Source organism: Agromyces sp. NPDC056965, from assembly GCF_042673425.1.
In the GTDB taxonomy this organism is placed as follows: Bacteria; Actinomycetota; Actinomycetes; order Actinomycetales; family Microbacteriaceae; genus Agromyces.
In genome coordinates, this window is record NZ_JBHURI010000008.1 from 1 (window position 1) to 57,671 (window position 57,671).

The following is a 57,671-nucleotide window of genomic DNA, read 5'->3' on the forward strand; positions in this document are numbered from 1 at the left end:
TTGTCGGGGTGGTGTTTTTTTTTTAAACTCCCCCGCCCCCCGCCCCCGCACCCCTGGTGGGGGCGGGGGGGGGGGGCCGCGCCGCCGCCCGCCCGCTGCCGAGTCGCTCAGGTGACCTGGAAGGTCGCGCTGGTGGCGAGCAGGGTGAGCCCGTCGTCGGCGAAGAAGCGGAAGTTGTACGCCCCTCGCGTCGAGGGCGCGGTGAACGTGATCGTCGCGGAGGTGCGACCGGTGGCGGGCGGGTTGTCCTGGCCGTTCAGGTACTTCTCGTCGTAGCCGCCTGCGCTGTCGGGGTCGCTCGCGCGGTAGAGGCCCACCCAGTCGCGCCGGCCGCCGGGTCCGCCCGCCACGTTCGCGCGGATCGTGCCGCCTCGGGCCACCGAGCTCCGGTCCGCCGCGATGGTGGCACCGGCCGGCGGCGTCGGTGTCGGGGTGGGGGTCGGCGTCGGTCCGCCGGAACCGAGCGGCTCCTCCATGGTGACGCAGTGCGCGCCGCCGCCGCCCTCGCCCATGAGGACGTCGAGGTTCAGCTGGACGCACGGGCGACCGAATGCCGCGGAGAGCGCGTCCCTGGCCGCGGTGTCCGTGGTGGGATCGCCGAACTGGGCGGTGATGACCGACCCCGAGGTCACGATGCAGTTCAGGTAACCGTCGAAGAACGTCGACTGTGCGGAGGCCGGGATGCGCGGGAGCGACGCCGGCCCGTAGATCGTGGTGACCTCCAGCCGCCGGCCCTTGGCATCCGTGGCGGACGCGAGCAGGTTGCGCGTCGCGATCGCCGATTGCGACCAGATGCTCGACGGGCGCGCCGGATTGCTCAGCTGGACCATCACGCGGCCCGGGCTCGTGTAGAGGACCGTCGCATCGATGTGGTCGTCGGTGATGTCCTGCCCCGAGATGCCCTGGCACCAGATCATCTTGGAGGCACCGTACATCCGGAGGAGCTCGGCCTCGATCTGGGCTGCCGACTTGCCGGGGTTGCGAGCCGAGTCGACCCACGAGCTGCGGTTGGCGATGAGCGTGCCGTCGCCGTCGGAGATGACGCCACCGCCCTCGCCGACGACGCTCGCCGCGGTGAACGCGACGCCGTTCTGGGCGGCCATCCGCTGCGCGACCAACGCGTCCTTGGCATGGGTCTGCTCGTTGCCCCAGCCGTTGAAGTTGAGGCCGATCGCGTCGATGCCGCCCGCCCCGTCGGTGCGGAACACCGCACCGGAGTCGCGCATCCAGCAGTCGTTCACCGGGATGGAGCTGATCACGGTGACGTTGGCGCCGACCCGGCTGCGCGCCGTGGCGGCGGCGCTCGTTCCGTCGGCGCACATGATGACGGGCGTCGTCTTGACGATCTCGTTGGCGATCTTCGCGATATCTCCCTGGATGCCCGAGAGCAGGCTGCCCCAGATCGACGTGCTCGACGGCCACGCCATCCAGATCCGCTTGAGGGGGCCGCCTTCGCCGGGCACGACGAATGCGCCGGCGGCCTGTGCGGCATCGAGCGTCGTCATGGCCATCGCGCTCGGGGCGGCCACCACCAGGCCGGCGGCCGCCACCCCGGCGAGGGTGAGGAACTGCCTCCGTGGATAGCCTTCGATCGTGTTGTTGCGGTCGCTGCTTCGGTGCTCACTCACTCGCGGTTCCTTCCCTCGTCCACGGAATGTGGAGGTCGACCCCTGTATCCGGACAACTCTTTGGATGTCATCCAAATTTGTGAGCCCTAGTTTTCCCCGAGGCATCCTCGATGTCAAGGGCGTGAGTGAACTGGGGCGCGCGAGTCTTCGGGGTGCGTGTCGCGATGCGGCGACTTCATCTAAACTGTGGAATTAGTGCGCCGTGTTCAGCGCGGATCACGTTCGATGACGACGAGAGGCCCTTCCCGAGATGATGCAGCTCACTCACCATGCCGATGTCACGGTCGTCGGAGGGGGGCCCGCGGGGGTCGCTGCGGCGGTCAGTGCTGCGCGCAATGGCGCCAGGGTGGCACTCGTCAACAACCGGCCCGTGCTCGGCGGCAACTCGAGCAGCGAGATCCGAGTATGGGTCGTGGGGGCGACGGCGCACGGTGCTCAGAAGTTCGCACGCGAGACCGGCATCATGGGCGAGCTGTTCCTCGAGAACCAGTGGCGCAACCCCGAAGGCAATCCGATCCTCTGGGATCACGTGCTGCTCGATCTCGTTCACGCCGAACCGAACATCGCGCTCTTCCTCAACTCCGAGGTCCGCGACGTCGACGCCGATGGCGACGAATCAGATCGGGTGATCCGCGCCGTGACGGGGTGGCAGTCGGGCTCGGAGAAGCTGATCCGCTTCGAGTCATCCGTGTTCATCGATTGCACCGGCGATGGCCTCGTCGGCTTCCTGGCCGGCGCTCGCTTCTCGAGCGGTCGCGAAGACCGGAGCATGCATGGCGAACCGTGGGCGCCCGAAGTCGCCGACGACGACATGCTCGGTAGCACCATCCTCTTCTACACGAAGGACGCGGGGGAACCCGTGCGGTTCGTGCCGCCGGGCATCACGAAGGACGTCGCAGCAGCAGGCATCACGCTGCGGCGGCGCATCGACCCCGCCATGAACGGCTGCGACTACTGGTGGATCGAATGGGGCGGCGAGCTCGACGCCGTCGACGACAACGAGCGCATCCGCGACGAGTTGTGGGGCATCGCGTTCGGCATCTGGGATCACATCAAGAACTCCGGCGAGTTCGACGCCGACACGTTGACGCTCGAGTGGGTCGGCACGATCCCGGGCAAGCGCGAATACCGCCGGTTCATCGGCGACCATGTACTCACGCAGCAGGACATCATCGGACAGACCCGCTTCCCCGACGCGATCGGGTTCGGCGGCTGGTCGATCGACCTCCACCCTCCTGGCGGCATCTACGCCGATGACAGCCCGTCGAGGCATCTCCACGGCCCAGGTCTCTACGACATCCCGTTCCGCTCGCTGTATTCGGCGAATGTGCGGAACATGCTCATGGCCGGGCGTGACATCTCGGCGAGTCATGTTGCTTTCGGGAGCACTCGGGTGATGGCGACCTGTGCCGTCACCGGTGAAGCGGCCGGGGCGGGCGCAGCGCTCTCGGCGCACCTCGGAATCACGCCGCGCGCGCTCGCGAGCGACCACCTCGAGCTGCTGCGATCGACGCTCCTGCGGCAGGACGCATCGGTGCTCGGCGTCCCATGGAGCGACGCGAGCGACCTCGCCCTCCAGGCGTCGGCGACAGCGTCGACAACCCTCGAGCGGCTTTCGGCCGACGGCGCGGGCGAAATCGAGCTCCTTTCGCTCAGCGAAGTCGACTTCGGCCTCGTGCTTCCGGTCGACCCGCGACTCGACGTCGTTCGACTCGGCGTCGACGCCGCGCGCGCGACGACGGCGACGGTCGAGCTCTGGAGCACCGGCAACGGCTTGAACCACATTCCGGTGCAGTTGCTCGCATCGCGATCGGTATCGGTTCCGGCGGCGGGTCGAACCAGGCTCGAAGCATGGTTCGATTTCGTGCCGGAGGCACCATGCGATGTCGTCGTCGTGGTGCGCCGCAACCCGGACCTCGCGGTCGCCGTCGCGCCGGAGCGTCCGCCGTACGGAGTGCTCTCGTTGCTCAGCCGGACACCGAGCCTCGACCTCGGGGAGCCGCAGAGCAACGCCTGGTCGGCTGCAGAGCTGCGTCGGCAGACGCCCGCGTTCAGCGTCGAGCCGACGACCACCGCATACCTCGCGGAACGTGTCGTCGGAGGGCTCGCCAGGCCGTTCGGCGGCCCGAACCTCTGGGCATCGGAGCCGATCACCGACGGCCGCGAAGAGTTCGTCGAACTGCGCTGGATGGAGCGCCAGGCGATCGGCTGCATCGAACTGCTCTTCAACGACGACGTCGATGAAGACCTCGTGAATCTGCACCACCACCGCACCCCGTTCGTCGTCATGCCCGAGCTCGTGCGCGACTACCGCGTCGACATCGAGACCGACGACGGCGGGTGGGCGCCGCTCGTCACGGTCGCGGGCAACCGGGTGCGTCGGCGCGTGCACGAGCTCGAAGCGCCGGTGGAGAGCGCTGCGCTGCGCGTGGTCGTCGAGGCGACGAACGGTGACGAGCGCGCGATGATCGTCGCCGTGCGCGTCTTCGGCGATGTCGCACGGGCAGCCGGCGACGAGTGAGCTGAGCGGCGTCAGCGAACGACGCCGCTCCGGAGCGCGCCGGTGATGAGCTCCGGCGCGGTCACCGCGAAGTAATGACCGGCACCCGGAACCTCGTGCAGGCTCGCGTTCGGAAGGTGCAGCGCCGCCCACCGGGCGACGCCGATGGGCACATTGCCGTCTGCGGTGCCGTGCACGAGCGTCACCTGGTGAGGGATCGACCCGAGCCCCTCCGGAAGCGGCCGGTGGTAGCGTCCGAGATCATCGATCCCAGCACGGGCACCCTGCCGCATCCCCTCGTCGGAATCCGGTGCCATGAGCTGCTTCGTCTCTGGCCGAGCCATCACCGCTCGGTCGGCCTCGGGCCACGCTGAGAGATTCACTTCGCGGGTGTTCGCGAACGGGCCGCGTCCCTCCAGCATGGCCGTCGCGAGCGCCGGCTGCCATCGGCTCAGTCCGTAGAGCACGCTGACGATCGGGATGCGACCGGCCAACGCCGATCGAGGAGCACCGGGGATCATGCCGCACGCGAGCACCAGCCGAGAGATCCGTTCTGGCGCGACGGATGCGAGCGCGAGCGCATACCCGGCACCGCCCGAGAATCCGAGGAGGGCGACCCGGGAGAGGCCGAGTGAGTCGAGCAGTTCGAGCGCGTCGTGATCCCATGTATGGAAACCGCTCGCCGTCGTCGGTGAGGTGCCTCCGAAGCCCGGTCGGTCGGGTGCGACGATGCGGATGCCGGCAGCCGATGCTGCCTCCTGCAGCGGGAGCAGCTGGTAGCGCGAGCCGGGCGACCCGTGCGCGGCGAGCACCGGGGCGCCGTCGGGGTGCCCGATCTCGCACCATGCGATGGTTCGACCACTGGTCGTCGTGAGGGTGATGGTCTCCGGTATGCGCGCGATCATGCTGCGGCCGTGTGGTCGAGGCCGGCGATGAGCAGCGCCAAGCCCACGTCGAAACGCCGCTCGTAGTCGTGGTGCTCGGCGAACACCGAGGCGTCGCGACGCGTCTGAGGGATGTCGAGCAGTTCCGATTCGCCGCGCCCCAGCCTGATCGCCACGTGCCCCGTCACGAAGTCGTGCACGGCGGCGTAGCCGTACGCGGCGTGCTCGGGTGAGAGCCCCGCTCCTTCAAGCGCTTCGACCACGCGATGCGCGACGTCGTCGGCGCCGGGGGCGTCGAGTGAGGCCTGACGGTGGGCCTCGAGCACGAGCGGATGCCGCAGCAGCAGATCGCGCAATCCGTACGCGAAGGTTCGAACGATGCCGTGCCAGTCCGTCGGCCACTCGAGCTCGGCGACCGCGTCCTCCACGAGGGCGGCGATGAGCGCATGGCGCAGTGCGTCGATGCCGCCGCTGGCACGGTGCACGGCCATCGCCGAGACGTCGAGACGCGCACCGAGCGCCCGGAACGTGACGGCGTCGAGCCCGCTGTCGTCGGCGAGTTCGGCGGCGACGACGAGCAGCCGATCGAGATCGACCGTCGGCCTTCGGCCGGCTCTTGCGCCGCCCGGGGCGTGCTGTATCATTCCTCGACAATAACGTTACGCGTAACGAATCTCAATGGCGGAACGGCGTCTCGCGTGCAACGAGAAGGAGAACGACATGGCGGTCCTGACTTCGGCCACGCCGTCGAGCACTCGTGCGCGGCGCACCGTCGCCGTCACGGGGCTCGCGCTCGTCGTGCTCGCCGGCGCGGCACTCGAGAGCTTCCTGTTGCCCGCGCTGCCGCACATCCAGCGGGAGTTCGGGGTGGACGCCGCGATCGGCGCCCTCGCGCAGGTCGCGCCGACCATCACAACCGTCATCGTCACCCCGCTCGCGGGACGCTTCGCCGATGTCTACGGGGCCAAGCGCACGCTCGCCGCGTTGCTCATGATGATCGTGTCCGGCGGCCTCGTCAGCGCCTTCGCCCCGATCTTCCCCATGCTCGTGCTCGGGCAGGTGCTCCAGGGGTTCGCCCTCGGCGTGCTCCCGGTGGCATTCGTGGTCATTCGCGGGCTGTTCTCCGCAGACGCCATCAAGACTGCGAGCGGCGGCCTCGTCGCGCTCACCGTCGGCGGGGCGGGCCTCGGGGTGCTCATCGCCGGCCCCCTCATCGAGGGCAGCTCCCGTGCCGTGCTCTTCGGCGTGCCGACGGCGCTCGTCGTGGTCGGCGGAACCCTCTTCTTCGCCTCGCGCGTGCGACTCGGCGTTCGGGAGCACGACCGACCGACGCGCATCGATTGGGGAGGGGCATCCGTGCTGTCGCTTGCGCTCGTGGCGACCGTCGCGTGGCTGGCCAGCACCTCGTCGGCCGGATGGTTCGCACCCGTCTCGGGCGGTCTGCTCGCCATCGTCGTGGCGCTCGCGACGGCGTGGATGCTGATCGAGCGACGGGTGGACCAGCCCATGATCGACGCGTCGACGCTCACGTCGCGCGCCGTCGGCGGGGCTGTGGCCGTCGGGGTGTGCATCGGCGGGGCGTACGCGTCGATCGTCTACCTCGTTCCTCAGCAGATCGCGCAGCCCGCCGACGCGTCCGGTCTCGGCGCCACGGCCACCCAGACCGGGTACTTCCTCACCGCGGCGTTCGCCGCCGGGTTCATCGCCTCCCCGCTCGCCGGCCAGGTCGCACGACGTCTCGGCGCACGCGCGGTCGGTGCCGGAGCGATGCTCGCGCTCGCGGCGGGTGCGTTCGTCGCCACGCTCTCGAGCGACGCGACCACGATCGTGATCGCCCTCATCCTGGCCGGGGTCGGTGCGGGGTCGGCCTCGACCGTGGTCTTCTCCTCGGCATCGACTGAAGCCGTCGAACACGAAGTGGGAGTCGCCACCGCACTCGTGACGATCGCCCGCGCCATCGGCGGTGCGTTGGCGACGCAGGTCATGGCGTCGATCATCGCGGCGAGTGCCGCATCCGGCGACGGGGTGCCGGAACTCGAGGCGTTCCGCCTCGGCTTCCTCGTGGCGTTGGGTCTGGCTCTCGTCGGGGCGGCACTGGCGCTCCTTCTGCCGAGAGACGGGCACCGTGCGGGCCTGACGGCGCGCTCGTGATGCGCGCGATCGGCTTCACCCCACCTTCGACGCGGGTGCCCCCTGCGTCAGTTCGAGAGCAGCAGTGTCGACGGCCGCGGCGAGAACTTGTTGTCGAGCACCAGGCAGGCGGCACCGATCGCGGCGACATCGCCGCCGAGGGCGGTGCCGACGATGCGGATCTCATGGAGCTGCCGCGCGATCGACTCCTTCGAGACGATCGGCTGGATGATCGGCAGGAACCGCTCAGCCACCCGCTCCCACATCGCGCCGCCGAGCACGACGGTGTCGACGTCGAGCATGTTGGTCACGCTCAAGATAGCCGACGCCGTGTAGCGACCGGCCTGATCGAGGAGCGCCGCCGCGCGGTCGTCGCCGCCGTCTGCGAGTGCACAGAGTTCGGCGAAGGCGAGATCGACCGATGCGGGGCTCGCGAGGTCGAAGCCGCCGCCCGCGAGCAGGCCGGCGTCGAGCGCTCCGGCCACGAGGCGTTCGGGCGAGCCGACTTCCCAGAAAGCCCTGAAATCACCGACGAAGCGGTCGCCGAACTCCTCGGACGAGACCGGGAGCAGTCCGATGTCGCCCGCATTGCTCGAGATGCCGCGTACCACGACGTCGTCGATCACGAAGCCGGCTCCGACGCCCGTGCCCATGTAGACGACGACGAAGTTGCTCGAACGGGCGACGCCGCCCACCCATTGCTCCGCCACCGCCCCGGCGATGACGTCCTTATCGAGCAGGACCGGCAGACCGGTCGCCGCGCGAAGATGGTCGCGCAACGGCACACGATGCCAGCCGGGCAGGTGCGGCGGGTCGAGCACGAGACCCCGCACCACGTCGACCGGGCCGGGGGAGGCGATGCCCACGCCGAGGATGCGGTCGCGGTCGATCGGTGCGTTCGAGAGCAGGGCGTCGATGTGCTCGCTCACGAGCGCGAGCACCGAGTCGGGGTCGCGAACGGCGGGAGTCGGATGACTCGCGTCGACGACCACCCGACCGGTGAAGTCGAGCAGCACGTAGGTGATCACCGCGGGGTCGAGGTGCACGCCGATGGCGTACGAGCCGCTCGGGTTCAGCTCGAGCATCGTGCGCGGCTTGCCGAAGCCCGAGCTCTGCTTGCCGGTCTCGACCACGAGACCTTGGTCGAGCAGTCGTCGGCAGATGTTCGAGACGGTCTGCGCGGAGAGACCGGTCTCGGCGGTCAACTCGACACGGCTGCGGCCCGACTCCGAACGCCGGATCGAATTGAGCACGACGGCTTCGTTGAAGTCGGCGACGCGCGGCAGGTTGGTGCCGCGGCTCGGCCCATTCCGATCGGGTGAACCGGGACTGTCCACTCCTGCTCCTTGACTGCGATCGATGCCGTGCGGGTCGAGACTCGACCGGCACCGGCGGCGGTGTGTTCTCACGGTACACGGCGTGCGCCGGGGGTGAGGTCGCAGACTGGCGGCCCCACCCCTGGCGCATGACGCTCAGGCTGCTGGTGCGACCAGCTGCGCAGACCGGAACAGCGACGGGTTCTTCGGGGCGGCGCCGATGCCACCGCCCCACTCCAGATAGCCGTCGCGAGCGTCGAGCCCGGTGCTCGCGTCGGCGTCGTTCACGAGGAACGACAGGCCGAACACCGAGGTGGGCGGCGTCTCGTAGCCGAGCGACGACCACGGAACGGTGATGCGATAGCTGGTCGTGCCTGCGGCGTCGTCGCGCACGATGTCGGCGACCGCGCCGGGTGTCACTCCGGCCGGCTGTCCTGGCGGAGCTGCGTGTGTGAAGACGATCGGCCCACTCGATGACAGCGCCGCGGAGACCTCGGTGCGGACGGCTCCCGCAACGCTCGGGAAATCCGAGTACAGCGAGAACTGGATGGAGTCGGCCTGCCAGGCCAGACCTTCCGCTCGATCGGCGGAGTGCTGTTCATCCGTCACGACTGCTGTCGCTACGAACGCGTCGGCGGTGTGGGCGAACTTCACCGTACCGCCGAGATCGGCGGGTTCGGTGCGGGTCCCACCTCGGAGGCTCACCCATCGACCGGTGGCGTCGAGCGAGATCGGGTCGAAGGTGCTCTCGCCGTCGGGCTCGATCGGAGACCAGCTCAGGTTGCCCGAGTTCGTTGCACGACGATCGCCTGAGAACGCTGCGGTCGAATAGGTGGCGTTCGCATACGGCGTGACACCGTCGACGGCGACTCGCGTGATCTCGGTGCCCGACGGCGCCACTGTCAGCGGACCCGGGATCGACCCGGACTTCGAGCCGGCACGCCACGACAGCGTGTCGACAGTCAGCTCAGTTGCGTCGTCATTGTTGGTAACGGCGATGTCGAACGCGTACGAGTACCCGGCCTCATCGGACACCACGGCCGGCCGCCCGGTGACGACCATCGGCGTCACCACGTTGCTGCTCGTGCGAAGGCGTGCGTACACACCGTGCTTGTCGGCAATCGTCGCCGTCAGCTCACGCACCGCGATCTTCGTCGCCGGCGGCACCTCGACCTCGGCCGATGAGGTGTTCTTCGACCCGACGAGCTCGGCGGTGGCACCCGACACGGTCACGGTGTGACGTTGCGAGCCGCGACCGGCGGTCACCATGACCGGCAGGTCGGCGCCCGTCACAGACTGCGCCGACGTCGAGACGCCGAATGGCGACTCCACGACGGTGATCGAATCCGGCGCGCCCTCGAGGTAGACCGGGCTGCCGTCGAGGTCGACGAAGACCTCGCCTTCCCGCGGGGTGAGCGTGGTCGCTGCCCCGAACTCGTCGCTCAGCGAGAGTGGCGCATCGGTGGCGATACGCACCGTCGCAACATCCGTCGACCACATCGCGCGGATCGTCGAATCGGTGCCGACGAGCGGGTACGAGTACACCGACTCGGTACCGAGATCCTCGCGCTCTCCCTGCTCACGGCCGGTCGCCGCGCGGATGAGCACGGCGGTTGCGACCGCGGACGGCTTCGGCGCGATTCCCGTGATGCCCGCACCAGGTCGGCGGAACTGGCCGAAGTTGTGCTCGCGGTTCGTGCGATCGGTGCCGTCGTCGAGGGCGTCGTAGATGAAGAGTTTGTCGGCCCCTGCGTCGCGGGCGAGCAACTGCGCGCGAACGATGCGATCGGCTTGCTGCGTCTCCGTGATGCCCGACGGGTACGTGGCCGCACCGTTCTCGGTCACCCAGATCGGGATGTCGCGCTCGCCCTGGTTCGCCTCGATGAGGGAGACGAGTTGCGGGAACGCACCGGTGAGGTCGGTGTTCTCCGGCTGCACGGCCGGGTCTCCATAGCCGTAGAAGTTCGTGCTGTAGGTGTCGATCAGGTCGAGACCGCCCTGCGCGATGAAGTCCTGCGCCCAGGGGAGTGAGGTGCCGGCCGTGGTCGGTCCGATCACATTGGTGTCGGGGTTGGCCCCGTCGACCGCCGGCCAGAGCTGCTCGAGGATGTCGATGTAGCATGCCGCGGTGATGCCGCACGCACCGTCGTTGAAGCCGGTGCTGTTGTACTCGTTCTGCACGCCGAAGTTCGGCGTGACGTCATCGAAGTACAGCGATGCCTCCTTGGCGAAGTTCGCGAACGCCGCGATGCCCTCGGGGCTCGACGGCGTCTTGCCGCCATCGTAGAGGGCATTACGGTAGCCCCAGTTGCCCATCGAGGTGATGCCACGTTCGGCGGCGCTCCGAGCGCCCCGGTCGAACGGCGACGATGCGAAGTCGAAGACCCCGGGCACCTTCTCGACCCCCGACCAGCTGACGTCGGACCGGGTGTTGCCCCAGCCGACGAGTGCCATGGCGTCGAGCAGTGCTTCTTCGGTGTCGACCGGTTGCCACCCGTAGTGCATGCCGACTGCGAAGAAGGAGTCGGGGTCGAGCGCCCCTTCAGGGGTCGGGGTGACGATGCCGAAGTTCGTCGTTCGGGTGACGGGCGCGCCCGAGTCCGCTGTGGCCGTGAGGCTGTAATAGCCCGGCGGCAGCTCGGAGATCGGCAGTTCCGCTGCGTCATCCGTGACATCGAGGCTGCCGCTGTCGATTGCGGCGCCGCTCGCATCGCCGATCGTGTAGTCGACGCTGTCGGCGGCGGAGGCGAACGTGATGGCTCCTTCCCCCTCCTCGAACAACAGCGAGGGCGAGGTGATGCTCAGTACCGGCGCATCCGTGAACGACACCTCGACTCTGCCGAAGCACACCGGGGGGATGCTCGCGGCGTTGGCCTTGACGTTCACGCGGAAGTCCGCACCGTTCGAGCGATTCTGGAAGCGGATGTCGGCGAGCTCGAGTTGCGTGGTGACCCAGGTGTTGCTGCCGGCGAGGGCGACGTTCGACGAGGCCGTCCACGGCGAGTTCTTTCCGTCGTACTGGATCTCGAGGTTCGTCTGACCGGCGTCGAAGTAGCTCAGGGTGACGAGCGCGCGCGTCGCGCCGGCGGGCTTCACCGCGTCGTCGACGTCGACGTAGAGGTAGTTGTTGTAGGGATCACCTGACATGGTCCAGCACGAGGTTCCCAGCTGTTCGCTCACCGCGTGCGCCGGGTCCTTGTCCTTGTCGCCCGGCCAGGCCCTGACGATGCCGTCGTAGCTCGGCTGGGCGCCGAGCACCGCCGACGCGTCGGGCGATCCGGCCGCGAGTGCGGGGGAGGGGATCGCCGTGATCCCGCCCGCCATCACGAGCGTGGCGATCGCCCCGCCCCAGGCCCGCCGCCGCAGCGGCGGACGTTGTCTCGTGCTCTGCATGCGCATCTCCTTCGATCGCCGCGCCCGAACCGTTCAGGGCGCGTTGCCCATTCGATCGAATCGGCGCACCGTGCCGGGCATCGGTGAACGGCAGCTGGAGTGGTGGGTCTAATTCCATCGAATTGATTTAAAGTAGTGCCCATCCAACCCAAAGATCAAGGGCCGGTCCGTGCGCATCACCGACGAGCGCAATGGGTGATCACGGAATTCATGAGACTCCGACGACCGGTCCCTCGACGAAGACCGGCGAGCTCGTGAGCGGCAGCAGTACTCGACCGCCGGTCGGAGGGAGCGTCTCGGCTCGGCCGAGCACGTCGGTCACGGTGATCGGCCCGGTCGCGGCGATGGTCGCCGTGCCCGCGGCGCTCGCCCACAGGATGCGCATCGTCGCAGCACCCGTGCCGAACACCGCCGAGCGCACCGGCAGGGCGACGGGGTCGCCGCCTGCGTACGACAAGCCACCGATCTTTCGTGCCAGCACGGCTTGCGCCACGATGGCGGGCTTGGGGGCGTGGGCGATGACCGTGGTCATCGTCTCAGGGGTGCTCGCAAGCGGCTGGCGGAGCAGCCCGAAGTTGTGCTCGGTGCTGGTCGGCACCCGCCCGTCGTTGACGAGGTCGTACCAGTAGATGCGCTCGACGCCGTTCGCCAGGGCCACCGCGTAGAGCCGCACGAGGTTGTCGGCCTGCTGCAGCTCGGTAGTGCCGCCGCCGTCCTGCGTCGGCCAGCCCATCTCCGAGAGGTAGATCGGCACGTCGCTGCCGGCGTTGGCCGCTTGCAGCCTGGTGCGCAGGCCGGCGAGGGCGTCGCCGCTACCGCCGAGCCACTCCGGGCCGCCCGGGTAGTGGTACGGGTGCACGCTGTAGGCGTCGAGGTGATCCAGGCCGCCGCGATCGATCAGGTCGGGGGCGAAGCATTTCGTGCCGTCGGGCCTGATGCAGTTGCCGATGCCGATGGTCGCGGGCCCGACGACCGTCGTGCTCGGCCGAACCGCCTTCACCGCCGGCGCGACCCCCTCGAGCACGTCGAGGTAGCATGCCGCGGTGCGACCGCAGGCGCTCGTGTTGAACGTACCGCCGTTGTACTCGTTCAGCACCTCGAGCACATCGAGGTCGTAGTGATCGACGAGCGCCGCGGCGAACGCGCCGAAGGCGGCGATGCCCGTCGGGCTGCTCGGCGTGCGACCGCTGTCGTAGTGCGAATTTGCGCCGTTGGCGATGACCATCGGGGTGATTCCGCGGGCCCGGGCGCCGTCGATGATGGCGGTGAGCCCGGCGGGATACGTGTACGTGCCGGGGGACGTCTCGAAGTTGCTCCAGAACGCGTCCTCACGGATGTGGGAGATGCCGACCTTGACGGCCTCGTCGAGCACACCGACGCCCCAGCCCGGCCGGTTCAGGTGCGTGGCGGCGCCGAAGGGCGAACTCTCGTCGATCAGACTCGTCGGCACCGGTTCGATGACCGCGAAGGACACAGTCAGATCGGTCGCGTTCGGGGCGGCACCCGCATGCAGCGACAGCGTGTAGTAGCCGGGTGAGAGGGCAGAGATGTCGACGGTGGATGCTCCCGCCGACATCCAGCGCACTCCGCTGCCGACGGCGGCGCCGGCTATGTCGGCGATCTTCCAGCTGACCGATGCCGCGGTCGACCCGATCGCGATCGACCCCGGGCCGCGGTGGAAGATCAGGCTCGGCGAGGAGATCGTCAACGTGAACGTCGGGGCGGCTGTGGCTGGACTGGTTCCGCCAGCGGTGAGCATCGTCACCAGGGCGATGAGCGCGGCGACTCGGGCGAGCCGCGCGCGGATGGTCGCGTTCATGAAAGACCTCCGGACGTCGTTGTCGAAGCACGAGGATGCAGGTGGCCGGCCGCGTCGACCGGCCACCTGTTCGCGGTTCAGCGCGTGAGCCGAACCTGCTGGTACTGGGCGAGCTTCCAGTTGTTCACGCCGTTGCCCCACTGCTGCCAGCCGAGAAGGCCGAGCGAGCGGTAGTTGTCGCGGTCGACTTGGTCGCGCTTGTTGATCGCGACGGTCAATGAGAACTCCGGCTCCTCTGGTGACAGCGGCTGGATCTGCTCCCAGGGGATGGCGATCAGGTAGGTGGTGGTCTTCGCGTCCTCGTCGCGGACGACTTCCACCTCTGCGTCGGCCATCATGTCGACGTTGTACTGCCGCGGCAGGGATTCGACGTAGACGCCGTTGCCCTCGAGCGACTGGCCGGCGTAGAGCATGTACCAGTCGGCGCCCCAGCTGCCGAGTCCGCCGCCGGGCCGACCGGGCTGCAGGCCGATCGCGATGCTGTCGCCCGCGGGCAGCCACTCCGCCCGTTTGGCCGGCTGGTACTGCTCTTCGTGAACGACGGCGGAGACGTACAGGTGGCGCTTGTCCCAAGTGGTCCAGACATCGCCGTCGGCGGTCGCGGCATCGATCTTCTGGAAGTTCCCCACCGCGGCGAGGTCGATCGCGGGCACGTCGTCGAGTCCGCTCAGCTGGCCGTGCTTCAGCTTCGGGGTCGCCCGCGACACCGGCGCGAACGCGAACGCGTCGGTGTCGGTGATCGTGCGATCGCCGCCGACGGCGGCAGTGACGGCGGCATCGCGGATCAGGTACGGCTGCTGGCCGGTCAGCGGAACCTCGACGACTCGCGTCTCACCAGGAGCGAGCAGCGGCTGCGCGCCCAGGGTCCCGGTTGCATCGCCGTACGTCCATTCGATCCCGTCGACGGACGCGGGTGCGGCGTTCGAGTGGTTGCTGAGCGTCAGCGCCAACTTCGTGTCGAAGCCCCCGGCGATCGTCGGGGCGACATCGATCGTGACCGTCTCGGGCACGACCTCGGTGGTCGCGGTGGCGAGGCCGGCCGCGTGCCCGTCGAACGTCGCGGTGGCCCGCACAGTGCGGGTACCGCCGACGGTGCCGGCCGGAATCGAGACGACCGTTTCCGACGGGCGCCCGTTCGCGGCGGTCACCTCGATGGTGCGGCCTTCGATCTCGACCGCCGCGTCGCGCTGGCGGCCAGACGGATCGAACCGCACGGTGACCGCGACATCCTCACCGGCGACGGTCGTCTCCGGTGCCGTGATCGTGATCGCCGCTCCGGCCTTGATCGTGTCGACATCGGCGCGCAGGAACACCGGTTCATCGGTGAGGGTCAGGTGCAGGCGGCCTCCGATCGGTTCCAGTACGGTCTCGGCGCCCATCAGGTCGACGGCGGTGATCGGCTCCTCGGCCTTGATCGTCACGGGCTTCGGCGTTCGGTCGGCACTCCACAGCGCGGTGATGGCGCCGTCGGTACCGGCGAAGCGGTATCCCCGCGCGGCCGGATCCTTGCTCTTCACCGTGCCGACGTAGTCGGCACCGGTCAGCTCTCGTGAGGTGGTGGCGTAGGCGACGTACGACGGCTTCGGGTTGATCGAGGTCGCGTCGGCGCTGGTTCGGCGGAGCATCCCGAAGTTCTGCTCCGAGTGGTCGGCCTGGGTGCCATCGTTGATCAGGTCGTACCAGAAGTACTTGGCGATGCCAGCCGCCTTCGCCTCGAGAAGCGACCTCGAGAGCGACTGCGCCTGTGTCTGCTCGTTCACGGCGATCGCCGAGGCCGTACCGACGGCCCAGCCCTGTTCCGTGATCCAGATCGGCTTGGATTCGCCGTGGTTGTACTTCTTGATCAATTCCTGCAGGCCGGCCACGTCGAGTGCCAGTCCATCGGGGGTGCCGGGTGCACGGTAGGGGTGGATCGAGATGACGTCGAGGTGCTCCAGGCCGCCGAGGGCGAAGAACTCCTCGTACCAGTCCAGCGGCACCTTGAACGATGAAGCCCCGACCACTGTGACGTCGGGTGCGACTGCCTTGACCTTGTCATAGGTCGCGGCCAGCATCGCCGCGTAGCACTTGGCCGACTGGGAGCAGACGCCTTTGCTGAAGCCGCCGTAGTACTCGTTCCAGACCTCGACGGCCCCGATGGTATCGCGGAAGTGCTCGGCGACGGCGGCACTGTAGTTGCCGTACGCCTCGTACGCCTCCTCGGTGCTCGGGGTGCCGCCGTACAGGGGATGCCCGTACCCGAGGATGTAGAGCCCGCGCTGACCCTGTGCGGCGAGCTGTTCGGCGATCTGCTCGCTGCCGGGGGAGAAGGTGTAGGTTCCCTTGGTCGCCTCGACGCTGTTCCAGTAGACGGTGTCGATGCGGACGTTGCCGGCGCCGGCACGGGACGCGGCCTCGGTCGCGTCGCTCCAGTCGAAGCTCTCACCGGCCTTGATCGTGTGCGCGTTGATGCCGAACATCGACTCCGCCTGGGCGGTCGGGTCGGCGGGCGGCTTCATGATCGCGAACCCGGCAGTGCGGGTGAGTTCATCACCGGTCGGTCCCTGGCCGGTCGCCGCGATCGTGTAATAGCCGTCGGGCAACGGCTCGGTGCCGATCGTGCCCTGCCGGCTCGCCGGATCGACAGAGGCAGTGCCGGTTCGCACGACCGCGCCGTCGTAGTCGCGGATGCTCCAGGCGATCTCGTCGCTGCGAGCGCTGAGCACGCCGAAGCTCGGCGCATCGCCCGAGTCGAACACGTTGGCGTCGGTCGTCACGGCGAGCTGTACATCGTCGGTGGCGATCGGCGACGGCGCAAGCGTGAGGTCGCCGATGCACACTGGGCCGGCGCTGCCGCCCATGGCCGGCGCCCACGTGGCGATGCGCAGGTCGCCGCCCTGCTGGCGGCCCGTGAAGCCGCCGTCGGCGACGAAGAAGTGCGCGGACTTCCATGTGTTCGTACCCGTCGTCTCGATCACCGTCGTCTGCTTGCCTGCGCCGGAAATTGCGTCGTACGAGATGGTGAACTTGCCGGGTGCGCTGTCGAAGTAGCCGATGTCGATCGAGGCGGCGTTGGCTCCGGTGTGTTTCAGTGCGTCATCCAGCTTGATGTAGATGAAATTGTGGATGCCGCCGCCGAGCTCCCAGCATTCCCGGTCGGCGTAGCTGCGCACCGTGGGTGCGGCGGTGCTGTCGCCGATCCGCACGGTCGCCCCGGAGGATTCGGCCGTGGATCCGAACGACACGGTTGCTGCGGTAACTGCGGTGGGTTCGGCGGCCGTGGCCGGCGCGGCCAACGCACTCATGCCGGCCAGGGTCGCGCTGGCGGTCAGGATGCCGATCAGCCGTTGCCGGTATCGGCCTGGGGCTCTGGGTTTGCGAGTGGGGAACATGGACGTTGACCCTCCTTTGGGGCGTCGATCGCTCGGCGGTGATCCTGCGTAAACGCTTCCGCACGTGTGCTCGATGATCCTTGCCTGCCGAACACGCGGTTGTCAATGCCTCCGAAAAACCGGCTGCGAAGGCCCTGACCACCCGAGCGCTGCAACTGCGGAAGTGCTTACGCGCGTGCGTCCGTGGCGAGATCGACGACGGCTAGGCTGCTGTCGACGGGAAGGCGGCGCATGGCGAAGAAGGTCACGCTCAGCGATGTGGCCTCGGCCGCGGGTGTCTCGATCGCGACAGCTTCTCGAGCGCTCGGCTCGGCGGGTCGCATCTCGGCAGAGACCCGGCAGCGGGTGCTCGCGACAGCCGAACGGCTGGACTTCCAGCCGGATGCGCTCGCGAAGTCGTTCGTCACCGGCAAGAGCGCGACCGTCGGGGTGCTCGCCGAGCAGGCGATCGGGCTCTACAGCATGCCGGTGCTGATCGGCGCGATCGAGCGGCTCAGCGAACACGGCATCGCCACCCTGATGTACGACGCGCGCGCCACCTCGCACGAACTCCTCGCCCATCTGAGACAGCTGCGCGCGCGCAGGGTCGACGGGCTGCTGATCGTCGGCGACACCCCCGACCTGACGAGCCTGGCCGATGCACTGGACTTTCCGGCGCCGATGGTCTTCGCGGATGTCGAGCCGTCTGGGCGGAATTCCAGCGTGGTCATCGCTCCCGACGGTCACCACGCAGGCCTCCTCGCCGGCCGGCATCTCATCGGGCTCGGCCGGCGCCGGATCGCGCACCTTACGGCGTCTGCGGCAGGGCCGGCGGTGCAGCGCCGGGCCGCCGGCATGCTCGAGGCACTCGCCGAGCACGAGTTGCCCCTCGTGCTCGGCGCCCCTTTGCACGGCACCTACTCCCGAAGCTGGGGGGTGGTGGCCGCCGAGCAACTACTCGCAAGCGGCGAGCCGTTCGACGCGATCTTCGCCGGCGACGACGAGATCGCGATCGGCGCCTACACGGCACTCTCCAGGGCCGGCCTCCGGATTCCCGATGACGTCGCGATCGTCGGCTACGACAACCAGCACCGGCCGGTGCATCACGACGGGATCTGGTTGACGAGCATCGAGCCGCGGTTGCACACGGTTGGCAGTCGAGCCGCCGAGGCGCTGCTGGCCTCGATTGCGGGGGAGCAGCCGCCAGCGGTCGAACTGGTGCCCGGTGAGCTCGTGGTCGGCCGCTCGACGATCGGGCCGACGCTCGGAGCGTACGAGCAGATCGCTCCGTAGCCGAATGCCGTGGGCCGGGCTGCGCCTTGCAGCCTCGCGGTTGACAATTTCAATCGAATTGAATTACAGTGACGGCACGCCGTGCGGAACCGCGAGAGAGCCGGATCCGCGCCGTGCGAGTACCGCCCGCCGCTCGAAGAAGAGAGATCCACGTGCACGACAACCGGCTGATCGTCGAGGGCCGACTCCAGCGCTTCGACCAGGAGTTCCTCACCCCCGCCGTCTACCGGAGCGTCAGTCCGCTCGAGGTCTCCGAGTGGTGCGTTCCCGATGAGCCGGTGCCCGCCGCAGACGCACTGGGGGAGCGGTACGAGCCGATCGGCCTTCCGCATCGTTGGGGCCGTCCGTGGTCGACGACATGGTTCAAGGGCCGGGGCACGGTTCCGGACGAGTGGTTCGACGAACACGGGCGACTTCCGGACGCCACGCGACTCGAAGTCGTCGTCGACCTGGGGTTCTTCGGCGATCGGCCGGGATTCCAGTCCGAGGGACTCGGTTACCGCGCCGACGGCACCATCATCAAGGCGGTGTCACCGCGCAGCTCGTACCTGCCATGGAGCGGCGGGCCGGGGAGCGACATCGAGGTCTACGTCGAGGCGGCAGCCAATCCAGATGTCGCGGGAGATTACGATTTCCTGCCCACTCCGCTCGGCTCGAAGGCGACTGCCGGCGATCAGCCCATCTACGAGTTGCAGCAATTCAGCGTCGCCCTGCTCGACGAGGCGGTCTGGGCGCTCGCCCGCGACGTGTGGACGCTGAGCGGACTCATGTACGAGCTCGGCACCGACACTCCGCGACGCCACGACATCCTGCGCAGCTTCGAGCGCATGCTCGACCTCGCCGACCCCGCCGACGTCTCCGGTACTGCGGATGCCGCACGCACTGCGATCGCCGGAGCGCTCGCGAGTCCCGCGAGTGCGAGCAGCCATGACGTCGTCGCGATCGGTCATGCGCACATCGACTCCGCGTGGCTCTGGCCCGTGCGCGAGACGGTGCGCAAATGCGCTCGCACGTTCTCGAACGTGCTCTCGCTGATGGACGAGTACCCGGAGTTCCGATTTGCATGCTCCTCGGCGCAGCAGCTCGCGTGGATCAAGGAGTCCTACCCCGAGCTCTTCGCCCGCATCAAGGAGAAGGTCGCCGCGGGGCAATTCATCCCGGTCGGCGGCATGTGGGTCGAGCCCGACATCAACATGCCGGGCGGTGAGGCGATGGCACGTCAGTTCGTCGCGGGCAAGCGGTTCTTCCTCGAGGAGTTCGGCGTCGATACCCAGGAGGTGTGGGTGCCCGACACGTTCGGGTATTCGGCGGCATTGCCCCAGATCATCAAGGCGAGTGGCTCGAAATGGTTCGTCACGCAGAAGATCTCGTGGAATCAGGTCAACCAGATGCCGCACCATACCTTCCTCTGGGAGGGCATCGACGGCAGCCAAGTGCTCACGCACTTCCCGCCGGCCGACACCTACATCTCCGAACTCTCCGGTGCCGAGCTCGCCCACGCGGAGCGGTCGTTCCGGGAGAACGGTGCGGCATCCGTCTCCCTGGTGCCGTTCGGATGGGGAGACGGTGGCGGCGGACCGACCCGGGACATGATCGAGGCGGCGGGTCGGTTGAAGTCGCTCGAGGGTTCGCCGAGAGTGTCGATCGACTCGCCGCAGGCGTTCTTCGAACGGGTCGAGGCAGAGTACGTCGACCCGCCGGTGTGGTCGGGGGAGCTGTACCTCGAATTGCATCGCGGCTCGCTGACCTCGCAGCACCTGACGAAGCAGGGCAATCGCCGCGGCGAACACCTGTTGCGCGAGGCGGAACTCTGGGCGGCCACGGCGGCCGTGCGCGAGGGGGTGCCGTACCCGTACGACGAACTCGAGACAAGCTGGCACACCGTACTCCTGCAGCAGTTCCACGACATCCTCCCGGGCTGCTCGATCGCCTGGGTGTATGAGGACGTCGCGCGGAACAACGCCGCGCTCACCGAGCGAGCCACCCGCATCATCGAGGAATCCGCGTCAGCGCTCGTCGGCCCCGGCGTGCGGCAGCTGTCGTTGAATCCGCGACCGCAGACCGCGTCCGGTGTGGCGCCGCTCAGCATCGCCGTGCCAGTCGCCACCGGCCAGGCACCGACGCTCACCGCTGACGCGGATGGCGACGGCTTCGTGCTCGACAACGGGTTGGTGCGCGCGAAGATCGATGGGCGCGGGCTGCTCGTATCGCTCCGCGATGCGAGCACCGGCCGTGAGGCGATCGCACCGGGGGAGACGGGCAATCTGCTGCAGCTGCACCGCGACATCCCCAACAAGTGGGATGCATGGGACATCGACGACCACTACCGTCGAGTCGTCGAAGACCTCGACACGGTCGACTCGCTGCGAACGGTGACCGGCTCCGACTCGGTCGCGGTCGTCGTCGAACGGGGCACCCGTGATTCGCGCATCACGCAGACACTTCGACTCGATCGAGGGGCGGCATCGCTCGAGATCCACCACGACATCGACTGGCACGAGACCCGCAAGCTGCTGAAGCTCGCGTTCCCGTTCGATGTGCACGCGGACCGCTCCGCCGCCGAGACCCAGTTCGGCCATGTGTTCCGGCCCACCCACACCAACACCTCGTGGGATGCCGCGCGGTTCGAGATCTGCGCGCACCGCTGGATCCACGTGGGCGAGCCGGGATACGGCGTCGCGATCGCCAACGAGTCGAGCTACGGCCATGATGTGGCCAGGAGCACCCGCGACGACGGCGGGACGACCACGACCGTGCGGGTATCGCTGCTGCGGGCACCGGTGTTCCCGGATCCGAATGCCGACCAGGGCAGGCACGAGCTGACCGTCTCGATCCGTCCGGGCGCAGACATCCGTGCCGCGGTCGACGAGGGCTATCGGATGAACCTGCCTCAGCGCACGATCACCGGCGGGCGCGATGTGGCGCCGCTCGTGCGCGTCTCGCATCCCGCCGTCATGGTCGAGGCGGTCAAGCTCGCCGAGGACCGCAGCGGTGACCTCATCGTGCGGCTCTACGAAGCGGAGGGCACGAGGGCGGTCACAGACGTGGAGTTCGACGTCGACGCGGCATCCGTCACCGTCGTCGATCTGCTCGAGCGCGAGATCGAGCCGACGGCCGGCACGAAGCTCTCAAGCACTGGCGCGCGCCTGGCGCTGCGCCCGTTCCAGCTCGTCACCCTGCGGGTTCGGTGGTCGTCATGACGACGTTCGGCCCGCGGGTGACCCAGAACCTCCCGGCACAGCGAAGGGAGGGTCCGACGACCCGTCGGTAATGCTCCGAACTCCGCGCCTCGCCTACGCTGGCAAGTCGCGGATGCCTCTATTGATTGCACCACTCGGGCGACAGCCGCCCGACTACGAAGGAGTAGATACATGCGTTCACGCAAGAAGCAGTGGTTCGGCCTCGCGGCCATCACGGCTGCAGCAGCCTTGGCCCTGTCCGCCTGCTCGGGCGGTGGCACCGAGTCCGAGGCCCCCGCGGCCGACCCCGATGCGAAGGTGACGATCACGGTCGGCGAAATGCCGACCGCCGACCAGGCCGCATCGCTCGAGACCTTCAACGACAAGGTCGCCCAGTTCGAAGAGCTCTACCCCAACATCACGGTGAAGGGCGATGAGACGCGGTACGACACGTCGACGTTCAACGCGATGCTCGTCGGGGACACGCTGCCGACGACGCTCGCCGTTCCGTTCACCGACATGCAGGCCTTGATCGCTCGCGGCCAGGCTGCTGATGTCACCGACTACATGGCCGGCAACGAGACGTTCGCGGAGCTGAACCCCGACCTCATCTCCGTCGTGCAGGACGCCGACGGTCGCAGCTACGGCGTGGTTCGTCAGGCGTACACGATGGCGCTCATCTACGACCGGGCGCTCTACGAGCAGGCCGGTCTCGACCCCGACGACACGCCGACCACGTGGGAGGGTGTGCTCGAGAACGCGAAGACCATCACCGAGAAGACGGGCAAGCCCGGATTCGTGCTGCCGACGACCGGCAATGCGGGCGGTTGGCTCCTGACGACCATGGCGTACTCGAACGGGTCACTGGTCCAGGAGACCGAGGACGACACGACCACCGTCACGATCGACACCGACGCGATGAAGGATTCGCTCGAGTTCCTCCACGATGTGCGGTGGGGCGCGAACGCGGCGGGTTCGAACTTCCTGCTGGGCGGCGATGACATCCGCAACGAGCTCGCCGGTGGAAACGTCGGCCAGACGGTCAACGGTGCCAACATCTACAACGATCTCGTCGTGAATCGCGGTATGGCAGGGGAGAACGTCGGCATCGCACCGCTGGCCCAGGCAGAAGACGGTCTCGGAGCCCTCGGCGGCGGGGCGATCCAGTGGTTCAACCCGAAGGCCACGGCCAACGAACTCGCTGCGGCACTCAAGTGGACCGAGTTCTACTGGCTCAACAAGTACATCGATGAAGACGCCGCGGTCACTGCGGCCGAGACGCTGTCGGCCGATGGCAAGCCTGTCGGTTCGCCCGAAGTGCCGATCTTCGGTGACGAGGCCTACGAGACGTACCTCGGCTGGATCGAGCCCTACATCAACGTCGACCGCGACAACTACACGGCATACTTCGCGAGCCTCACCGAGCTGCCGATCGTGCCGGAGCCGGCCGTGAAGGCGCAGGAGCTCTACGCCGCGCTCGACCCGATCGCGCAGGCGGTCTTCACTCGCGAAGACGCCGACATCGATCAACTGCTGGCTGACGCGGAAGTTCAGGTCCAGGCGCTCGTCGACGCCGGCTGACACACTGCACCCCGGGGAAGGGGGGAGACGGCCGGTCTCCCCCTTCCCCTCCCCCCACCCCGCACCCGAAACGAGAGGGAGACGATGGCCGTCGATGCTCAACCCATGATCCGGCGCCCAGCGCGACCCACCCCTGTACGCCTGTGGAACTGGGTGCGGCACGGCGGGATCTCGACATTCCTCTTCCTCGTGCCGCTGCTGTTCACCTTCGGGTACTTCGCGTGGTGGCCGATCCTGCGAAGCCTCGCGCTCGCATTGCAGAAGACGAACCTGATCACCGAACCCACCTGGGTGGGACTGGAGAACTTCCAGCGGGTGCTCGCCGATCCGATCCTCGGCACTGCAGCACTGAACACGCTCTGGTTCGCGACCCTCGCGCTCGTCATCGGCTTTCCGGTGCCGATCCTGCTCGCCACGCTGATGGCTGAACTGCGCCGTACCCGACAGGTCGCGAGCGTACTCGTCTACCTGCCCGTCATCATCCCGCCCGTCGTCGCGGTGCTGCTCTGGAAGCAGTTCTACGACCCTTCAGCCGACGGCCTCTTCAACAGTGCCCTCGGCGTGATCGGGCTCGGCCCGTTCCCCTGGCTGCAAGACGGCGCCACGGCGATGCCGAGCATCGTGGTGCAGGCGACCTGGGCCGGGTTCGGCCAGTCGACGATCATCTACCTCGCCGCGCTCATGTCGATCCAGTCCGAGCTCTACGAAGCCGCCGAGATGGACGGTGCCCGCGTCTTCCGGCGCTTCTGGCACGTCACCCTGCCGCAGATGCGCGGCATCATGCTCCTCATGCTGCTGCTGCAGATCATCGGCACCATGCAGGTCTTCACCGAACCGTTCGTGATGACCGGCGGCGGCCCCGAGAACAAGACGGTCACCGTGCTGATGCTCATCTACAACTACGCCTTCATCCAGGGCGACTACGGCAAGGCGACGGCGCTCAGTCTGTTGCTCGCCGTCGTGCTCACCATCGTCTCCGCCATCTACCTGCGCGCGACGCGAAGCTGGAGCAAATCATGACCGCGACTCTCGAATACCCCACCACCGAAGCCATCGTCACTGCCGAGCTGCCCGACCCCTCGTCGAAACGGCGCCGCAAGCGTCGGGTCACCGAACCGGACGACCGATCGAACCTCTCCGACCTCGACCGACGCAGCCGCCGCGTTCGCGTTGGTCTGACGATCATGACGTTCGTCCTCATCGCCGTGCTCGTGCTCATCTCGGCAGGCCCGCTCGTGTGGCTGGGCAAGGCGGCGCTCTCCACGAGCCAGGACATCCTCCGCGAGCCCTTCGCCTGGTGGCCGAGCGGCATCCAATGGCAGAACCTCTCCGACGCGTGGGTCAAGATCAACATCGGCCAGTACTTGATGAACACCGTCTGGATCGCCGCCGGAAGCTGGTTCTTCGGCATGCTCGTCGCCCTCACCGGCGGCTACGGCATCTCGGTGCTCCGACCGAAGTACGCCAAGGTCGTCAACGCGGGGGTGCTCGCGACCCTCTTCATCCCCGGCATCGTCTCGCTCATCGCGCAGTACCTCACGGTGCTCGACATGCCGTTGCTCAACATCAACCTCGTCAACACCTTCTGGGCCGTCTGGTTGCCGGCGGCCGCCAACGCCTTCAACGTGCTGCTCGTGACCCGCTTCTTCGACAGCCTGCCGAAAGACGTGTTCGAGGCCGCACGCATCGACGGCGCCGGCAGCTTCCAGATCTTCTGGCGCATCGTGCTGCCGATGTCGAAGCCCATCATCGGGGTCACTTCGCTGCTGACGATCATCGGCGCGTGGAAGGAGTTCCTCTGGCCGTTGCTCGTGCTGCCGTCGCCGGGACTGCAGCCCCTCTCCGTCGGCCTCTACCGGGTGACCGCGACCGCGGACCTGAGCCTCCTCATGGCGGGAATGTTCATCTCGGTCATCCTGCCGATCGGGCTCTTCCTGATCTTCCAGAAACAGTTCCTGAAGAGTGCCGGTCAGGCCGGCGCGATCAAGGGCTGAGCCCGTCCTGCGAGCTGACGCGGGTTGTCCCGGATCGGCTCGCTCGGCGTGAGGTCGGCCCGGCAGCGGAGCGGTCGCTGCAGGGCCGACCAACGGTCGTGGATGGATCACGTGTGCGGGTAGGCGCTCAGCCAGCCGCACATTCCGAATCGTTCGTCGGCTTCGGCACCGTGCACCCCCGCGCCCCCGAAGTGCCGGGTGTCGGCTGCAGCGATCGCGTCGAGCTGGCGCTCGGTGGCAAGGGCCGCCGACCATGCGCCGCCCTTCCAACGTTGCCGCCACGCTGGGGTCAGCGCGGCGACGAGATGCGAGGCGCGCTCATGGAAGGCGCGGAGCGGGCCGAGATCGCCGGCGAGTGCCGCCTCACGCAGCGCGGAGAACCCGGCGAGTGCACGGTCCCGCCGTGCGAGCGCGCCGTCGAGTGATGGCACACCGCCAGGCGGTGAGAGGCGCGCCGCCGCTTCGTACGCCGCCCGTGACGCCAGATCGGTCGAGGGGAAGGTCAGTACCGCGTCGCCGGCCTCGGGCAGGCCCGAGTTCTGCATGATGACGACGAGCTCGAGCGCATCGTCGTTCACCAGCCGGTGGATCGTGCCCGGGTCGAACCAGAGCAACGTGCCCGGCCGGAGTCCGGTCTCGATGAAGCCCCCTTGCAGGGTGAGCGTCTGCACGCGCCCGTGGCCGCCGGTGACGAGGTATCCCTCGGAGCACACCGTGTGCAAGTGCGGGCTTCCGCCCCGCAGCCCGTCGGCGCCAGGGGCGGTGTAGACGCGAAGTCGCGTGACTCCGACGCCGCCGGGGAACAGGCCCGCACCCTCGAACTCAGCGTGCGCCACCGCGCCGCCATTCCTCGATCTCCGCGCGCCCCCAGGCGCCGTCGACCACGGTGACGCGGTAGCCGACGCGAACGGATGCCCCGGGCTCGAGCTCGAAAGTGCGGTCGAACGCCCACGACGGATTCACCGCCGCGAACTCCTCGGAGCGAACGAACCATCGCGTCTCGAAGCGACCATCGTCGGTGATCGGTTCGAAGACGAGCGTCGACGAGCGGTTGACGCCGTCGTGGTCACCGACGAAGGCGAGCCATGCGGCATCCGTGCCCCTCGCGTCGGCGGCGCTCGTCTCGCCGTCGGTCGCGGTGATCACTCGGCCGCCGGTGAAGCTGCGCGGGCCGCGCCACCAGAGGCCGCTGTAGCCCGAGCCGGTGAGGCCGCGGGTCGCGGGACTGCCGAACGAGAGCGTGGCCGTCGTGATGTTCTCGAGCTCGCTGCGCCACTCGAGCGACCAGGCGCGACGGGCGACGTCGACCTCGGCGAATCGCAACGAACGATGTTCGGCGACGAGCCCGTCGCCGTGGGCGGAGCGCCACCGCAGCTCGTGTTCGAGCAGCACGCCGCCCGAGGCATCCGTCTCAGCGACGATCTCGCCGATCGGTGCCATGCAGCCGACGTTGTCGAGCGCCACGTATCCCTCGCCGTCGACGTAGGTGTGACCGCCCCAGAGGTTGTGGCCCGAGAGTTCGGTGCAGGTCAGCTGCAGGCCCTTGTGCCAGCGATGATCGTGCGGCCGATAGTTCGTCACCACGTCGCCGGCGACCGTGCGCAGCGGATGCAGGTACGGCTTGGGGGCCTCGAACTGCTCGGGGTCGGGGCGGTGCACGTAGGAGGCGAGTTCGATGCCGTCGTGCGAGACCACCACCTCGGCGCCGTCGACGTAGGAGATGATCACGAACGCGCCTCCGATCGGAGCGCGAGGCCTCCGTTGAGCGATGAGTAGAAGGGATCGCCCGGCGTGATGCTGCCGCGTCGCACGATCTCACCGGTCAGGGCCGACTTGTACAACGCCGTCACGAGTTCCAGCGCAGCACGGCCGCCGGCGCCGCTCGTCTCGGGGCGCCGGCTGGCTCGCAGGTCGGAGATGAGCCGACGGAGCTGCGGGGTGTGCGTGCTGCGTTCGTCGGGCAGCTCGTCCGCCCACGTCGCAACTTCCTCGGCAGGGAGGCCCGGTGCGGGCGTGTAGACCCAGTCGTCATTGCCGTAGCCGTAGAGATGGGAGAGTTCGACAGTGGCGCGTTCGGTGTCGACGCGGACGCGGCTGAGCTGCGCCGGCGAGACCGCGCTGTTGGCGATCGTCGCGATGACGCCGCTCTCGAGGCGTACCCACGCGGCAGCGACGTCGTCGGTCTCGATGTCTCGGGCGAGCCGGTTCACGGTCGCCGAGACCTCTCGCCACTCGCCGAGGAGGCTCAGCATGAGGTCGATCTGGTGGATGCCGAGCGCCATGATCGGGCCGCCGTCACCGGTGAAGCTGCCCCGCCAGGGCGCGGCGAAATAATCGTCGCCGCGGTACCAGGTGGTCTGGCAGTGCGCGATGAGCGGATGTCCGAGTGCCCCCGATGCCAGCAGGTGCCGTGCGTGCTGCGCGCCCGAGCCGAAGCGCTGTTGGAACACGATCGGGGCGTACGGGCCGCCGTCGCGCTCGCCGGCGATCATCTCGTCGTACTCGGCGAGGCTGAGGGCCGGTGGCTTCTCGCACCAGACCGAGATGCCGGCGGCGAGACATGCCATGACCTGCGCGCGGTGCAGCGACGGGGGTGTGCAGAGGATCACGAGGTCGGGTCGGGCGTCCAGCGCCTTGGCCAACTCGGTGGTGTGGTTCGGGATGCCCCATCGCTCGGCGAACTCGGCGCCGCGCGCGGGGTCGATCTCGACGACCGTCTCGACGACGATTTCGGCGTCGCCGATCTCGCGGATCGACGGCAGGTGCACGTCGTGGGCGATGCCGCCTGCGCCCACGAGGGCGACACGGAGCGGCAGGCGGGCGGAAGGGGTGGGTGTGTCCACTGGGGGTCCTTTCTCAGCGCCGCAGGCGGAGCTCGAATACCCGGGCGGCCGCCCCGGGTGAAGCCTCGACGTGCAGCGTTCCCTCATGGTCGATGTCGGTCGCCCAGGCCGCGGCAGCGACCGGGTACGCCTGGGTCGCGGCATCGACCGCGAGGCCGGGCAGTCGCACGCGCTGCGCCGCGCCGCGCGACCACACGGCGAGCAGTGCGGTGTCGTCGTTCTGGAGCGTCAGGGCGAGTACGTCATCGTTCCAACCGGGCAGGCCGAGCGGCCAGAGCGGATGACTCGAGGCGATGCGGTCTCGCCAACCGCGATGCAGTTCGACCGCCTCGTGCACGAGTTCGAGTTGGGCCGGGCGGAGGCGATGCAGGAACCCCGAGAGCATGAGGCGGCCGGTGATGCCGGCCGTCATGGCGAAGGCGGTCTCCTCGTCGCTCATCGACTCGGCCGGATATGCCCAGTTGGCAGCCTGCTCGGGTGTCATGCTGGCCGGCGCGGCGGCCGCGATCGGCGGGTACAGCAGCGCGTCCTGCTGGTCGCTGGTCGACTGGAGATGGGCGACGGAGAGCAGCCCGTAATCCATGCGCATCGCGCCTGAGGCGCAGTTCTCGAAGATGACCTCGGGGTGGCGCTCCTGCGCTGCGAGCAGCCAGGATCTGAACGCCCGGGTGTGCCCGAGCAGGCCCGCGCCGGCGCCGGTCACGGCGGTGTCGGTGCCGACACCAGGATTGATGTTGTAGTCGAGTTTGAAGTACGAGACGCCGTACTCGCTCACGAGGTGGTCGACCGTCTCGTCGAGGTGGTTCCGCGCCGCAGGGTGACGGAAGTCGAGATGGTACCGGTGGTCCTCCATGACCCGTTCGCCGAATCGCGAGAAAAAGGCGTCGGCGGGCAGTTCGCGGGCGATGGGCGACTCGATACCGACTACCTCGGGCTCGAGCCAGATGCCCGAACGCATGCCCCGTTCGTGGATGCGGTCGATCACGTTGCCGAGTCCACCACTGAACCGGGTGGGCGCCTCGCGCCATGCCCCGATCTCGCGCCAGTACTCGGCCGCGTCGGTGAACCAACCGGCGTCGATGCAGAAGTACTCGGCGCCGGTATGTGCGGCCGCGTCGATCAGGGGCAGCAGAGCTTCGGTCGACGGCGCGCCCATGAGGGTGTTCATGTAGTCGTTGTAGATCACCGGCAGGGTGTCGTCGATCGGGCGACGGTGTCGCAGGCCGCGACGATAGTCGGTGAGAGCGGCGAATACGGCGTCCCGACCGCCGTCGGCGACGACGAGGCCGACCGGCACCGTGGTGAAGCTCGCTCCGGGTTCCAGGCGCATGGCGAACTGGTGCTCGAGGTCGCTCGGCCCGAGCGCTGCGAGCACGACCGAGTGCTGCGTCCTGGTCAGTTCCCAGCTCCAGCCGGCACTCGTCTCGAGCTGCCAGGCGAGCGAGGGCCCGTCGTCCGAGACGAGCACACCGGTCGGCAGCACCTCCCCACTCGACCAGGATCCGTGACTCGAACGCACGAACCGGCCACGGCCGTCTTGACCGTGCGCGGCCAGCCCGAGCTCCGGCAGCACCTCGTCGAGCGGCTGCTCGTGCCAGCGGCTCTCGGCGAGCCACTCGCTCTCTCCCCACAGCACTCGATGTCCGCCCGACCCGCCTGCGCCGGCGTCGGCGAGCTCGAGGCTCAGCGAGCCGACAGCGGTGAGCACGATCGGCTCGGATGCCCCGTTGTGCACGGTCTGGGTGACTTGCATGCCCGAGCCCGCGTGCACGCGGAACTCGCTCATGACCACGAGCTGCGTGAGATCGTCGAGCTGCCGGATGCGCAGGCACTCCAGGCCGTTGCGGCGTTCGACATCGTGGTCGACGTAGCGTAACCGTTCTCCGATGGCCGAGCGCACGAAGCTCTGGCTCGTGCGCCCGCGCTGTTCGGCGGCCGTGAAGAGGTCGACGAGCGCGTGGGCGGTCACTGCCGAGGCATCCGTGCCGATCGAGAGGTGCGACAGGTGCACGGGGTGGTCGCCGATGCGGAACTGCAGGCGCAGCGCGCCGGCGCTCCAGTCGATCCGCGTCGACATCGACGTGTGAAGCGTGGTGTCCGTGGTCATTGGCCTGCGTCCCCGTCAGCCGAAGATCTCGTCGAGGAAGGCGAGGTGGCGCTGCGTGTGGTGCCATTGCCCGCCCTCGTGGCCGTTGTACGGATAGACCGCCATCTGCTTCTCGTCGCCGGCGTATGCGTTGTACGCGGCGTAGACCGTCGACGGCGGGCAGACCGCGTCGTACAGGGCGACCGAGAAGAGCGCCGGTGCGGTCGCACGCGCGGCGAAGTTGACGCCGTCGAAGTAGGAGAGGGTTCGGAAGACGGATTCCTCGTCGCCGCGCTGCGACTGCAGGTAGCGGGCGAGCTCGTTGTACGGGCTCGCATCGGTGATGCGCAGCGCGCGGCGGAAGTGGCTGAGGAAGGGTACGTCGATCGTGGCGCCGGCGAGGCCGTCGCTGAGCCCGGCGGCGGCGAGGGCGATGCCGCCGCCCTGGCTTCCGCCCGCGACGACTACCCGCTCGGGGTCGACCGCAGCATGAGTGCGGGCTGCATCGACCGCGCGAGCGGCATCGGTGAAGACGCGGCGGTAGTAGTAGGAGCTCGGGTGCTCGATGCCCGCGGTCATCTTGCCCGGCACCTGCGGGGCGCTGCCGACCGGGTCGGGCGTCGAGCCGACGCTGACGCCGTTGCCCTGGCCGCGGGTGTCCATCACGAACACCGCGTACCCCGCGGAGGGCAGCAGGCTCCATTGCTCCGCATGCCCGCGACCGCCGCCGTACCCGATGAATTGCACCACGCACCCGCGCACGGGCTCGTGCCGCGGCCGGAGCATCCAGCCCCGGATCGGGTGGCCGGCGAAGCCGGGGAACGTCACGTCCTCGACGATGAGGCTGCGCATAGCCGAATCGACGGCGTCGAATCTGGCCGAGCCGTGCTCGCGGGACTCGGCGAGGGTGTCGCGCCAGAATGCGTCGAAGTCGGCTGGCTCCTCGCGCTCCGGGCGGTAGGTCTCGAGTTGGTCGACGGGCAGATCGAACTGGGCCATGCGTGTCCTCGCAGTGTGGTGGGGTGTCGTGGAGTCGGTGTGGAACTTGTCAGGAGGAATGGGACGGCACCGCGACGGGTACCGGCTCGGCGAACGCCAACTGCTCCTGCGCGATGCGCGCGTGGTCGAGGCGGGAGCCCGGTCGCGCCGGTGCCACGAGTCGGAGCTCGACGTCACCGCCCTCGCCGGCGACGATGCGGGAGAGCTGCACCGTGGCACCGTCGAATTCCGCTCGAAGCGATGCATCTGCTGCGCGGCCGGGAGCGGGGTCAGCGGCTCCGTTGGCGGGGGCGAGGCGAAGGGCGCCCGCTGCGATGACCGGCCCGAGCTCGTTCAGCACCAGCGGGCGTGCTTCGTGCTCGGCGAGCCAGAGCACGTCGATGTCGAGTCCGGTGTCGGTGACCGTGACCCGCGCGGGGCGCGGCCGGCCGTCGAACTCGGCGTGCGCGAGCTCCCAGTCGAAGGCGGCCGCCGCGGTCCGCACAGTCACGGTGCGCGCATCGTCGACGACCGTGCCGGGCGAGGCCGGCGTGCCGTCGACGAACACGCGGCTCGCGGCATCCGTGCCGTGCAGTGAGAAACGCACGAGCAGCTCCCTCGCCGGCAGCGACTCACCCGCCCCGACCGCGTCGAGGTGGATGTGCCGGTCGCCCGCCGGGGTGGCGAGCGAGAACGACCAGAGCACCTCGGATTCGTGCTGCACCGAGCTGAACGAGCCTGCGGCGAAGCCGAAGCCGTCGTGAACGACGGATGCCGAGATGGAGTGGCTCGGCGTCTCAGCGCGGTTCGCGACGTCGCCGGGTTCGGCCCAGTGGCCGAGCAGCATGCGGCGTTGCAGCCAGGTGTCGCCGTGGTTGACGCTGCCGAGGGTGACCGGGCCGTCGAACCAGCTCGTGCCGGTCGCGGGTACGACGATGGCAGGATGGCCGGCGGCGCCGGTACGGGAGACTCCCGCGACCTGGCCCTCGATGTAGTGCACCTCGTCGAACGCCTCGCGCACCGTGACCCGGCCAGGGTCGCGGTCGAGACGGTTCCGAAGGTCGGCCGGAATGCGGTAGTCGAGCACGGCGTCGTGCACCGCCTCCGTCGTTTCCGTGAGGGTCTCGTCGTCGAAGAACGACCAGGTCTCGGGCGCCACCCGTTGCAGCACCGTCAGCGGCCCCTGCGTCTTGCGCAGGTCGGTCGCGTAGCAGCGGGCCATGGGGCCGGCCAGTTGCCCGGTGGCCGGGTGCCACCTGGCGAGGAAGTGCTCCCAGGCGAGTCGTTCGAGGTCGACGGCGAGCGGGGTCAGCTCGGGGTCGGCGACGTACTGGCGCACTTGGGTGAACGCCTGGATGACGACGTTCCAGTAGGACGGGGAGTTGTACTCGGCGAAGCTGCGGGCGCGCAGGAGCTGAGTGTGCAGGTGGCGGAAGCGTTCGCGACCGTACGCCTCGAGCTCGCGGTCGTCGAGCAGTCGACCCGCCGCCAGAGTGACGAAGGCGCCCTTCACCGCGATGTTCGTGTAGTCGATGTCGACGTTGCGCCGGATGATCGACCGGGCTGCGTGCCCGAGCGCTCGCTCGGCATGCTCGCGCAGCCGAGCGTCGAGCACGTCGGCGTGACGGAAGAGCATGAGGGCGAGGTACTCGCCCATGAAGTCCGCCCAGTTCCAGTCGGGCGGCACCATCTCGCTGAGCGGCTCTTCGGCCCAGTAGGCCCAGATGCCGTACGTCGTGCTCGCAGGATCGACGTCCTGGTGTGCGAGCACGGCTGCGAGCACCCGCTCCGCGCGCGCCGAGCGCAATTCGCCGTCGACCTCGACGTCGCCGCTGCGCGCGAGCTCGAGCAGGGTGAGGGCGTACGCGAGGCTCTCGCGCAACCGATGCGCGTTGCCGGTGACGATCCTCGTGTGGATCGGGTTGTATACGGCCGGCACGAGGAGCAGCTCGGCGGCGGGGTCGTATTGCGCGTCGCCGAGCGAGCGAGCGGCGTTCAGGAGCAGGGGGTCGGCATCCACAGGGTCATCCTCATCGATTCGTGCTGGTCGTCGTTCTGGTGGTGCGGTTTGCGCGGTCGGAGCGGTCGGGTCTGCCCGGGCGGTCCGCTCCGCCCGGGCGTCGAAGGGCGGGCGGATGCCCGATGGTGGCCGCATCTCGAGCGACCGGCAGTTCGTCCCATCCGATCAGATCGAGCCCGAGGCCGGCGGCCTCGTGGAGGATCTGCGCTAGGCGGTCGGGGTGAAGGTGGTTGCCGGCACCCGCCTCGGCGATCTCGTGGGCGTACAGCGTGAGGGAGCCGCCCTGGTCGGCGAGGTCCCGCAGCAGCGCGCTCAGCACGGAGTGATCGTCTGGGTGGGGTACGGCACCACGACCGGTGTCGCACCCGCGGCCGGGGTGCACGCGTCGGCGGGTGTCGTCTCCGGGAGCGATGATCGCCGTTCGTGCCAGTGCCGCATCGGCGGTGCGCGGCCCGCCTCCGCGCACCCGATCGAAGACCTCGAGCAGCACGCCATCGCTCGTCGCGTCTCGCCGGGAGTTCGGGCAGGCGAAATGGCGGGCCGATGCGCCGAGGGCCGCGAGCGCCTCGATGCTCGGGCGGATCTCGAGGTCGAGGTACCTGTCGGCACCGAGCTCGGAGATCGCGTCGTCGGCGTTCCGGTGGCGAGCGCCATGCGAGCCGACCGTGTGCCCGTCAGCGAGCAGTCGCTCGATGCCCGCCTGTTCCGTGGCGTCGAGCAGATCGGCCTCGACCACGAAGAACGTGGCGCGAGCATCGACTGCATCGAGCAGCGGCAGTGCGTCGACCCAACCGTCGACGTGACGGTCGTCGAAGGTCAGGAGGAGCCGGCCGGCGTGGTCCGTCACGCCGGCACCCGCGACGGGGCATCCATGGCGCCCCTCGTCTCGACCTCGGGAACGATCGCCCCGTTGCTGCTGAGCAGTTCGCGCAGCGCGCTCCGCGGGACCTCGTCGATGGCGACGCCGAGCCGAGCGGCCAACGCTGCGGCCGCTCCCGCAGCCTGTCCCGTCGCCATGGCGGTCGCCTGCACCCGTGAGGCGGAGTTCGCCTCCTGGTCGCCCGAGATGCAGCGCCCCGCCACGATGATGTTGCGGTTCTCCCGTGGCAGCATGGTCGAGAGCGGGATCGTCGCCACCCTGCCCCGTTCGAGGTAGGTCTTCGCGATGCCGTCGCCATCGGGGCGATGGATGTCGATGGGGTAGTAGCTGTAGCAGACGGCATCGTCCCAGACCCGTCCGCTGAGGTACTCGGCACCGGTGAGGCGCCGGACGCCCTCGATTGTCATCGACTCGCGTACTCCGGCCTCGATCGCGCCGTACGTCACGGTCAGTCCCTCGAGACCCGGGAGCGGCTTGAGGAAGCGGTAGATGCGCAGGAGCGCCGCGCGCGCGTCGATCTCCGCGGCGGTGCGCCCCGCGCTCGTCGAACCGTCGATTCCCGGCAGGTGGATCGCGTTCTCGCCGTGCTTGCGCAGGAACGGCTCGAGCACGTGCCCCGAGGCGCCGAAATCCGCGGCACGGATGCTCCCATCCGCGATGGCGCGATCATATGCCTCATCGAGCAGGCGGTAGTCGAGTCGCTCGACGTCGTAGCCGCCGAAGAGCACCGCGAGGGTGCCGGGCTGGCGCGCCTCGTTGCGATGCCGGGCGAGTCCCGCGAGGCCCACGGCGTCGGCGTCGCCCGAGCAATCGACGACGCGCGACGCGCGGACATGCTCGAGACCGTCTTTGCCGCAGAGCGTGACGTCCCAGTGGGAGCCCGACCAGGAGAGTTCGGCGAGCATCGTGTGCAGATGGAGGTCGACGCCGGCGGCGTGCACCGCCTCGCTGAGCACTGCGGTGTACAGCGGCACGTTCACCCGGATCTGGAGTCGCCAATGCGGCAAGTCGACTCGGCTGAAGTCGGGGAGTTGCTCGCCCGCGAGGCGAACCGTGTCGCTCACCAGGTCCCAGCCGATGCCCGCGATGACCTGCCCGCCCCACGCATGGAAGAGGCCGGGGAAGTTGATGCCGGCCGAGGTGGTCGTCCCGCCGAGCGAGCCGTTCTTCTCGACCAGCACGGTTCGTGCGCCGGCGCGGGCCGCCTGGATCGCGGCGACCGTGCCGGCCGGCCCGCCGCCGACGACGAGGACGTCGATCATGTCTCCCGCTGCAACCGAGCTCGGGTGGTCGTGGGGCTCGTGCGTCATCGGTGATCTCCTGCGGTTTCGGTGGGCACGGCGACGATTGCGACGCCGCGCCGGGTGACGGCTCCGTCGGCGTCGCGCTCGACGCGGTTGTAGACGATGCCGCGCCCGTCGGGGGTGAATGAGGGATGCGGGTGGAACGGGTGCGGCTCGAAGCTCGTTTCGTCGAGCACGGTGCGCGTGCCGTCGGCGACGTCGATCAGCACGATCGAGCTGCGCTCGCCGGCATCCTGCCAACCGCGACCGGGAGCGCCCTCGGGGCCGGTGGTGTCGACCACGACATGGGTCCCGTCACGGCTGATGCCGCAGTGCCAGTCGCGGTCTCCGGCGCTGAGCAATCGCACCGGGCGCCCGTCGACGGGCACGAGGTGGACGCCGCGCGGGCCGACCGGGCTGTCGCCGTAGGCGACGACGATCGCACCGGGCTCGTGGAACATCCAGCGTTCGTGTCCGAGCGCCACGGATGCCGCGGGGGATCCCGCCGCCGCGGCGTCGACGATCTCGTGCTGGGCGACGAGGGCTCGGCCATCAGGGGCGTGCTCGGGGTGCCAGCCCCAGACCCGGTCGTGGACCGTCGTTGCCGAGCCCTCGTGTGCGAAGCCGATCCAGTCTTCGTCGGCGGGGCAGAGATGCGAGTGATTCGCCCACCAGTCGAGGCGAAGGAGTTCGTGCGCGGCGCCGTCGACGAGTCGCACCTCGACGATGCGGCGCACCACGCCGCGGGTTTCGTTGACGATGAGGCGCGCGCCATCGGCGCTGATGCTGACGAGGCCGTCGAGCGACCAATCGGCAGGGCTGACGTAGACGACGGCGGGCACGGATGCCGCATCGGCGAGATCGCGGACGACGACGCGCTCCGCCCAGGCGGCGGCGAGCACTTGAGCGTCGAGGGCGACATCGAACCACGCGGTTGCGCCCATCGGTGGATCCTGCGCCGCGACGTCGGTACCGGCCCCGCCGATGAGCGCGCCGAGGTCGAGCAGGAGTTCGGGTGCGTCATCGGTGGGGTCGTCGACGGCGATGCCGAAGAGACGGGGAGTGCCGTCGCCTGCACGACCCACGACGAGGCGACGGCCGTGGTCGTAATAGCCGTTGCAGTGCGGATAGGTCGCGTACGCCTCATCTGCGAGAAACCGGCTCGCGCCGTTCGCGCGTGCTCCGGGTCGGAAGTCCACCTGTATCGCCTCTCTGCGAGTCTGTGCGGTCGTCGGTCGTGATGTCGAGCGAGGGTTGTCGGCCACTGCACGTGCCACTATATTTCAATTGATTTGAATTAGTCCAGCCCGAGTCGCGGAGATCACCACCGGCACTCGGCACCCGAAGGAGAACAACGCATGGTCGCGCAGGAAATCGTCGCTGACGTCGTCATCATCGGCGGCGGGCTGGGGGGTGTCGCCGCCGCGCTCGCCGCGTTGGAGCGGGGGGCGACAGTGGTGCTCACCGAGGAATTCGACTGGCTGGGTGGCCAACTCACGTCGCAAGCGGTGCCGCCTGACGAGCACCCCTGGATCGAGGAGTTCGGCGCGACGCGCAGCTACCGCGCTCTCCGCTCCTCGATCCGCGACGGCTACCGCAGGGCCTATCCCCTCACGGATCGAGCACTGGCGCTGTCTGCCCTGAACCCCGGCGCCGGCTGGGTGAGCAAGCTCTGCCATGAGCCGCGCATGGCGGTCGCCGCGATCGAGGAACGGCTGGCGCCGTGGCGGTCGAGCGGCGCATTGACGATCCTGCGGAACTGCCGGCCGGTGAGTGCCGATGTCGACGGAGACCATGTGCGCGCAGTCACTGTCGAGCACCTCACGAGCGGCGCACGAACGACTCTGCTCGCGCCGTACTTCGTCGACGCCACCGAGACCGGCGAACTCCTCCCGATCACGACGACGGAGTACATCACCGGATTCGAGGCCCAGTCGGAGACCGGAGAGCCGTCGGCTCCCCATCATGCACAGCCGCAGAACATGCAGGCGATCAGCGTCTGCTTCGCCATGGATCACGTCGACGGCGATCACACCATCGACCGCCCCGTGGACTACGACCATTGGCGCGGCCTCCAGCCTGACTTCTGGGGTGCGCCGCTGCTCAGTTTCACCGCGCCGAACCCGCGGACGCTCGAGACCGGCACCAGGGTCTTCGAACCGAATCCGGGTGACGACCCGTACGCCGTCGAGGCCGATCAGAGCAAGAACCCCGGTGATCACAACCTGTGGAGCTTCCGTCGGATCCTCGCGCGCGATCTCTTCGCGCCGGGTCGGTTCGCGAGCGACATCACGCTCGTCAACTGGCCGAGCATCGACTACTTCGAGGCATCCGTCATCGACGTTCCCGCCGAAGAGGCCGAACGCAACCTGGCCGCCGCGCGCTCGCTCAGTCGATCGTTCTTCTACTGGCTTCAGACCGAGGCGCCGCGAGCAGACGGCGGCGTCGGCCACCCGGGTCTGCGCCTCCGCGGCGATGTCACCGGTTCGGCCGACGGGCTCGCGCAAGCCCCATACATTCGCGAGAGCCGTCGGATCCGGGCGATGACGACGATCGTCGAGCAGGATGTCTCGCGCGCAGCGCGCGGCGCAGGAGGTGCCCGGCGATACGACGAGAGCGTGGGCATCGGCATGTATCGCATCGACCTGCATCCCACGACCGGCGGCGACAACTACCTCGACGTGCCGGCGGAGCCGTTCGAGATCCCGCTCGGCGCGCTCGTGCCCCGGCGCATGCGAAACCTCATCCCGGCCGGCAAGAACATCGGCACGACCCACATCACCAACGGCTGCTACCGCCTGCATCCCGTCGAATGGAACATCGGCGAGGTCGCCGGTCATCTCGCGGCCGTCGGGGTGATGCGCGGCTCGGAGCCGCACGCCGTGCTCGGCTCGGTCGCCGTCCGCGAAGAGTTCCAACGGGAGCTCGTCTCGGCGGGCATCGAGCTGCACTGGCCGAAGGGCATCGAGGGGTACTGAGCTGTGTCCCGATCCGCATGGCTGTCGTCGCGCCGCTTCGTTCACCGACATCGCGGGCACGCTCGAGAGTCGAACATCCCCTCCAATAGACGCAACGAAAGGTACGCCATGGCCGCCACTCTCGATTTCTGGGCAGCAACCATCACCCCGTTCGACGAGTACGGCCGGCTCGATCTTGCTCCCGTTCGATTCCAGGCCCAGAAGCTCACGAACGACGGCGTCGTCGGCGCCTTCGTCACCGGCACCACCGGTGAGTTTGCGTCCCTGTCGTCCGATGAGCGGAAGGCGATCGTCGAGGAGTGGCGTGACGTTCGGCACGAGGGCCTGGAGATCGGCGTGCAGGTCGGTCACACTGAACTGGCCCAGGCGCAGCAGTTGGCCGCGCATGCCGAATCCAACGGGGCCGATCTCATCGCCGCCATCGCTCCCTTCTACGGCGAGACGTCATCGATCGACCGCATCGTCTCGTTTCTCGCTGATGTTGCGGCAGCAGCACCCGCGACTCCGTTCTGCTTCTACCACATTCCGAGCATGACGGGCTCGAGCCACCGCCCAAGCGATGTGATGGCCAGCGCCATCGACAAGATCCCGACGCTGCAGGCGGTCAAGTTCACCGACGAGGATCTGATGGAGTTTGACCGGGTGCGACTCACCGCGCCGCACGTGCGAGTCTTCTTCGGTCGCGACGAGCTCCTGCCGGCGGGTATGGCATTCGGCGCCGATGGCGTGATCGGCAGCCTGTACAACGGGCTCGCACCCATCGGCATTCAGGTGGCACGCGCGTTCAGCTCCGGTGACACGAGGGCCGCCTTCTCGTTGCATGCGCCATTCCGTGAGGTCGCGGCAGCGGCGGGACGTCACGGCGGGCTCGGATTCGTGCGGCAACTCATGAACGAGCTCGGCCCGGACTCGGGCCCGGGCCGCCTCCCCTGGGGGCCGTTGAATGACGCGGATCAGCGGGTGGCGAGAGAGCTCGCCGTGCGCCTGCGAGAGCCGATCGAGAACGCACGCCGGGAGCTCGCGGATGGCCGAGGCGCGTCGCTGCCCTCGAACCGTGCGGAGTCTCACGTTGACTGAACACGCCTCGGCCGCCCTCCTCGAGATCGCGCGGGCGGCCTAACGATGATCGCGATCTCTCGGAGGCGCCGGGCCTGGGCGACGGTGCGCTGGGGCGAGCCGATCCGAGCGTCGGTGAATGGACCTGCCGTCAGTCCGTGGGCTCAGGCGAGCGCCGCGTGGCAGCGCACGATGCGCTCGAACCACCACTCGGTGCGCTCGGGCGATGCGGCGTAGCGGTCGAGCAGCGCGGGGTCGGGCAGCACCCGGCCGACCGGGATCGACCCGTTCTCGGGGATGAGCGGCGCCCGCGTGACATCCGCCGCCAGGAGCGAGGCGGTGCCGAGCCCGCAGTCGTAGTCGAGCACCGGCACGGATGCCGCGAGCTGCGCCCCCATCGCGAGGCCGATGCTCGTGTCGAGGGCGCTCGAGACGACGACGGGCAGGCCCGTTCGGCCGATCAGCTCGAGCGCGCGACGGATGCCACCGAGCGGCTGCGCCTTGATCACGAGCAGGTCGGCCGCGCCCGCCTCCGCCACGGCGAGCGGGTCGTCGGCGCGACGCACGCTCTCGTCGGCCGCGATCGGCACGCCCATGTACTTCGTGCGGCGACGGATCTCGGCGAGCTCGTCGACGCTCGGGCAGGGCTGCTCGACGTACTCGAGGTCGAACGGCGCGAACGCGTGGATCGCGTGCTCGGCCTCGTCGACGTTCCACCCGGCGTTGGCGTCGACGCGGATGCGACCCTCGGGGCCGAGCGCCTCGCGCACGGCGCGCACGCGGGCGACGTCCTGCGCGAGCGTCTGGTCGGGGCTCGCGACCTTCACTTTCGCCGTACGGCATCCGGGGAATCGCGCGAGCACGGCGGCGACGCTGTCGGGGTCGACCGCCGGCACGGTCGCGTTGACCGGGATGCGGTCGCGGAGCGCCGGCGGCGGGGTCGTCCAGCCGTAGTCGATCGCGGCGGCCAGCCAGGCGGATGCCTCGTCGTCGTCGTACTCGACGAACGGCGAGAACTCGGTCCAGCCTTCGGGCCCCTCGAAGAGCACGGCCTCTCGCACGTCGATGCCGCGGAAGCGCGTCACGAGGGGGAGGGCCACGACTCTGGCCGTGGCGAGCAGTTCGTTCGGCTCGGGCAGCATGTGCCCAGTCTCGCACCCCGGACTGCAGAGACCGCGGACTGTCGGGGTGAACCTCTGGAGGGTAGGGTGAACGCCCACAGGGGGTGCACATGGACGGACTGCAGCAACTCGGCATCGAGGGCGTCGAAGTCCCCGAGGAGCCGGTCGCGAAGAACGTGCTCATCGGCGTCGGAGGAGTGCTGCTCGTGATCGCGGCGCTCATCCCGATCACCGCGGCGGTCATCACGATCGTGGTCGTCGTCACGAGCTACGGCGGGGCGATGCTCGGCCTCTGACGCATCGGCGACAGGACCGGCCGAGCAGGGCGCGCCCGATGACGCTAACGTCGGTCGGATGACGTCGCAGGCGAGTGGGATCTATGTTGGGCACCTGATCGGGGCATCCTTCGGTGCCGTCTTCGTGATCCGCAACAGCGGGTTGCTCGGCCAGCCCGGCCAGCTCATCGCGAGCGTGCTCGCGGTGCTCGCAGCGGTCGTCATCCTCATCGGCTTCATCGCGACGATCCGGCGCGGGCAGCGCCCGCCCGCGCAGGACCTTCCGCGTTCCCGCGCAGCGTTCTGGGTGATCGTCGTGATCGAGGCAGCACTGCTGTTCGGCGGGCTCGCGTTCCTCAATCGGGTCGAGCCGGCGGCGAACGTCGGCTGGATCGCCCTCGTCGTGGGCGTGCACTTCCTCGCGTTCACCCTCTGGTGGATCCCGGGGCAGCGCGAGCTGCTCGTGATCGGCGCCGTCATGGTTCCGCTCGGCATCATCGGGCTCGTCATTGCCGTCACGACGCACGACGCGGTGCTCGTCGAGTTCGTCTCGGGCTTCGGGTCGGGGGTCGTGCTGCTCGGCGCGAGCCTCGCGACCGCGCTTCGCGTGATCGCCGCCGGCCGCGCTCCGATCCGCGCGGAATAGGCTTGGGGCATGAGCGCCGAGGTGTCTGAACTGTTCGATGCGAGCGAGTGGACCGACGCGGCGGCCGCGGCCGGGTTCACCGACATCACCTACCACCACTCGAACGACGGCCGCATCGCGCGCATCGCGTTCGACCGGCCCGAGGTGCGCAACGCCTTCCGCCCGCACACGGTCGACGAGCTCTACCGCGCCCTCGAGGACGCGCGTACGAACCCGCGCATCGGCGTGGTGCTGCTGACCGGCAACGGCCCGAGCACCAAGGACGGCGGCTGGGCGTTCTGCTCGGGCGGCGACCAGCGCATCCGCGGGCGCGACGGCTACAAGTACTCCGACGCCGAGACGGCGATCGTCGACGGCGCAGGCGGCACCGCCGACCCGCACGGTCACGCCGCGGTCGGGCGCCTCCACATCCTCGAGGTGCAGCGGCTCATCCGCTTCATGCCGAAGGTCGTCATCGCGGTCGTTCCCGGCTGGGCGGCCGGCGGCGGCCACTCCCTGCACGTCGTCTGCGACCTCACGATCGCGAGCCGCGAGCACGGGCGCTTCAAGCAGACGGATGCCGACGTCGGCAGCTTCGACGCCGGATACGGTTCGGCGTACTTCGCCAGGCAGATCGGCCAGAAGTTCGCGCGCGAGGTGTTCTTCCTCGCCGAGGAGTACTCGGCCGAGCGCGCCTACGAGATGGGCGCCGTGAACCGGGTCGTGCCGCACGCCGAGCTCGAGCGCGAGGCGATCGCCATGGCCCGCACGATCCTCACGAAATCGCCCACCGCGGTGCGCATGCTGAAGTTCGCCTTCAACGCGGTCGACGACGGCATGGTCGGCCAGCAGGTGTTCGCGGGCGAGGCGACGCGCTTGGCCTACGGCACCGACGAGGCCGTCGAGGGGCGAGACGCCTTCCTCGAGAAGCGCGACCCCGACTGGGGCCCGTACCCGTGGCACTACTGATGCCGGTTACCGCATTCCGGTTCAGGCGGAATCGACGGCGCCCGTGAAACCGCTCAGACGGGTTCGAGCAGCCGAGGTCGCGGAACTGACCGAGGCGCTCCGCGTCGCGCTCGCAGGGGGCGACGCCGTCTGGCCGGTTCCCACCGGCACCGACGGCCACGCCGGGCCCGAGCCCGATGCGAGCCGTCCGATCCCGACCACGGTGCCCGACGACGTCGCCGTCGTCATCGAGACGAGCGGGTCGACGGATGCCCCGAAGCGGGTGATGCTCTCGGCCGAGGCGCTGATCGCGAGCGCCGACGCCACGGCCGACCGGCTCGACGGCCCCGGGCGCTGGGTGCTCGCGCTGCCGGGGCACTACATCGCGGGCGTGCAGGTGCTCGTGCGGTCGATCCTCGGCGGCGGCTCGCCCGTGCTCGCGGGCGACGGGCCGTTCACCGCGGAAGGGTTCGCCGCGGCATCCGCCAGACTCGGTGCGGACGCACCGCGCTACACCTCGCTCGTGCCGGTGCAGCTCGCCCGCATCGTCGACCGCGCAGAGCGGGACGCGTTCGTGGCTGCGGCGCTCCGCGGCTACGACGCCGTGCTCGTGGGCGGACAGGCGCTCGCCCCCGAGCTCGCGGCCAGGGCCGACGAGCTCGGCGTGCGGATCATCCGCACCTACGGCTCGAGCGAGACCGCCGGCGGATGCGTCTACGACGGTCGCCCGCTCGACGGCGTCGGGGTCCGCATCGTCGACGGCCTCGTCGAGCTCTCGGGGCCGATGCTCGCCGAGGGGTACCTCGGCGCACCCGAGCGGACCGCCGCGACCTTCTCGACCGATCGGCGGGGCACGCGCTGGTATCGCACGGGAGACCTCGGGGACCTCGCCTCCGACGGGAGGCTCCGCATCTCGGGACGCGCCGACGACGTCATCATCTCGGGCGGCGTCAAGGTCGCGCTCGGCGAGGTCGAGCGCGCGATCCAGGCCGTTCCCGGCCTCGCCGAAGCGGTGGTCGTCGCGGTCGACGACGCCGAGTGGGGTCGACGGCCGGCGGTCGCGGTGACGGGAGCCGCGGCATCCGCGACCCTCGCAGAGCTTGCAGCGGTGACGGATGCAGCGGGGCTCGTGCCGGCGGCACGACCAGTGCGGCTGCTGCGAGTCGAGGTGCTGCCCCAGCTCGCCTCGGGCAAGCCCGACCGTCGACGCGTCGCGCAGCTGCTCGCCGAGTCGGCGCAGTAGGGCGGCACCGAGCCGGCACCGAGCCGGCACCGAGCCGGCACCGGGCCGGCGCCGAGGTGCGCGAACTAGCATGATCGTGTGGCCCGCCCGAAACCCCAACGTCTGAACCCCGCCTCCGATCTCGCGGCGAAGTCCCGCACGCCCGGGCGCAGCGGGAATCCCTCGAAGGCCGCCCGCGGCGTCGGCGACACCGCGAATCCCGGTGCGCGCGACCGCGCGACGGCGGCCGACTGGGTGTCGGGGGCGCGGCTGCGCACGCTGCCCCTCGCCATCGCGCCGGTCGCCCTCGGCACGGGCGCGGGCATCGTCGCGATCCCCGACGGGCCGTGGCACCCTGCGCGGGCCCTGCTCGCCCTCGTCGTCGCGCTCGCGCTGCAGATCGGCGTCAACTACGCCAACGACTACTCCGACGGGGTGCGCGGCACCGATGAGCACCGCGTCGGACCGGCGCGACTGACCGGCTCCGGCATCGCGCGGCCCAAGCAGGTGCTCGCCGTCGCGCTCAGCTTCTTCGCGCTCGCGGCGATCGCCGGCCTCGCGCTCACGATCGTGACCGGGCAGTGGTGGCTGCTCGCCGTCGGTGCGGTCGCGATCGTCGCCGCCTGGTTCTACACGGGCGGCAAGCACCCCTACGGCTACTACGGCCTCGGCGAGCTCTTCGTGTTCGTCTTCTTCGGGCTCATCGCGACGGCCGGTTCCGCGTTCGTGCAGGCGCTCACCGTCAACTTCGAGGCCTGGGTCGGCGGCGTCGGCGTGGGACTCATCGCCTGCGCGGTGCTCATGGCCAACAACCTGCGCGACGTCGCGCAAGACAAGGTCGCGGGCAAGCGAACGCTCGCCGTGCTCGTCGGCCCCCTCGCGGGACGCATCCTCTTCGCGGTCTTCATGCTCGTGCCGTTCGCCATCGCCGTGTTCTTCGCCCTGTTCTACCCGACGGCGTGGCTCGTCATGTTCGGACTGCTCGCGGCCCTGCCGGCCTGCCTGATCGTGCTCACGGCGAAGTCTCCGCGCGAGCTGATCATCGCCCTGCAGCTCGCGAGCCTCACGGCCCTCGTCTACGGCATCGGGCTCGGGCTGGCGTTCGCGCTCTGATCGGATGGGGCGTCGCGCCCAGAGGGGAGCGCGCCGCGGTCAGCGCGGGTCGGTTCGGGTCAGCGCTCGTCGGCGCCGCGTTCGATCGCGGCGTCTTCGACCTCGTCGTCCTCGTTCACGACCGGCTTCTCGCGATGGCGGACCGCGTAGAGGTCGCTCGACATCGCGTCGCGCGCCCGGCGCAGGAAGATGAGCGACGCGCTCAAGCCGAACAGCGCGGCGATCGCGGCGGAGACCCAGACGTTGACGCCGGCGATGAGGAGCACCGCGAGCGGAACGGCGAACAGCAGCACCCGCAGCGCGGTGTACCAGATCCAGACGGGCACGGATTTCACCCGATCAGTCTAGGTCGGCGCGGCTGAGCGCACTCACAGCCGGGAACCTCGCGCACACGCCTAGACTGGGGCCATGGTGCGGTTGTACGTGGTGCTGATCGTGGCCGCGGTGGTCTTCTCCATCTACGCCGTGGCCGACTGCGCCTTCTTCGACCGTTCGCGGGTCAGGGGGCTGAGTCGCGGCTGGTGGATCGTCGTGATCCTCTTCGTGCCGATCATCGGCGGCCTGCTCTGGTTCATCATCGGGCGAGGTCGTGCCGGGCGCTCGTCGAGCGGGCGCTCTCGCACCGTGGCTCCCGACGACGACGCCGACTTCCTGCGTCGACTCGGCACCGAGGCCGAGCAGGACGAGCGGATCCGGCGCATGGAGCAGGAACTCGCCGAACTCGACCGCGACGCCGCGCCCGGCGACGGCGCGCAGCCCGACGGCACCGCCGGTACCGAGCGCAAACGACCCGACACCCCCGAGACACCGGGTGAGTCCGGCCCGTCCGGCCGCCCGAATGGCTGAGCCCGACCGCCGACCCTCAGCGAGTCCTGCGAGCGATGCCGCGCTGGCGCTGCTCGCGGCGTTCGTTCGCGAGGGGGTCGTCGACCTCGTCGTCGCTCCCGGCTCGCGTTCGCAGGCACTGGCGCTCGCCGCAGCGGAGCTCGAACGCGCCGGCGCCGTGCGACTGCACGTGCGCATCGACGAACGCGGCGCCGCGTTCCTCGCCGTGGGCCTCGCGGTCGAGTCGGGTCGGCCCGTGCCGATCATCACGACCTCGGGCACGGCGGTCGCGAACCTGCACCCCGCGGTGCTCGAGGCGCATCACTCGGGCGTGCCGCTGATCGTGCTCTCGGCCGACCGGCCGGCCGAGCTCCGAGGCATCCGCTCGAACCAGACGACCATGCAGCCCGGCATCTTCGCCGGCGCGGTGCGGCTCGAACGCGACGTCGCCGCTCCCGACGGGGCGGCCGGTGACGCGGATGCCGCGGCGCGCCTCGCTCGCGATGCAGTCGCCGCAGCGCTCGGCCGCGATGCCGACGGGCGGCCCGTGCCGCACCCGGGCCCCGGACCGGTGCACCTGAACCTGCAACTGCGGGAGCCGCTGTCCGCGGCGATCCCCGCCGATTCACCCGTGCTGGCCTCTGCAGCGGTCGCCGCCGCCGCGATGCACGCGGGCCCGGCGCTCTCACGGGCGACGGCCGATGCGGCGACGGCACCCGCGCTCATCGCCGCCGGCCCGCGCACGATCGTCGTGGCGGGCGCCGGAGCCGGCCCCGGCGCCGAGGAGTTCGCCCGCGACGGCGGCTGGCCGCTCATCGCCGAGGTCTCGAGCGGCGCCCACTACGGGCCGAACCTCGTGGTCGCCTACCGTGAGCTCCTCCGCGAGCCGGGCTTCGGCGACGAGGTCGAGCGGGTCGTGGTCTTCGGCCACCCGACGCTCTCGCGCGAGGTGCCGGCGCTCGTGCAGCGCGACGGCGTCGAGACGATCGTCGTGGCCCCCTGGGGCATCGAGTGGTTCAACCCGGGGCGCCGCGTCGCCCGGTTCGAACGCGCCGTGCACACCGAACCGCACCCGCAGTCCGCCGACGAGCGGGCCTGGACCGGTCGCTGGGTGCGAGCGAGCCGCATGCTCGTCGAGGCTGGGCTGCCGACGGCACCCCTGCAGCGCGACGGCATCGACGAGACCGGCCACGTCTCCGACTTCGAGGCGCAGCGCGAGTACATGAAGGCGCAGCTCGCCGCGATGCGGGCGCCCGTGACCCGGCGCATGCTCGTCGACGCCGTCTGGTCGGCGACCTGGCCGCACGACCGGCTCCTCTTCGGGGCGTCGCGACTCATCCGCGATGCCGACCGCGCGGTGCCCGGTCGCCGCATCCCGGTGCACGCCAATCGCGGGCTCGCGGGCATCGACGGCACGGTCGCGACCGCGGTCGGCGTCGCGATCGCGAGCCAGGCGGAGCTTCCGGGGGAGTCGTCGGGCCGAGCGGGCCGGCCGACGGGCACGTCCGGCGAGCCGGATGCCGCGGCGCAGGCGCAGCCCGCCCCGACCACCGCGGCGCGGGGCGGCGTGACCCGCGCCGTCATCGGCGACCTCACCCTGCTGCACGATGTCGGGTCCCTGCTCCTCGGCGCGGGCGAGCATCGCCCGCGGGTGCAGCTCATCGTCGGCAACGACGGCGGCGGCACCATCTTCGATTCGCTCGAGGTCGCGGCATCCGCCCCCGCCGATGCCTTCGACCGGGTGCAGTTCACGCCGCAGCACGTCGATCTCGCGGCGCTCGCGACCGCCTACGGCTGGGCGTACACGCGCGCGAGCACTCGCGCCGAACTGCATGATGCGCTCGGCACCCGGGTCGACGGACCCTCGATCCTCGAGGTCCCGCTTCCGCGCTGACCCTTGCCGCGGCATCCGCTCGCTCGGCAGGATGGACGCATGACCCGCGAGACGTATTGGACCGCCGACCCCGCCGACCTGCTGCGGGTGGGCGAGGGCTTCGAGCTGTCGAAGACCGGAACGCGTGCGAACCCGGGCTTCGACGGCGACAAGGCCGCGGGCCAGGAGGCGCTCGCCGAGGGCGCCGAGATCCTCGCCCAGCTGCAGGAGCAGCTCTTCGCCATGAGCCGCATGGGCGGCGACGAGCGTCGCATCCTGCTCGTGCTGCAGGCGATGGACACGGCGGGCAAGGGCGGCATCGTCAAGCACGTCATGGGGGCCGTCGACCCGCAGGGCGTGCAGCTCGCGGCATTCAAGAAGCCGACCGCGGAGGAGCTCGAGCACGACTTCCTCTGGCGCATCCACAAGCAGGTGCCGGGTGCCGGCATCATCGGCGTCTTCGACCGCTCGCACTACGAAGACGTGCTCATCGGCCGGGTGCGCTCGCTCGCCTCGCCCGACGAGATCGAGCGACGCTACGAGGCGATCAACGAGTTCGAGGCAGAGCTCGCCGCCACCGGCACGACGATCATCAAGGTCATGCTGCACATCTCGCGCGACGAGCAGAAGGCCCGGCTCACCGAGCGGCTCGCTCGCCCCGACAAGCACTGGAAGTTCAACCCCGGCGACGTCGACGAGCGACTGCTCTGGGACGACTACGCGGCGGCCTACCAGCTCGTCTTCGAACGAACGGCGACGGCGGATGCCCCGTGGTTCGTCGTGCCCGCCGACCGCAAGTGGTACGCACGGCTCGCGGTGCAGCACCTGCTGATCGACGCGCTCGAGGCCATGCAGCTCGAGTGGCCGAAGGCCGACTACGACGTCGCAGAGCAGCAGCGGCGGCTCGCGGCGAGCTGACGCGGCTCAGGCAGCGCTCGCGGCTCAGCCGCCGAAGGCCTCGACGATGGGGCGGAACTTCATCACGGTCTCCGCGAGCTCGTCGGCGGGCACGGAGTCGTGCACGATGCCGCAACCGGCATATGCCGTGACGGTGCCATCGCCGTCGACCTGCGCGCAGCGCAGCGCGATCGCCCACTCGCCGTCGCCGCCGCCGTCGATCCAGCCGACGGGGCCGGCGTAGCGGCCGCGGTCGAAGCCCTCGAGCTCGGCGATCGCGGGCAGCGCGATGCGTCGCGGGGTGCCAGCGACGGCGGCCGTCGGGTGCACGGCCCGCACGAGGTCGAGCGAGCTCGAGCCGTCGCCGAGCGTGCCCTTGAGGTCGGTGGCGAGGTGCCAGAGGTTCGGCAGCTGCAGGGTGAAGGGCTCGGGGCTCGTGTCGAGCCGGGCCGTGTGCGGGGCGAGCCGCTTCACCGCGCTCTCGACGGCGAGGGCGTGCTCGGCGCGATCCTTCTCGGACGCCGCGAGGGCGAGCGCCCGCTCGCGGTCGGAGGCCTCGCCGGCGCCGCGCGAGGCCGTGCCCGCGAGCACGCGCGCCGAGACGGTGCCGTGGTCGACGCGCACGAGCGTCTCGGGGCTCGCGCCGATGAGCCCGTCGACGGCGAAGACCCACGTGTCGGGATAGTCCTCGGCGAGCCGGTTGATCGTGGCCCGGAGCCCGGCGTCTTCATGCAGTTCGCCCACGAGCTGGCGCGCGAGCACGACCTTCTCGAGTTCGCCCGCGTCGATGCGGCGCACGGCCTCGGCGACGGCGGTCTCATATGCCTCGGGCGGCAGCGAGCCCGGCGTGAATGCCACGCGCGGCACCTGTCGCTTCGGCGCCGGCACGGGGAGCACGGCCTCGAGCTCGGCGGCGTCGGCGGAGCCGGAGGCATCCGCCGCCTCGCCGACCGGGTCGAGCGAGATGCGCGTGACCCAGGCGCGGCCGTCGCGGCGGCCCATCACGAGCTCGGGCACGATGAGCACGCTCGTCGCCTCGGACTCGTCGGCGAAGGCGAACGCACCGAACGCGACGAGCCCGGTGCCGGGCAGGCCGACGCGATCGTCGACCTCGGCGAGGGCGGCGAGCGAGGTCCATGCGGCTGCGGCGTCTTCGACCCGCGTCGGGCCGGTCGTCTCGATGCGGACGACCTCGCCGAGTCCCACGATGCCCTCGCCGCGACGCATCCACACGAGCGGATGGCGCGGATCGGCGCGCGGGATCAGCGGCTCGGTCTCATCGACGGCCACGGTGCGAACGACGAGCCGAGCATCCGCGGCCCGCGCCGCGCCATCCGTCTGACTCACCGCCCCAGCCTACGCCCGGCTGCGCGCCGTAGGATCGAGGGATGACCCGCGCAGATCTCGGCAAGCAGCCCGACCAGGTGTCGGCGATGTTCGATCGCGTCGCCGCAAGCTACGACCGCACCAACACCGTGCTCTCGGTGGGCAACGCCCCGCTCTGGCGCGTCGCCACGACGCGTGCCGTCGATCCGAAGCCGGGTCAGCGCATCCTCGACGTCGCCGCCGGCACCGGCACCTCGAGCGCGAGCCTCGCCAAGTCGGGGGCGTCCGTCGTCGCCGCCGACTTCTCGCCCGGCATGATCGAGGTCGGCCGCAAGCGCCAGGCCGGCGTGCAGAACCTCGTGTTCGTCGAGGCCGACGCCACGAAGCTGCCCTTCGGCGACGACGAGTTCGACGCCGTCACGATCTCGTTCGGCCTGCGCAACGTCAACGAGCCCAAGCAGGCGCTCGCCGAGTTCTTCCGCGTGACCAAGCCCGGCGGCCGCCTCGTGATCTGCGAGTTCTCGACGCCGCCCGCGCCGCTCGTGCGCACCGGCTACGGCGTCTACCAGCGCTACGTCATGCCGCCGCTCGTGAAGCTCTCGAGCTCGAACGACACGGCCTACGACTACCTCAACGAGTCGATCAACGCATGGCCCGACCAGCGCACCCTCGCCGCGTGGATCCGCGAGGCTGGCTACACGGATGTCGCGTGGCGCAACCTCACCCTCGGCGTCGTCGCGCTGCACCGCGCGACCAAGCCGCTCGCCTGAGCACGCTCGCTAAGCGCACTCGCTGAGCGCACTCGCCTGAGCGGCGATCGGCCCGCCTCCGGTTCGCCGCGGCCGTCGCGCGTCGGTGCAGATCGACCCCGATAGGCTAGTGAGCGTGAAACCGAGTCACCCGGTCGCCCGTCGAGGCTCATCGCTCGCCGCCAATCTCGGGCTCAGCGAGCGCGTCTTCGCGACCTCGGCCGACAAGGCCATGGCGAGGGCGATCGACGCGGGGCTCGATCGCGTCGAGGAGGGCCTCCTCGACGAGGTGCGGTTCGCCGACACCGTCGCCGACGTCTCGACCCGCTACCTGCTCCAGGCGGGCGGCAAGCGCGTGCGCCCCATGCTGACGCTGCTCACCGCCCAGCTCGGCGCCGGCGTGACCGACGACGTGGTCACCGCGGCGGAGGCCATCGAGATCACGCACCTCGCGAGCCTGTACCACGACGACGTCATGGACGACGCCGACCGGCGCCGGGGCGTGCCGAGCGCGCAGGCGGTGTGGGGCAACTCCGTCGCCATCCTCACCGGCGACCTGCTCTTCGCCCGCGCCAGCCAGCTCATGGCCGGCCTCGGCGAGGGCGCGATCCGCATGCAGGCGCGAACCTTCGAGCGGCTCGTGCTCGGCCAGCTGCACGAGACCGTCGGCCCGCAGCCCGGCGACGACCCCATCGAGCACTACATCCAGGTGCTCGCCGACAAGACCGGCTCGCTCATCGCGGCCGCCGCGCAGTCGGGCATCATCTTCTCGGGCGCCGACCCGGGCTTCGAGGCACCCATCATCGAGTTCGGCGAGAAGATCGGCGTGGCCTTCCAGCTCGTCGACGACGTCATCGACCTCTCGCCGCAGCCGGCCGAGACCGGCAAGGTGCCCGGCACCGACCTGCGTGCCGGGGTCGTGACGCTGCCGATGCTGCGGCTCGTCGAGCACGCGCGCAGCGACGCGGCATCCGCTGCCCTGCTCGAGCGCATCGAACGCGACGTGGTCATCGCCACCGGCCCGGCCGCCGCCGCCGAAGATCCGATCGACACGAACACCATGGCCTCGCGCATCGTGCCGTCGAAGGAGAGCGTCGACGCGATCATCGCCGAACTTCGGGAACACGAAGCTACGCGCGCTACGCTCGCTGAGGCCCACCGTTGGGCGCGCGAGGCGGTCGCCGCCCTCGCGCCGCTGCCCGAGGGCAGTGTGAAGAAAGCACTCACACGATTCGCAGAGACGGTCGTCGAGCGCGAGAGCTGATGGAGAGACCACGCACGTGACGAGGAACAAGCTGAGACTGGCGATCGTCGGGGCAGGCCCCGCCGGCATCTACGCCGCCGACATCCTGCTGAAGGCGGAACGCAACTTCGACGTCTCGATCGACCTCTTCGATCACCTGCCTGCGCCATACGGGCTCGTGCGCTACGGCGTCGCGCCCGACCACCCGCGCATCAAGGGCATCATCACGGCGCTCCGCGAGGTGCTCGACCGCGGCGACATCCGGATCTTCGGCAACGTGAAGTTCGGTGAGGACATCACGCTCGACGACCTGAAGAAGCACTACAACGCCGTCATCTTCGCGACCGGTGCCGTGAAGGACGCCTCGCTGAACATTCCCGGTGCCGAGCTCGAGGGCTCCTACGGCGCCGCCGAATTCGTCAGCTGGTTCGACGGGCACCCCGACTTCCCGCGCACGTGGCCGCTCGACGCGGAACAGGTCGCGGTCATCGGCAACGGCAACGTCGCGCTCGACGTGGCGCGCATCCTGGCCAAGCACGTCGAAGACCTCATGTCGACCGAGATCCCCTCGAACGTCGCCGCCGGCCTCGCGGCCTCGCCCGTCACCGACGTGCACGTGTTCGGCCGTCGCGGCCCGACCTCGGTGAAGTTCACGCCGCTCGAACTGCGTGAACTCGGCGAGCTGCGCGACGTCGACATGATCCTCTACGACGAGGACTTCGACTACGACGACGCCGCACGCGCGGCGGTCTCGGGCAACAAGCAGGTCTTCGTCATCGACAAGGTGCTGAACCAGTGGCGCCAGCGCGAGACCGGCGAGGCCTCGCGTCGACTGCACCTGCACTTCTTCGCCAAGCCGCTCGAGCTCGTCGACGACGGCGAGGGCCGGGTCGGCGCGATCCGCTGGGAGCGCACCGCCCCCGACGGCGAAGGCGGCGTGGTCGGCACCGGCGAGATCCGGGAACTGCCCGTGCAGGCCGTCTACCGCGCCGTCGGGTACTTCGGCTCGCCGCTTCCCGGCATCCCCTTCGACAAGAAGTTCGGCGTGATTCCGAACCACGAGGGACAGGTGCTGATCCGCGACAAGGAGACGGGCGAGGCGCGCCAGATGTACGGCGTCTACGCGACCGGCTGGATCAAGCGCGGGCCGGTGGGGCTCATCGGGCACACCAAGTCCGACGCGATGGAGACCATCAAGCACCTCATCAACGACCTCGGCAACTGGTGGCACCCCGAGTCCCCGTCGGAGGAGTCGGTCGTCGAGATGCTCGAGTCGCGCGGCATCCGCTGGACCGACCTCGACGGCTGGCACCGGCTCGACGAGCACGAGCAGGCGCTCGGTTCCGCCGAGGGGCGCGTTCGCGTGAAGGTCGTGCCCCGCGGCGAGATGGTCGACATCTCGCGCGCCGAGGCCTAGCCGCCCCGCTGCAGGCCGCTTCGCGGCGGTCGTGCCACTACGCTGCTCACCATGCCCTTCGCATGGTCGAGCCTCGTCGTGACGATCGTCGCCGTGCTGCTCGGCTTCGCGCTCGGCTGGTGGCCGCTCGCGACCTGGGCCGAACGGTCGATGAAGGGCGAGCGGATGCCGCGGCGCACTGTCCGCCTCGCCGCCGCGATCACCACCGCTGCCGTCTTCGGCGTGCTCGCCCTTCGGTTCGGGCTCTCGTGGACGCTGCCGGCGCTCCTCGCCTTCGCCGCGTGCGCGACCGTGCTGTCGATCGTCGACCTCGCCGAGAAGCGCCTGCCGAACGCCGTGATCTTCCCGGCGCTCGGCGCCGTCGCGGTGCTGCTCGTGCCGGCGACGTGGGCGACCGGCGCCTGGATGCCGCTCGTGTGGGCCCTGGCGGGCTCTGCGGCGATGTTCGCCGTGTACTTCGTGCTGGCGCTCATCTCGCCCGCCTCGATGGGCATGGGTGATGTGAAGCTCGCGCTCGTGATCGGGCTGCTGCTCGGCTGGTTCGGCCTGTCGGCGTGGCTCGTGGGCCTGCTCGCGGCCTTCGTCGTCGGGGGAGTGATCGCACTGGTGGCGCTGGCGCTGAAACGGGTGACGCTGCGCGGGTCGATCCCGTTCGGGCCGTCGATGCTCGCGGGAGCGCTGATCGCGGTGGTGCTCGTCGGGTCCGTGGCCTGAATTTCCGGAACGGAGAGGTCCGTCCGTTCTCGGATCGGGGTACAGATCGTCCCCCGATTTCGGGGTACGGCGTACCCCATCGCGGGGTACACGCGATACCCCCAGAGTGAGGCACGGAACCGTCGTCTCTGCCGCATGAATCTGCCGATCCGGGTGGGTTCTCGCTCGGGCGGCGCATGCTGCCCCCGAAGGGGGGCATTCTTTCCATGCATACGCACAGCTACCTTCAGTTCACCGCTCACCCAGGCGGTCACAGCAACCCCCCGAACCCGAAGGATTCATCATGCTGAAGGCATTCACCCGCGTCCACGCTCGCATCAACTCCCTCCGTGCGGAGGACGGCGCGACCGCCGTCGAGTACGGCCTCATGGTCGGCCTCATCGCCGCCGTGATCATCACCGCAGTGGCGCTGATCGGTACGAACCTCGACAAGCTGTTCGACGCCGTCGGGGGCAAGATCCCCGTCGCCATCCCGTAGGCCGCCGTCGGCGCGAGCGCGCGGCCCGGCCATGCACGGGCCGCGCAAGCGCGGAACCCCACCCGCTCGCACCGGCTCGACGATGACGTCGACGCCGATGCGGCGGATCACCCGGATCGAGCACTGCCGATCCCAGCTCCATTCCTCCTCCTACCAGGAGGAACCAACACCTTGAAACCCGAAGGATGTGTTTCTCACATGCTCAAGGCAATCACGCGTCTCAACGCATACGTCACCTCCATCCGCGACGAGGAAGAGGGCGCGACCGCGGTCGAGTACGGCCTCATGGTCGGCCTGATCGCCGCCGTGATCATCACGGCCGTGGCGCTCATCGGCACGAACCTCGACCTCCTGTTCGACGCCGTGGGCGGCAAGATCCCCACGGTCATCCCCTGACCAGGCGTCGTCCCACGTGGCTCCCGATCACCGGGAGCCACGTGGACCACAACGTTCCGTCCGACCTGTGAGGCCCATCCCGCCGGATCCCGCCCGTGTGCGGTCCGGCACGTCGAGGCCCTCGGTCGACGCTCCCGCCCGGCTTCCGGCCCGACGTGCCGGCAGCCGATGACCCCAGGTACGAGGTGTCAACACTCATGATGCGTTGGATTCGGCAGTCGCGTGCGCGCGACGATCGGGGCGCAGCAGCCGTGGAGTTCGCCTTCGTCGCGATTCCGCTCATCACCCTGCTGCTCGGCATCATCGACTTCGGCTGGATCTTCAACCAGCAGGTCTCGCTCGCGAATGCCGCCCGCGAGGCCGCGAGGTACTACGCGGTGAACGAGCACGACGCGACCACCGCAACCGCACGAACCTCGCTGAAGACGGCGGCGGAATCGTACGGCGAGGGGATGGCGCCGTCCATCGACTGGTCCGCCGGCGGCGTCACGCTCACCGATCTCTGCGGGGCGAGCCCCTCGCGCGTCGAAGCCGTGGCCGAGATCGACATGCCCTCGCTCACCGGCTTCTTCGACGCGATCCTCGGCCCCGATCTCTTCGGAACTGGAGAAACGATATGCGGCGGTTGATCACGAGGCTGCGCAGCGACGAGCGCGGCGCATCCGCCGTCATGGTCGGTGTCATGCTCACGGTCCTGGTCGGATTCGCGGGCGTCGCCGTCGACGTCGGCGCGATGTACGCGGAGCGGGCCCAGCTGCAGAACGCCGCAGATGCCGGCGCGCTGGCCGCGGCGAAGCACTGCTCGACCAATGGCGACTGCGCGACCGCGACGCAGAAGGCGGGCGCGCTCGCGGCCGCCGACGGCCGGGGCGACGGCAACATGGCCGATGGCGGGGCCACCACCGCCATCAAGGGATTCACGACCAGCACGGTGACGGTGGCGACCGAGACTCCCGACATGGCGCACCCATTGGCGGCGATGTTCGGATTCGCCTCATCTGACGTCGGCGCCGTCGCGACCGCCGAGTGGGGCGTGCCGACCTACGGCCCCGTCATCCCGTTCGTGATCGGCACCTGCGAGGTGACCGCCGCGCGGTTCACGAGCGGGCAGGAGGTCGTCATCGACGACGTCAACCACACCTCCTGCGGCGCCGGCGGGCCGGGCGGTTTCGGCTGGATCAAGGACACCACCGCACCCAAGAACTGCAACACCTACGTCTCCGTCAACGGCGTTCCGTGGAACGCGATCGCCACGGGGCAATGGGGGAGCAATGACACCGGCTGCGATGCGACGAAGCTGGACAGCTTCCTCTGCAAGACGATCCTCGTGCCGGTGTACGACCAGTCCGCGGGCAGCGGCAATGGCACCACGTACCACATCGAGAAGTTCGCCGCGTTCGTGCTGGACGGCTGGCGGAAGAATCCTTCCGGCTCGCAGGGTGGCATGTGCTCCGGAGTGAGCTCCATCTACAACACGAAGATCCTGCCCACCGGAAGCGCCCGCTGGGCGACGACCGGCCTCCAAGGGCATTTCACCCAGTTCGTCTCCCTCGAGGACGCGTTCAAGATCGGCCCCGGCGTGCCGAACGGCGGCCTCACCATCGTTCGCCTGACCTGCAGCAACGCCCCGGCGGATCCCTGCCCCGCACCGTAAGGAACCTGAAATGAAGACCCGAATCATCGGCGCAATCGCCGCTCTCGTCATCGCCGTCGTCGGCGCGTTCTTCCTCATCTCCTACGTCTCCGCGTCCGATGCCCGTGCTTCGGCCGGCGCCGAGCTCACCAAGGTCTACGTCGTCGACGAGGCGATCCCGGCCGGCACCGCGGGCGAGGACGTCTCCGAGTACATCCGCGTGGACACCGTGCTGCAGCGGAACCTCGCCGGTGACAACGTCTCCGACCTCGCGGAACTGGAGGGCCTCGTCGCATCGTCACAGATCCTGCCGGGCGAGCAACTGCTCGTCGCCCGGTTCGCCGACCCCGCCGAACTCGCCGCCCAGGGCGACGTGCCCGTGCCGGAGGGCATGCAGCAGGTGTCCTTCACCCTCCCGGCCGACCGCGTCGTCGGCGGCCAGATCCGCCCCGGCGACCACATCGGCCTCGTCGGAACGGTCGACCCCGACGAGGTCGGCGACCAGGAGGACGTGATCAACCCGTGGTCCGAGTTCGCCTTCCACGGGGTCCTCGTGACGAAGGTGCAGGGCGTCGCCGTGCCGGACCCCGAGACCGGGGAAGAGGTCGACCAGGATGCCTCGTCGAGCCTCATGCTGACGATCGCGCTCTCGACGCACGACGTCGCACGCTGGGTCTGGTTCAGCGAGGGCGAGTCCGCCGGGTGGGCCCAGATGTGGCTGACGCTCGAGAACGAGAAGACCGACACGAGCGGCTCGTCGCGCGTCGACGGAATGAACGCCTGGCAATGATCCCCTTTCTGCTGGTCAGCCGCTCGACGGAGTACGAGACTCGACTCCGGGGCCTCCTCGGTGCGCGACTGCACGTCGTCGCCGGCGAGTTCCTCACCTTCGGCGCGGATGCCGTCCTGAAGCAGGTGACCTCGCTCCCGCGGATCGCCCTGCTCGGCCCTGTCCTCAACTACGAGGAGACGAGGGAACTCGTCTTCGGCCTGCAGGAGCGCTATCCGGGCATCGGCCTCATCGTCGTGCGCGAGCAGCGGTCGGATCTCGAGGACTGGGTCGATGCACTGGCCCTGCAGGCGGTGCTGAGTCCGGCGTCCTCCGACGAGACGACACTCGAACTCATCGATCGGCTCACCACGTGGCTCATCGGTCGAGGCGTCGCCGCCGCGTCGGATTTCGAGCCCGCGACCGAACCCGTCCAGCCCTTCGCGGCGAGCGAGGGCGTCGTGGAGCTCGGCGACCTCGAGGACCGGCTGGCCGCTGAGGACGCCGCCGCCCTGTCCGAGCCTGTCGAGGCGGAGCCGATCGAGGAGTGGGCGTTCCCGCCCCTCGAACCCGGCGCGCGCAGCGAGGCCATCGCGGTCGTCGCGCCCAAGGGAGGCCAGGGGAAGACCACGCTCTCGATCAACCTAGCCTCAGGGCTCGCCGAGATCGCCCCGAACTCGGTCGTCCTCATCGATGCCGACCTCCAGTTCGGGGACATCACCGCCGTCCTGGCGTTGCAGCCGGAGCGGACGATCGTCGATGCGGTCCTGGCCGATGCGGACGAGCTCGTGCTCAAGACGACCCTGACGCATCACCCCGACGGATTCTTCGTCGTGGCGAGCGTTCCGTCGCCGGA

At 69.5% G+C, this 57,671-nt stretch carries 46 protein-coding genes (1 of these 46 running past the window's edge); 27 read left to right on the forward strand and 19 right to left on the reverse strand.

From position 1 onward, the window contains the following. Positions 1-107 precede the first annotated feature (107 nt). The gene (locus tag ACFTQE_RS03415; RefSeq protein WP_376923733.1) at positions 108-1,628 is read right to left on the reverse strand and encodes an agmatine/peptidylarginine deiminase; all 1,521 of its coding nucleotides are present in this window, start codon (positions 1,626-1,628) and stop codon (positions 108-110) included. A gap of 250 nt (positions 1,629-1,878) precedes the next feature. Between ACFTQE_RS03415 and ACFTQE_RS03420 the strand changes: the two genes are divergently transcribed. Then, positions 1,879-4,149 carry an FAD-dependent oxidoreductase gene (locus tag ACFTQE_RS03420; protein ID WP_376923734.1) on the forward strand — a complete coding sequence of 757 codons (2,271 nt, stop codon included), beginning with the start codon at positions 1,879-1,881 and terminating at the stop codon, positions 4,147-4,149. Positions 4,150-4,160: 11 nt separating this feature from the next. Here the strand turns inward: ACFTQE_RS03420 and ACFTQE_RS03425 are convergent, their stop codons facing one another. Further along, positions 4,161-5,033: an alpha/beta fold hydrolase gene (locus ACFTQE_RS03425; protein WP_376923735.1), complete on the reverse strand. Its 873-nt coding sequence runs from the start codon at positions 5,031-5,033 to the stop codon at positions 4,161-4,163. Continuing rightward, positions 5,030-5,656 (reverse strand): TetR/AcrR family transcriptional regulator C-terminal domain-containing protein, encoded by a 627-nt coding sequence (locus tag ACFTQE_RS03430; RefSeq protein WP_376923736.1) that lies wholly within the window; start codon positions 5,654-5,656, stop codon positions 5,030-5,032. Before ACFTQE_RS03430 ends, ACFTQE_RS03425 begins: the two co-directional genes overlap by 4 nt. 76 nt (positions 5,657-5,732) lie before the next feature. Between ACFTQE_RS03430 and ACFTQE_RS03435 the strand changes: the two genes are divergently transcribed. Continuing rightward, a complete protein-coding gene (locus ACFTQE_RS03435; protein WP_376923737.1) occupies positions 5,733-7,163 on the forward strand; it encodes an MFS transporter in 1,431 nt (476 codons plus the stop codon). A 47-nt stretch (positions 7,164-7,210) separates the two neighbouring features. Here the strand turns inward: ACFTQE_RS03435 and ACFTQE_RS03440 are convergent, their stop codons facing one another. From ACFTQE_RS03440 to ACFTQE_RS03455, 4 genes are all read right to left on the reverse strand, one after another. Continuing rightward, complete coding sequence (locus ACFTQE_RS03440; RefSeq protein WP_376923738.1) at positions 7,211-8,479, reverse strand: ROK family transcriptional regulator; 1,269 nt, start codon at positions 8,477-8,479, stop codon at positions 7,211-7,213. A 135-nt stretch (positions 8,480-8,614) separates the two neighbouring features. Further along, positions 8,615-11,851, reverse strand: coding sequence for a hypothetical protein (locus ACFTQE_RS03445; protein ID WP_376923739.1), 3,237 nt, complete (start codon positions 11,849-11,851; stop codon positions 8,615-8,617). A 208-nt stretch (positions 11,852-12,059) separates the two neighbouring features. Then, a complete protein-coding gene (locus ACFTQE_RS03450) occupies positions 12,060-13,670 on the reverse strand; it encodes a hypothetical protein (protein WP_376923740.1) in 1,611 nt (536 codons plus the stop codon). A 77-nt stretch (positions 13,671-13,747) separates the two neighbouring features. Then, the gene (locus ACFTQE_RS03455) at positions 13,748-16,894 is read right to left on the reverse strand and encodes a glycosyl hydrolase (protein WP_376923741.1); all 3,147 of its coding nucleotides are present in this window, start codon (positions 16,892-16,894) and stop codon (positions 13,748-13,750) included. 378 nt (positions 16,895-17,272) lie between these two features. Here ACFTQE_RS03455 and ACFTQE_RS03460 point away from each other — a divergent pair, with 378 nt between their 5' ends. The 5 genes from ACFTQE_RS03460 to ACFTQE_RS03480 all read left to right on the forward strand — a co-directional run bounded on the left by ACFTQE_RS03460 (position 17,273) and on the right by ACFTQE_RS03480 (position 25,067). Then, positions 17,273-18,313, forward strand: coding sequence for a LacI family DNA-binding transcriptional regulator (locus ACFTQE_RS03460; protein WP_376923742.1), 1,041 nt, complete (start codon positions 17,273-17,275; stop codon positions 18,311-18,313). Between the two features lie 152 nt (positions 18,314-18,465). Beyond that, positions 18,466-21,513 carry an alpha-mannosidase gene (locus ACFTQE_RS03465; RefSeq protein WP_376923743.1) on the forward strand — a complete coding sequence of 1,016 codons (3,048 nt, stop codon included), beginning with the start codon at positions 18,466-18,468 and terminating at the stop codon, positions 21,511-21,513. 171 nt (positions 21,514-21,684) lie between these two features. After that, positions 21,685-23,073, forward strand: a complete 1,389-nt coding sequence (locus ACFTQE_RS03470) for an ABC transporter substrate-binding protein (RefSeq protein ID WP_376923744.1) — start codon at positions 21,685-21,687, stop codon at positions 23,071-23,073. 105 nt (positions 23,074-23,178) lie between these two features. Then, entirely contained in the window at positions 23,179-24,093 is a 915-nt protein-coding gene (locus ACFTQE_RS03475) for a carbohydrate ABC transporter permease (protein WP_376923745.1), read from the forward strand. Further along, a complete protein-coding gene (locus ACFTQE_RS03480; RefSeq protein ID WP_376923746.1) occupies positions 24,090-25,067 on the forward strand; it encodes a carbohydrate ABC transporter permease in 978 nt (325 codons plus the stop codon). Before ACFTQE_RS03475 ends, ACFTQE_RS03480 begins: the two co-directional genes overlap by 4 nt. Positions 25,068-25,174: 107 nt before the next feature. Here ACFTQE_RS03480 and ACFTQE_RS03485 read toward each other — a convergent pair whose 3' ends face one another. Genes ACFTQE_RS03485 through ACFTQE_RS03525 form a run of 9 tightly spaced genes read right to left on the reverse strand, consistent with a single transcriptional unit; the run spans position 25,175 to position 36,356 of the window. Further along, positions 25,175-25,903, reverse strand: a complete 729-nt coding sequence (locus ACFTQE_RS03485) for a cupin domain-containing protein (RefSeq protein WP_376923747.1) — start codon at positions 25,901-25,903, stop codon at positions 25,175-25,177. After that, complete coding sequence (locus ACFTQE_RS03490; RefSeq protein WP_376923748.1) at positions 25,890-26,795, reverse strand: PmoA family protein; 906 nt, start codon at positions 26,793-26,795, stop codon at positions 25,890-25,892. The genes ACFTQE_RS03485 and ACFTQE_RS03490 overlap by 14 nt, the downstream gene beginning before the upstream one ends. After that, the gene (locus tag ACFTQE_RS03495) at positions 26,792-27,910 is read right to left on the reverse strand and encodes a Gfo/Idh/MocA family protein (RefSeq protein WP_376923749.1); all 1,119 of its coding nucleotides are present in this window, start codon (positions 27,908-27,910) and stop codon (positions 26,792-26,794) included. Before ACFTQE_RS03495 ends, ACFTQE_RS03490 begins: the two co-directional genes overlap by 4 nt. A gap of 13 nt (positions 27,911-27,923) precedes the next feature. Then, positions 27,924-30,017, reverse strand: coding sequence for a glycoside hydrolase family 36 protein (locus ACFTQE_RS03500; protein ID WP_376923750.1), 2,094 nt, complete (start codon positions 30,015-30,017; stop codon positions 27,924-27,926). A gap of 15 nt (positions 30,018-30,032) precedes the next feature. Next, positions 30,033-30,995, reverse strand: coding sequence for an acetylxylan esterase (locus ACFTQE_RS03505; RefSeq protein ID WP_376923751.1), 963 nt, complete (start codon positions 30,993-30,995; stop codon positions 30,033-30,035). A gap of 49 nt (positions 30,996-31,044) precedes the next feature. Next, positions 31,045-32,994 (reverse strand): hypothetical protein, encoded by a 1,950-nt coding sequence (locus tag ACFTQE_RS03510; RefSeq protein ID WP_376923752.1) that lies wholly within the window; start codon positions 32,992-32,994, stop codon positions 31,045-31,047. 10 nt (positions 32,995-33,004) lie between these two features. Then, positions 33,005-33,841, reverse strand: coding sequence for a polysaccharide deacetylase family protein (locus tag ACFTQE_RS03515; protein WP_376923753.1), 837 nt, complete (start codon positions 33,839-33,841; stop codon positions 33,005-33,007). Beyond that, positions 33,838-35,184, reverse strand: a complete 1,347-nt coding sequence (locus tag ACFTQE_RS03520) for an FAD-dependent oxidoreductase (RefSeq protein ID WP_376923754.1) — start codon at positions 35,182-35,184, stop codon at positions 33,838-33,840. Before ACFTQE_RS03520 ends, ACFTQE_RS03515 begins: the two co-directional genes overlap by 4 nt. Then, positions 35,181-36,356: a hypothetical protein gene (locus ACFTQE_RS03525; protein WP_376923755.1), complete on the reverse strand. Its 1,176-nt coding sequence runs from the start codon at positions 36,354-36,356 to the stop codon at positions 35,181-35,183. The genes ACFTQE_RS03520 and ACFTQE_RS03525 overlap by 4 nt, the downstream gene beginning before the upstream one ends. A 159-nt stretch (positions 36,357-36,515) precedes the next feature. On the opposite strand from ACFTQE_RS03525, the gene ACFTQE_RS03530 reads away from it, so the two are divergent. Together ACFTQE_RS03530 and ACFTQE_RS03535 are read left to right on the forward strand one after the other, a co-directional pair. Beyond that, positions 36,516-38,135 carry an FAD-dependent oxidoreductase gene (locus ACFTQE_RS03530; protein ID WP_376923756.1) on the forward strand — a complete coding sequence of 540 codons (1,620 nt, stop codon included), beginning with the start codon at positions 36,516-36,518 and terminating at the stop codon, positions 38,133-38,135. Positions 38,136-38,243: 108 nt separating this feature from the next. After that, positions 38,244-39,212, forward strand: coding sequence for a dihydrodipicolinate synthase family protein (locus tag ACFTQE_RS03535; protein ID WP_376923757.1), 969 nt, complete (start codon positions 38,244-38,246; stop codon positions 39,210-39,212). A 143-nt stretch (positions 39,213-39,355) separates the two neighbouring features. On the opposite strand, the gene ACFTQE_RS03540 is transcribed toward ACFTQE_RS03535, so the two are convergent. After that, a complete protein-coding gene (locus tag ACFTQE_RS03540; RefSeq protein ID WP_376923758.1) occupies positions 39,356-40,333 on the reverse strand; it encodes an o-succinylbenzoate synthase in 978 nt (325 codons plus the stop codon). A gap of 89 nt (positions 40,334-40,422) precedes the next feature. Here ACFTQE_RS03540 and ACFTQE_RS03545 point away from each other — a divergent pair, with 89 nt between their 5' ends. From ACFTQE_RS03545 to ACFTQE_RS03565, 5 genes are all read left to right on the forward strand, one after another. Next, positions 40,423-40,608 (forward strand): hypothetical protein, encoded by a 186-nt coding sequence (locus tag ACFTQE_RS03545; protein WP_375837703.1) that lies wholly within the window; start codon positions 40,423-40,425, stop codon positions 40,606-40,608. 58 nt (positions 40,609-40,666) lie between these two features. Continuing rightward, on the forward strand, positions 40,667-41,233 hold the full coding sequence (locus tag ACFTQE_RS03550; protein ID WP_376923759.1) for a hypothetical protein: 567 nt from the start codon (positions 40,667-40,669) through the stop codon (positions 41,231-41,233). A gap of 9 nt (positions 41,234-41,242) precedes the next feature. Next, positions 41,243-42,181 (forward strand): 1,4-dihydroxy-2-naphthoyl-CoA synthase, encoded by a 939-nt coding sequence (locus ACFTQE_RS03555; protein WP_376923760.1) that lies wholly within the window; start codon positions 41,243-41,245, stop codon positions 42,179-42,181. A 43-nt stretch (positions 42,182-42,224) separates the two neighbouring features. Then, positions 42,225-43,403, forward strand: coding sequence for an AMP-binding protein (locus tag ACFTQE_RS03560; protein ID WP_376923761.1), 1,179 nt, complete (start codon positions 42,225-42,227; stop codon positions 43,401-43,403). Positions 43,404-43,481: 78 nt separating this feature from the next. Further along, positions 43,482-44,495 carry a 1,4-dihydroxy-2-naphthoate polyprenyltransferase gene (locus ACFTQE_RS03565; RefSeq protein WP_376923762.1) on the forward strand — a complete coding sequence of 338 codons (1,014 nt, stop codon included), beginning with the start codon at positions 43,482-43,484 and terminating at the stop codon, positions 44,493-44,495. 59 nt (positions 44,496-44,554) lie between these two features. On the opposite strand, the gene ACFTQE_RS03570 is transcribed toward ACFTQE_RS03565, so the two are convergent. Continuing rightward, positions 44,555-44,830, reverse strand: a complete 276-nt coding sequence (locus ACFTQE_RS03570) for a DUF4229 domain-containing protein (RefSeq protein WP_376923763.1) — start codon at positions 44,828-44,830, stop codon at positions 44,555-44,557. 73 nt (positions 44,831-44,903) lie between these two features. On the opposite strand from ACFTQE_RS03570, the gene ACFTQE_RS03575 reads away from it, so the two are divergent. Genes ACFTQE_RS03575 through ACFTQE_RS03585 form a run of 3 tightly spaced genes read left to right on the forward strand, consistent with a single transcriptional unit; the run spans position 44,904 to position 48,111 of the window. After that, a complete protein-coding gene (locus ACFTQE_RS03575; protein ID WP_376923764.1) occupies positions 44,904-45,341 on the forward strand; it encodes a PLD nuclease N-terminal domain-containing protein in 438 nt (145 codons plus the stop codon). Then, a complete protein-coding gene (menD, locus tag ACFTQE_RS03580; protein WP_376923765.1) occupies positions 45,334-47,214 on the forward strand; it encodes a 2-succinyl-5-enolpyruvyl-6-hydroxy-3-cyclohexene-1-carboxylic-acid synthase in 1,881 nt (626 codons plus the stop codon). Before ACFTQE_RS03575 ends, menD begins: the two co-directional genes overlap by 8 nt. A gap of 39 nt (positions 47,215-47,253) precedes the next feature. Further along, positions 47,254-48,111 carry a polyphosphate kinase 2 family protein gene (locus ACFTQE_RS03585; protein WP_376923766.1) on the forward strand — a complete coding sequence of 286 codons (858 nt, stop codon included), beginning with the start codon at positions 47,254-47,256 and terminating at the stop codon, positions 48,109-48,111. A 24-nt stretch (positions 48,112-48,135) separates the two neighbouring features. Here ACFTQE_RS03585 and ACFTQE_RS03590 read toward each other — a convergent pair whose 3' ends face one another. Further along, a complete protein-coding gene (locus ACFTQE_RS03590) occupies positions 48,136-49,437 on the reverse strand; it encodes an isochorismate synthase MenF (protein WP_376923767.1) in 1,302 nt (433 codons plus the stop codon). 41 nt (positions 49,438-49,478) lie between these two features. Here ACFTQE_RS03590 and ACFTQE_RS03595 point away from each other — a divergent pair, with 41 nt between their 5' ends. From ACFTQE_RS03595 to ACFTQE_RS03640, 10 genes are all read left to right on the forward strand, one after another. Next, positions 49,479-50,186 carry a class I SAM-dependent methyltransferase gene (locus tag ACFTQE_RS03595; protein ID WP_376923768.1) on the forward strand — a complete coding sequence of 236 codons (708 nt, stop codon included), beginning with the start codon at positions 49,479-49,481 and terminating at the stop codon, positions 50,184-50,186. 115 nt (positions 50,187-50,301) lie between these two features. Continuing rightward, complete coding sequence (locus ACFTQE_RS03600; RefSeq protein WP_376923769.1) at positions 50,302-51,429, forward strand: polyprenyl synthetase family protein; 1,128 nt, start codon at positions 50,302-50,304, stop codon at positions 51,427-51,429. Between the two features lie 16 nt (positions 51,430-51,445). Further along, positions 51,446-52,825 (forward strand): FAD-dependent oxidoreductase, encoded by a 1,380-nt coding sequence (locus ACFTQE_RS03605; protein ID WP_376923770.1) that lies wholly within the window; start codon positions 51,446-51,448, stop codon positions 52,823-52,825. 51 nt (positions 52,826-52,876) lie between these two features. Then, entirely contained in the window at positions 52,877-53,539 is a 663-nt protein-coding gene (locus ACFTQE_RS03610; protein ID WP_376923771.1) for a prepilin peptidase, read from the forward strand. Between the two features lie 283 nt (positions 53,540-53,822). Next, positions 53,823-54,017 (forward strand): Flp family type IVb pilin, encoded by a 195-nt coding sequence (locus ACFTQE_RS03615; RefSeq protein WP_376923772.1) that lies wholly within the window; start codon positions 53,823-53,825, stop codon positions 54,015-54,017. A 198-nt stretch (positions 54,018-54,215) separates the two neighbouring features. Then, positions 54,216-54,413 carry a Flp family type IVb pilin gene (locus ACFTQE_RS03620; protein ID WP_376923773.1) on the forward strand — a complete coding sequence of 66 codons (198 nt, stop codon included), beginning with the start codon at positions 54,216-54,218 and terminating at the stop codon, positions 54,411-54,413. 197 nt (positions 54,414-54,610) lie between these two features. After that, positions 54,611-55,042, forward strand: coding sequence for a TadE/TadG family type IV pilus assembly protein (locus ACFTQE_RS03625; RefSeq protein WP_376923774.1), 432 nt, complete (start codon positions 54,611-54,613; stop codon positions 55,040-55,042). Beyond that, positions 55,039-56,067, forward strand: a complete 1,029-nt coding sequence (locus ACFTQE_RS03630; protein WP_376923775.1) for a pilus assembly protein TadG-related protein — start codon at positions 55,039-55,041, stop codon at positions 56,065-56,067. The genes ACFTQE_RS03625 and ACFTQE_RS03630 overlap by 4 nt, the downstream gene beginning before the upstream one ends. A gap of 10 nt (positions 56,068-56,077) precedes the next feature. Then, positions 56,078-56,836 (forward strand): Flp pilus assembly protein CpaB, encoded by a 759-nt coding sequence (locus tag ACFTQE_RS03635; RefSeq protein ID WP_376923776.1) that lies wholly within the window; start codon positions 56,078-56,080, stop codon positions 56,834-56,836. Then, positions 56,833-57,671, forward strand: the 5' portion of a protein-coding gene (locus tag ACFTQE_RS03640) for a CpaE family protein (RefSeq protein WP_376923777.1). The gene runs 496 nt beyond the window's last position; the window shows 839 of its 1,335 coding nt (coding positions 1-839); it begins with the start codon at positions 56,833-56,835; the stop codon falls past the right edge of the window. Before ACFTQE_RS03635 ends, ACFTQE_RS03640 begins: the two co-directional genes overlap by 4 nt.

Coding starts and splice junctions, on each gene's coding strand:
- ACFTQE_RS03420 (WP_376923734.1), top strand. CDS start 1,879: ATGATGCAGCTCACTCACCATGCCGATGTCACGGTCGTCGGAGGGGGG.
- ACFTQE_RS03425 (WP_376923735.1), bottom strand. CDS start 5,033: ATGATCGCGCGCATACCGGAGACCATCACCCTCACGACGACCAGTGGT.
- ACFTQE_RS03430 (WP_376923736.1), bottom strand. CDS start 5,656: ATGATACAGCACGCCCCGGGCGGCGCAAGAGCCGGCCGAAGGCCGACG.
- ACFTQE_RS03435 (WP_376923737.1), top strand. CDS start 5,733: ATGGCGGTCCTGACTTCGGCCACGCCGTCGAGCACTCGTGCGCGGCGC.
- ACFTQE_RS03445 (WP_376923739.1), bottom strand. CDS start 11,851: ATGCAGAGCACGAGACAACGTCCGCCGCTGCGGCGGCGGGCCTGGGGC.
- ACFTQE_RS03450 (WP_376923740.1), bottom strand. CDS start 13,670: ATGAACGCGACCATCCGCGCGCGGCTCGCCCGAGTCGCCGCGCTCATC.
- ACFTQE_RS03460 (WP_376923742.1), top strand. CDS start 17,273: ATGGCGAAGAAGGTCACGCTCAGCGATGTGGCCTCGGCCGCGGGTGTC.
- ACFTQE_RS03470 (WP_376923744.1), top strand. CDS start 21,685: ATGCGTTCACGCAAGAAGCAGTGGTTCGGCCTCGCGGCCATCACGGCT.
- ACFTQE_RS03475 (WP_376923745.1), top strand. CDS start 23,179: ATGATCCGGCGCCCAGCGCGACCCACCCCTGTACGCCTGTGGAACTGG.
- ACFTQE_RS03480 (WP_376923746.1), top strand. CDS start 24,090: ATGACCGCGACTCTCGAATACCCCACCACCGAAGCCATCGTCACTGCC.
- ACFTQE_RS03500 (WP_376923750.1), bottom strand. CDS start 30,017: ATGACCACGGACACCACGCTTCACACGTCGATGTCGACGCGGATCGAC.
- ACFTQE_RS03505 (WP_376923751.1), bottom strand. CDS start 30,995: ATGGCCCAGTTCGATCTGCCCGTCGACCAACTCGAGACCTACCGCCCG.
- ACFTQE_RS03520 (WP_376923754.1), bottom strand. CDS start 35,184: ATGACGCACGAGCCCCACGACCACCCGAGCTCGGTTGCAGCGGGAGAC.
- ACFTQE_RS03530 (WP_376923756.1), top strand. CDS start 36,516: ATGGTCGCGCAGGAAATCGTCGCTGACGTCGTCATCATCGGCGGCGGG.
- ACFTQE_RS03535 (WP_376923757.1), top strand. CDS start 38,244: ATGGCCGCCACTCTCGATTTCTGGGCAGCAACCATCACCCCGTTCGAC.
- ACFTQE_RS03540 (WP_376923758.1), bottom strand. CDS start 40,333: ATGCTGCCCGAGCCGAACGAACTGCTCGCCACGGCCAGAGTCGTGGCC.
- ACFTQE_RS03545 (WP_375837703.1), top strand. CDS start 40,423: ATGGACGGACTGCAGCAACTCGGCATCGAGGGCGTCGAAGTCCCCGAG.
- ACFTQE_RS03550 (WP_376923759.1), top strand. CDS start 40,667: ATGACGTCGCAGGCGAGTGGGATCTATGTTGGGCACCTGATCGGGGCA.
- ACFTQE_RS03555 (WP_376923760.1), top strand. CDS start 41,243: ATGAGCGCCGAGGTGTCTGAACTGTTCGATGCGAGCGAGTGGACCGAC.
- ACFTQE_RS03575 (WP_376923764.1), top strand. CDS start 44,904: ATGGTGCGGTTGTACGTGGTGCTGATCGTGGCCGCGGTGGTCTTCTCC.
- menD (WP_376923765.1), top strand. CDS start 45,334: ATGGCTGAGCCCGACCGCCGACCCTCAGCGAGTCCTGCGAGCGATGCC.
- ACFTQE_RS03585 (WP_376923766.1), top strand. CDS start 47,254: ATGACCCGCGAGACGTATTGGACCGCCGACCCCGCCGACCTGCTGCGG.
- ACFTQE_RS03595 (WP_376923768.1), top strand. CDS start 49,479: ATGACCCGCGCAGATCTCGGCAAGCAGCCCGACCAGGTGTCGGCGATG.
- ACFTQE_RS03610 (WP_376923771.1), top strand. CDS start 52,877: ATGCCCTTCGCATGGTCGAGCCTCGTCGTGACGATCGTCGCCGTGCTG.
- ACFTQE_RS03615 (WP_376923772.1), top strand. CDS start 53,823: ATGCTGAAGGCATTCACCCGCGTCCACGCTCGCATCAACTCCCTCCGT.
- ACFTQE_RS03620 (WP_376923773.1), top strand. CDS start 54,216: ATGCTCAAGGCAATCACGCGTCTCAACGCATACGTCACCTCCATCCGC.
- ACFTQE_RS03625 (WP_376923774.1), top strand. CDS start 54,611: ATGATGCGTTGGATTCGGCAGTCGCGTGCGCGCGACGATCGGGGCGCA.
- ACFTQE_RS03635 (WP_376923776.1), top strand. CDS start 56,078: ATGAAGACCCGAATCATCGGCGCAATCGCCGCTCTCGTCATCGCCGTC.